Origin of the sequence: Nocardia pseudovaccinii (assembly GCF_050942345.1) — a bacterium.
Taxonomy (GTDB): Bacteria; Actinomycetota; Actinomycetes; order Mycobacteriales; family Mycobacteriaceae; genus Nocardia; species Nocardia pseudovaccinii.
Genome location: NZ_CP192074.1, coordinates 7,730,820 through 7,787,586, shown reverse-complemented (window position 1 = coordinate 7,787,586; position 56,767 = coordinate 7,730,820). Strand labels below are relative to the sequence as shown.

The following is a 56,767-nucleotide window of genomic DNA, read 5'->3' as shown; positions in this document are numbered from 1 at the left end:
GGGTGCCGATGGTCGATGCCGCACTCGGCACCACGGTCGTCATCGATACCATCCTGGACGGCCCGACCGAGCTGACCATTCCGCCGGGCACCCAGCCGGGCGAGATCTCGGTGCTTCGCGGCCACGGCATGCCGCGCCTGCGCTCCGGCGCGCGCGGTGATCTGCTCGCCCATCTGGACATCGTGGTGCCGACCAAACTCGACGCCAAGACCACCGATCTGCTGCGCAAATACAAGGGCATGCGCACCGGTGATCGCGCCGAGGTGATGTCGGCGCAGTCCGAGCACAACAGCGGCCTGTTCGCCCGGCTGCGAGCGTCGTTCAGCGGGCGATAGTCGTTGGCCGCCACGGTCTTCTATCTCTCCGATATTCCGGAGCCAGGTGCCATCGCGGTGCTGGACGGTCCGGAGGGACGCCATGCCGCGACGGTGCGCCGCATCCGGGTCGGCGAGCCGATCACGCTGTCCGACGGCTCCGGTCTGCTCGCGGCATCGGAAGTTGTTGCGGCGCAGAAGGATCGGCTCGAGCTGAAGGTGCTCGATCGGGTGCTCGCCGCGCCCGCGACGCCACGGGTGACCATTGTGCAGGCGCTGCCGAAGTCCGACCGCTCGGAGCTGGCCGTCGAGCTGATGACCGAGGCGGGCGCCGATGTCATCATCCCGTGGCAGGCCGCGCGCTGCATCGCCAACTGGGAAGCCAAGGCGGACAAGGCCGTTGAGAAATGGCGTGCCGCCGCCCGCTCGGCCGCACGGCAGTCCCGCCGCGCCTACATCCCCGAGGTCGCCGACCTGCACCGCACCCGCGACCTGCTCGACAAGGTCCGTGCGGTCGTCGCCGCGGGCGGAATCGCGGTGGCACTACACGAATCCGGCACCGCGCGCTTCGTCGAGCTGCCGTTCGACAAGGCCACCGAAATCCTGCTGATCGTCGGCCCCGAAGGCGGTCTAGACGACTCCGAGCTCACCGCCTTCGCTGCTGCCGGCGCCGACGTAACCCTGCTCGGCCCCACCGTCTTGCGCACCTCCACCGCCGCCGCCGTCGCTCTCGGCGCCTTGGGCGCGTTGACCTCCCGCTGGTAGCGGCTCGGCTGCTCGGTACGGCACCGTGAAGATCGCCAGCACACAAAGTATTGCGACCGCGAAACACGCCAGCGCGTACCAGAGATTCCCGATGGGGTCGCCATTGCTCGTCGAACCGTCGACGGCAGCGAAGTAATCGGGCAGCGCGCTTACCCAGAGCAACGCCATCACGCCGAGGTACACGACGCCGTAGATCCGTACGAAGCGGTTCGTGTAGTCCGAGTGGTCTCGCCGTAGCCGCAGCCACTGGCGAGTGAGAATCGGAATCGCGACAATGCTGACGACGACCAATTCGGCCGCATAGAGGAATCCCCGCAACGTGGTGCTCCCGGCGCCGAAAACTGTTGCCGGGATCGGCAATACACCCGTACCCAGCGACCCGAGAATGCCGATGACGACAGTGCGCCACACCAATTGCGGTCCAGAGAAACCGCGCCCCTGGTCGATATGACGACCGACGAGCAACTGGACGAAGAACGCCAGCGACATCGGCCACAGCGCGGCGAATACCACCACACTCGGTAGCGGAACCGAGTCGAACATCGGTTGATTGAGCGAATTCTCGGTCGACCACTCCCACCAGCGCAGTTGCGGTCCCAGGTGGTCGAAGATCTCATAGAAGCCGTGGTGGACGAAGCCTACGCAGACGGCGCCGACGAGCACACCGTATCGACGGAAAACGCCCAGCATTCGGACGATTTCGAAGGCCAACGTGGCCATCAATGGGTAGATCGCCACGATATAGAGGGGGAGCCGACCCCAGAGGAAATCCACGGTGAAGACGTTGTGCGCGAACATCGTGTCGACGTGTGCGTCGATGCCGAAGGCCGCCGGAAAGTACAGCGGTGGTTCGATGATGAACAGATATGCGGTCGCGCCGAACCAGACCACGAGATTTGTCGGATCGCCGTGACGTCGCAGGCGCACAATCGCGTAGATCAGCGCGAGCACCGCGCCGAGGACGATGGTGAACTCGAGTACCGGCAGCGTCCAGTTCTCCAATGCGAAAGGGTTTCGCACCTCGACGAGTCCACCGGCCTCCTGACAGGAAAAGCCGAGCGCCTTCGCGAGTTCGTCGAAGGTGGGTGCGCAATGATCGGCCATCAGTCCCCCTGCGCCGCAATGGAATCGGCGGTGTACCAATGTGATACGTCGTAACCGGCGTCATAGCGCTTGAACCACACATCGGCGAGTGCGGGCAGCTTCTCGTGATCGGGATTGTGCTTGGGCAATTGACTGCGGATGATGCCCACCAGCGCGATCAGTTGTTCGCCGAGTCGTAGATCGTCGAACGCGCGCGACATCGGACCGTTGTCCTCGACGGGCAGCCGCAACAACTTCCGCAGCTTCTGCTTACCCCGGTGCGTCGCGAACATCGCCAGTGCATCGATGCGCCGATCCTCCTGCGGCACATGCTTATTGAAGCCTGCGCTGGCCACCTTGACGACATTCATGACGTGCCGGAAGATCGACGGCGCCATGCGCATGCGGTAGGCGTCGCTGCCGACAATCGAATCGAAAATGATCAACGCCGAACTGCGATGTTCGACTTCCTCGACGAAGTGCCAGATGAACAGCGATGCGACACGGTCGTCGCCCGGCCGGAACAGGGTCGAATCGTTGTCGAGCATCAATTTGAACACCGGTGTGAAGGTGGCCTCCAGGTCGGCGGTGTAGGCGAGCCGATATTCCAGGGGGGTCTGCACGGTGAGGCGGTCGAATTCCGCGATCACTTCGTTGAGGGTCTCCTGGAGCCCGGGGTATCGCCTGATCAGGGCATTGGCGTGCTGGCGGTGGGCCGTCGAGTGCTGGCCCTCCTGACGCACGAATGCGTCCGCTTCCTCCGCGACCGCGGGATCGGTTATCCGCGGCATGGCCTCGCGAATCATATTGACGATCATCTTCTCGAAGCCGATGGCCAGGAAGGACACCGCGTTGGCCATGGACGAGAAGGCCGGATTCTCTTCGTTCCACAGGAACGGTACGTCGTAGTCCGCGAATGCGAATCGCATCTTTCGGACTTGCAGATCGGTCACTTGGCTGTACCTCGTAATTCGGAAGGGGGCTGTAGCCGTGTTCGGACGTGCCGAAGCTTCGATACCGGTGATCATACACAGATCGAGTCATGTGTATGATGATAATTGCTCGAGCTGGGACAATGACGGCCCTGTGGTAGCGTCAGAGCCCCTGATCAGGACGGTCGGCAGGGTTGTCCCGCTGTCGGTTTCGCATGCGAGGGACATCGTTCGAACCGAGGGGGCGAGCAGTGGCAGGAAGGCGCGGGTGGGGCGGGAGTCCGCCGAACAGCGATGAAGAAGCGTCCCGTCGAATAGTCGCCGCCGCAGTCGATCTCATCGGACAGACGGGTTCGGAGATCAGCATCGCCGACGTCGCGGAATCACTGGGGGTCATCCGTCAGACGGTGTATCGATACTTCCCCAGTGCGGACGCGCTGATGCAGGCCGCGGCCATCGCTTCGGTCGACGGTTTTCTGGACCGGCTGACGAAGCAGGTCAGCGGTATCGAGGACCCTGTCGAAGCCATGACCGAGGGCGTGGTCTTCACGCTGTCCGATGTGCGTCGAACGCCCCACCTGGGCATTCTGCTGTCCAGCACATATTCGAATGTGCACCCCGAAGGCCTCACCTCCGAAGCGGCACAAACCTTCGGCATGACAATGATCAAACGCTTCGACGTCGATTGGGCGCGTTACGGATACGACGACGCGTCCCTGCACGAACTCGTCGAATACATCCTGCGAACGATGCAGTCGTTCTTCGTTTCTCCGGGCAATCCGCCACGCAGTGATGATGAGCTGCGTCGGTATTTACGACGCTGGATGGGGGCCGCGATCGTCGCCCAGCCGAGGTCGGACGGACTACGCGGGGGCTGACGATCCTGCGGGCCTCGGCGTCGACATGGGCGTCTATCTCCTGGACGGTACCGCTGCCGTACTCGACCGTGTCGTACTCGTCGTCGAGGCTGGCGAGGGGTTCGGCAAGCGGCAGTTCATGACCGAAGGCTCGGTCAGTGCTGCCACCGGCCGTTCGGCGCGCTGGGGCCGGGCTGCTGCCAGGGTGCGTTCGGTCCGCCGGGGACGGGTTGCTGCACGTGGGCGTTAGGGGCGCCGAGAGTTGGCTGCTGCTGCCAGTTGGAGTTGGGTGCAGCGAGGGCGGCCTGTTGTGGGTGGGCGTTGGGTGCGCCGGGGGCGGGCCAGTTGGCGTTGGGGCCGCCTGGGGCAGGGTGCTGGGGCTGGGCGGAACCCATTTTCTCGGCGTTGGCGCGGGCGATGAGGCCGGTGACCTGGGGTACGGCGAGGGGTGTCGATGCGCCGCACCAGGTGCATTCCATGTAGTGCTTGTTACCGAGCGGGATGATCGGGATGAAGAAGACTGTGAAAGTAGTGGCCAGTCTGCGCAGCGCGTGTGCGGCGGGGTTGCCGCAGCGGCCGCAGACCAAGGTGATCATGGCGAGCGTGTGGAGACGCCGCTGCCAGCCGAAGATCAGCATGTGAAACCCCCGAAGTAAGAGAATTCGATATCGGTCACAGTAGTAGATCGGCCAGGCTGCCTCCGTAGTTAACGGACGGCCACCCCTGCGGTTTGCGTATATGGCACAAATGCTGTGGTCTTATCCGTGGATCGATATCCAGTGGCTTTGCTTATAAATTGCTGGAAGCGTCCGGACTCGGGTGCATACAGCCGTTCGCAGTCAGCCTCGAGACCCGTTGCCCGCACCAGCCCGTCATCCGAACTCCGCCGCGCCGCCGACGCCAGCGACACCGGCTGCCCTGCGAAACACGTTGGACTGCCTTCGCCGCCGCGACCCACGCTTGGTCCGGACGTCGGCCTGCGACCTCGCGGTCATGAGCGCCGTAGGTGATCGCCGGATATCACGCCGTCGGCGCGGCACAGACTCGGGAAGTAGCAACGGTTCCGACTCCGCGGCGGGTGTGAATCGCCAAGTACCACACCAGGACTGCGGCTACAGCCATCATTACACCGACGCAGGCCGCCAGCCCGGCCCACCCTCCCTTCGCATAGGCGATCCCTGTCGTACCGCCGATGACGGCGCTGCCGAGGTAGTAGGTGAACAGGTACAGCGACGATCCGGCGCCACCGGGAGCTATCGCGCCGACCCAGGTGCTCGCCACCGCGTGGGCGCCGAAAAACCCTGCGGTGCAAAGGGCTACCCCAAGGATGACCGCGATCAATAGGTCCGGGATGCTGACCAGGACGCCGACACCCATCAGCGCGACGGATGCCGCGAGCACGCGGTGCTTACCGATGCGATCGGCCCAACGCCCGGCAGCGGCAGAGGCGAGCGTGCCGGCCAGATACAGCAGGAACACCGAACCCGCCACGGCCGCAGGTAATTCGAACGGCGGCCGGGTCAGCCGATATCCGAGGAAGTTGTAGATCGACACGAATCCGCCCACCAGAACGAAGGCCAGCCCGAACAGCGCAAGCAGCCCGCCGTGCCGCAACGGCGCGCCGATATCGCGCAGCACGGTACGCATTCCGGCGGGTCGAGCGACGAACTCACGCGACTCTGGCAACCCACGCACGAACCAGACGGTGCACCCGGCCGCCGCAACGCCGACCGCGGCCTCGGCCCAGCGCCATGAGGTCAGATCCAACGCGAATGCCGGAATCAACCGCCCGGACAACCCGCCGATCGACGTGCCCGCGACATAAACACCCATCGCCGCACCCAACCCGTCGCCTCCGATCTCCTCGGCCAAATACGCCATTGCGACCGCAGGCACCCCGGCCAACGCCACCCCTTGCAGCGCCCGCCCCGCCAGCAGCACCTCCAGCGACGGGCTCAGCGGCAGCAGCAGACCGATGACCGCCGATACCACCGCCGACCAGGTCATCACTGTTGTACGCCCGAGCCGCGAGGACAACGCACTCACCGGCACGATCGCCAACGCAAGAAACCCGGTGGTCAACGACACGGCCAAAGCGGCCTGCGCCGGGGCGACCCCGAATGCCGCCGACAGACTCGGCAGCAACGCCTGCGCGCTGTACATCGACACGAAGGTGGCCAGCCCTGCGGCGAACAGCGCGGTAGTGATCCGACGTTCGTGTGATGTGTTGATCGAGCGGGCATCCGTGCTGGTCATGGCACCAGAATCGACACTTGCTCTTAAGAAGGGAAATGAATAGTAATCTGGTTTCTAATGCATTGGACGCATAAGGAAAGGTCTGTACGTGCTGGGTGACGACCTGCTGTGGTTCACGACACTCGCCGAACTGGAGCGCGTCGGCGCGGCTGCCGAGCGGCTGCATATCGCCCAGCCGACGCTCTCGCGCATGCTGGCCCGCCTCGAGCGCCGCCTCGGCGTCGAACTCTTCGATCGTCACGGAAAACGCATCGTGCTGAACGAATTCGGCCGGACCTACTACGAACACGCCCGCCGCGCCCAGTCCGAACTCGATGCCGCAGCCCAAGCCGTCGCCGACCTTGCCGATCCCGCGAAAGGCGGTGTCCGCCTGTCGTTTCAGCACTCCTTCGGCAGCTGGCTGATCCCGCAACTGATCGGCGGTTTCCGCCGCGGATCCTCGCGCATATCGTTCACCCTCTGGCAGGGCGCGTTCGACGCGGTAATCCACCAGATAGTCGACGGCACAGCGGATTTGGCGATCGTGTCGCCCCGTCCGTCGGCCCCTGGCATCGGCTGGCGCAAACTCCTCGCCCAGCCGCTCGCGCTGGCCGTGCCCGCGGAACATCGGCTCGCCGCCCGCCGACAGATCCGTCTCGCCGAGCTCGGCGACGCCGAATTCATCACCATGCATCCGGGTTTCGGTATGCGCCGGATTCTCGACGAACTCTGCGCCGCCGCGAATATCCGCCCCCGCATCGCCTTCGAATCGAGCGACCTGCTCACCGCCGCGGGACTGGTCGCGGCCGGACTCGGCGTCGCGCTGCTGCCGCTGGAAGATCCCACGCCCGCAGCCGGTTCGCTGTCGGGCATCGTGACCGTCCCGCTCGCCGATGCCGCAGCGGCCCGCGATGTGGGGCTGATCTGGTCGGCGACCGCCCCGCCATCGGATGCGGTGCGTCGATTTCGTGACTTCACCGAGGATTGGGCACGCCGGCGCAGGGGAATCCAGATGCCACGACGGTAGGTAGCGATCAGCAGGCAATCGCCACCCCGTCAGCTGACCATTTCGAGCGACCTGCAAGCAATCGCTGCGGCCGTGGTAGCCGTTTATTCACTGCCTGTTGTCAGTGGGGCGCGTTAAACTTTCATCAACGACGCAGCAATTCGAGACCGGAAAGCAGGCTATAGCCACTTTTGAGAACACAAGGCGAGATCGGCGACCCGACTACCCCCACTGCAGGCGGGAGTTTACCCACCCCACCGACTTCGTCGGCCTCCATCCCCCGAGGTGCAGACAACGGTACAGGCCCGGCAGCGCGCACCGTGCGTTCCAGCATCGAACTCGCTCCCGAATCCGTGTTCCCCTTCCTCGGTTCGGCCGACCAGAACCTGCGTGAACTCGAGCAGTTGCTGGATGCGGATATCCATGTCCGCGGCAATTCCGTCACCCTCACCGGCAAGGCGGCCGATGTCGCGCTCGCCGAGCGGGTGATCGAACAGCTCGTCGCGCTGACCGGTCGCAATCGAGTGGTGACTCCGGAGGCGGTGCGCCACACCGTATCCATGCTCACCGAGGGTTCCTCGGAATCCCCGGCCGAGGTGCTGAGCCTGGACATTCTGTCCCGGCGCGGTAAAACCATCCGGCCCAAGACACTCAACCAGAAGCGTTACGTCGACGCGATCGACGCCAACACCATCGTGTTCGGCATCGGCCCCGCGGGTACCGGCAAGACGTATCTGGCGATGGCCAAGGCTGTGCAGGCATTGCAGACCAAGCAGGTCAACCGGATCATCCTCACCCGTCCCGCCGTCGAGGCGGGCGAGCGGCTCGGGTTCCTGCCCGGCACGCTCAACGAGAAGATCGATCCCTATCTGCGCCCGCTCTACGACGCGCTGCACGACATGATGGATCCGGAGGCCATTCCGAAGCTGATGGCGGCCGGTGTCATCGAGGTCGCACCGCTTGCGTATATGCGAGGTCGCACGCTGAACGATTCGTTCATCATTCTCGACGAGGCGCAGAACACCACGGCCGAGCAGATGAAGATGTTCCTCACCCGGCTCGGATTCGGTTCGAAGATCGTGGTGACCGGTGACGTCACCCAGGTCGACCTGCCCAATGGCGCGCGCTCGGGTCTGCGCGCGGCGAGTGAGATCCTGACCGGCATCGAAGATATCCATTTCGCCCAGCTGACCAGCAGCGATGTGGTTCGGCACCGGTTGGTCTCCGATATCGTCGACGCCTACGAGCGGGCCGAGGCCGAGCGGGTCACCCAGGTCGGACCGCACTATCCGGGCAATCGCGCACAGCGCCGCGCCGCGAGCCGGGGAGATCGGCGATAGTGCGACGGACGTGTCCGGGCCAGCCGCGCGGTGCGGGCCCGGGCACACCGAATACCCTGATCAGGTGAGCATCGAGATCGCCAACGAGTCGGGTGTCGACGTACCCGAAGAAGACCTGGTCAGTGTCGCGCGATTCGTGATCGGCCGGATGGACGTGCATCCGGCGGCCGAGCTGTCGATGGTGCTCGTCGATCTCGACACCATGGCGGATCTGCATATGCGCTGGATGGACCTACCCGGCCCGACCGATGTCATGTCCTTCCCGATGGACGAACTGGAGCCCGGTGGTCGACCGGACAGCGCCGAACCGGGTCCGTCCATGCTCGGCGATATTGTGCTGTGCCCCGAATTCGCCGCCGGTCAGGCCCGCAAGGCCGGTCACTCGCTCGATCACGAACTCGCCCTGCTCACCGTGCACGGCGTGCTCCATCTGCTCGGCTACGACCATGCCGAGCCGGAGGAGGAGAAGGAGATGTTCGCCTTGCAGGCGCGGCTGCTCGAGGAGTGGTACGAGAGCCTGCGCGAGGCCCAGCGGCGCGCCGAATTGGCCGAGCGCGATGCCCGGCTGCTGGGGAAGGCCGGTTTCACAACGCCCGGTGAGGCGCTAGGCCCCGCGTGAATTCGCTGACCCTGATCCTGCTGGCGGTTCTGCTCGTCCCGGTCGGTGGGGTGTTCGCCGGAGTCGATTCGGCGCTGAACACCGTCTCACCGGCGCGTCTCGACGATATGGTCCGGGCGGAGCGGCCCGGTGCGGTGCGGCTGACCAGGATCGTGGCCGATCGGCCGCGATATGTGAATCTGCTTGTGCTGCTTCGTATTCTGTGCGAGATCTGCGCGACTGTGCTGTTGGCGGCGGCGCTGATTCCGCTATGGGACGACAATTGGGCGCTGCTGTTCACCGCGGCCGTCATGGTGCTGGTGGACTATGTGGTGATCGGAGTGGGTCCACGCACACTCGGCCGTCAGCACGCCTACTCCATTGCTTTGGCCTCGGCGCTGCCGCTGCAGTTCATCGGCACGGTACTCGGTCCGGTCAGCAGGCTGCTGATCCTCATCGGCAATGCGATCACCCCCGGTAAGGGATTTCGCAACGGCCCCTTCGCATCCGAGATCGAGCTGCGGGAAGTGGTCGAGATGGCCAGTGAGCGCGGTGTGGTGGCCGACGACGAACGCCGCATGATCCAGTCGGTCTTCGAACTCGGCGATACCCCGGCCCGCGCGGTCATGGTCCCGCGCACCGAAATGGTCTGGATCGAGGCGGATAAGACTGCGGCACAGGCGACGTCGCTCGCGGTGCGCAGTGGTCACTCCCGCATTCCGGTGGTCGGCGAGAACGTCGACGACATCCTCGGCGTGGTGTACCTGAAAGACCTTGTGCCATACGCGGATAGAAGCCGCAAGGTACAGGTGCGCGATGCCATGCGCCCGGCGGTGTTCATGCCCGACTCCAAACCGCTGGACAGCCTGCTCGACGAAATGCAGCGCCGCAGAAACCATATGGCGATACTGGTCGACGAATACGGCGGCATCGCCGGACTGGTGACCATCGAGGATGTGCTCGAGGAGATCGTCGGTGAGATCGCCGACGAATACGACACCGACGAAACCCCGCCCATCGAGGATCTCGGCGAGGGCCGCTACCGGGTTTCGGCACGACTGTCGGTCGACGATCTGGCCGACCTGTACGGCTTGGAAATCGAGGAGGAGGACGTCGACACCGTCGGCGGCCTGCTCGCCCACGCACTGGGCCGGGTGCCGCTGCCCGGCTCCAAAGCCGTTGTGCACGGCCTGGTGCTGCGTGGCGAAGGCGGTGCGGACGCGCGGGGACGGGTGCGGGTGCATACCGTTGTGGTGCGCAAGGCGCCGGAGAAATCGCATGCCGAGAAGGCCAACGGCAAGCGCAAAAGTAACGGATCCGAGCGGGAAATCCCGACCGATCGTGATGAGAACGGAGACAGCGAATGACCGATTTGGATGCCGAGGACACCAAACTCGTGGTGCTGGCGAAAGGCGCGCTCGGCCGCACCGGCGGCAACTCGGGCGCCGCCATCCGCGATACCGACGGCCGCACCTACGCGGCCGGTGACGTCGCCCTGCAGTCCCTGCGACTGACCGCCCTGCAGGCCGCCGTCGCGGCCGCGATTTCCAGTGGCGCAGAGGGATTCGAAGCGGCCGTGGTAGTCAGCGGCAAGCTATCGGATGCGGGCGTCTTCGCGGTTCGCGAGGTTTCGCCCGAGGCGCGCATCGTCTTCACCGACCGCTCGGGTGCGGTCTTCGAGATCGTCGACGATGCCGCGGGCGCGGAGGTGCAGGGTGGCCGATAAGTTCACCGAATTCCGTTCCGGCTTCGTCTGTTTCGTCGGCCGCCCGAATACCGGCAAGTCGACGCTGACCAATGCGCTGGTCGGCCAGAAGATCGCGATCACCTCCTCGCGCCCGCAGACCACCCGCCACACCATCCGCGGCATCGTGCACCGCGAGCACGCCCAGCTCATCCTGGTCGACACCCCGGGTCTGCACCGCCCGCGCACGCTGCTCGGCCAGCGCCTGAACGACCTTGTCCGCGATACGTATTCCGAAGTCGACGTGATCGCGCTGTGCATTCCCGCCGACGAGAAAATCGGACCCGGCGACAAGTGGATCCTGCAGCAGATCAAGCAGATGGCGCCGAAAACCACTCTGCTCGGGGTGGTCACCAAGATCGACAAGGTGAGTCGCGACCAGGTCGCCGAACAGTTGATGGCGCTGTCGCAACTGCTCGGCCCGGACCACGACGTCGTACCGGTCTCCGCCGTCAAGGGCGAGCAGGTCGAGGTCCTGGTCGACGTCATCGCCTCGAAAATGCCGGAGGGCCCGGCCTTCTACCCCGACGGCGAGCTCACCGACGAGCCCGAGGAAACCCTCATGGCCGAGCTCATCCGCGAGGCCGCCCTGGAGGGCGTCCGCGACGAACTCCCGCATTCGCTCGCCGTGGTCATCGAAGAAGTCCTCCCGCGCGAAGAGAACGACGACATGCTCGACGTGCACGCGCTGCTCTACGTCGAACGCCCCTCGCAGAAGGCCATCGTCATCGGCAAGGGCGGCGCCCGCCTCAAAGAGGTAGGCACCAACGCCCGCAAACAAATCGAGCACATCCTCGGTGTCCGCATCTACCTGCACCTGCACGTCAAGGTCGCCAAGGATTGGCAGCGCGACCCGAAACAGCTTGGCAAGCTCGGGTTCTGACAGCTGGATACCCCCAGGAATGGGGGCATTGGAGCCCGCTGTGGCAATGCGCCCCGCGCTGTTATAGTCGGCCCGTTGACGGCTGTCCGTGCTGATTCCGGGCCGCCGCAAGTGCGTCGGAAGGGTCCCGACGCATACGGAGGGCTGAGCTGTGAGCGTGGTCGAGGGTGCGGTATTCGCTGGGTATCAGATCGAACGCCGTCTCGGCGCGGGCGGTATGGGCACCGTATTCCTGGTCCAGCATCCGAGGCTGCCGCGTAAGGACGCGCTGAAGGTCCTCTCCGATGTCCATGCGGAGGATCCGGAATTCCGGGCCAGATTTCTGCGTGAGGCCGAAATCGCCGCGCGGCTACAGCATCCCAACCTGGTCGCCGTGCGCGATCGCGGCGAGAACGATGGCCAACTGTGGATCGCGATGCAGTACGTCGACGGCGTCGATGCCGCCCAGTTGATCAAGCGTGGTGCGCTCGGAATCGAGCGTGCGGTCCGGATTTTCGTGGAGGTGGCCCGCGGCCTGGACGAGATCCATCAGGCGGGTCTGCTGCACCGCGATGTGAAACCGGCAAATATCCTGGTCGCCGAACAGCCGGACGGATCCGATCGGGTGCTCGTCACCGACTTCGGAATCGCCCGTGCCGCCGACGATTCGACCACCCTCGCCTCCGGTGGGACCACCGCCACCCTGGCCTATGCGCCGCCGGAGCAGATCAGCGGTGATCCGATGGACCACCGTGGCGATGTCTACGCACTGGGCTGCACGCTCTATCACATGCTCACCGGCTCGGTCCCGTTCCCTCGGGACAGTCCGGGGGCGGTGATGTACGCGCATCTGAACGAGCCGCCGCCTCGGGCTTCACACGGAAACCCCAGCGTGCCAACGGCATTCGACACGGTGATCGCCAAGGCCATGGCCAAGCGGCCGGACGAGCGGTTCGCCAGTTGCGGAGCGTTCGCGGCGGCGGCGCGGGCGGCGCTGGCCGGGGAAGCGCTCACCGATTCCGGACCGGAGACCAAGCGTCGCGATCGGTTGCTCGTGGCGGGGCTGCTGGGTGTCGTCATTGTGGCGAGCGTGATTTCGACAGTGCTGTGGGTCGGCGGCGATCCACCCGCCACCACATCGACACCCACGACCACGGCGGGCCCGCCGAATGTGAACGCCGCTGAGTGGGGTTCTTACGCATATATCGCCCAGACATTTCCCGAATTGCTGCCGCCCTCGCCGATAGCGACCGGGTACAAGGACGTCGGTGGCTGTATTCCACTCGACGCGAAAGGTAATACCGTTTCCTTCGACGACGCACCCACCGCGGTCGGCGAGCTGTTCTGCATCGGTGATGGCGACCCGGCGCGCACCATGGCCGTCAAATGCAATGTCGATAAGTCGCCGATCTTCCCCGATCGCTTCTTTGCTCGGGTGGAGGGTGATGAACGCTGGGTCCGGTCGTCCGGCACCGGACATGTGAACTGGGGTTCCGATATCGAAAGCGATGGCAAGATCCGCGGCCAGCTGGAGGTCTACTTCGACGATCCGAGCCGGAATTTCTGCACCGTGCACGCGCACGGCGCCGCGTCCGGCACCGAACTCCACGATCGGTGGTGGCCTGATGCGCCGCTGTGATCGGGTACGCAAGGTCCGTGCCGCACTGACCGGCATGATGGTCGTGCTGGCGCTCGCTACCGGCTGTACCGTGCACGGGCGGCCGAGCCCGCAACGACCCGATCTCGGGTCGCTCGATGCCGGTGGATACAGCCTCGAACCGCAGCACGAACCGGCCGTCGACAATGAGCAGTACGGCAGGGTCATCGAATCGATGCGGCTGGGTGAGGTCATGGCCGATCCGAGCGAGTCGGATTCGACGTTGACGTTCTCCCTGAGTGGCTTCAGCGCCGTGCCGCTGCCGACGCCCGCCAAAGCGGGCGCGTATCTCGCGGCGCCGGTTCGCTCCGTCCTCGAAAAGCGGGGAATGCTGGCTGGTTTCGCGGTCGGGCGCACAGACAAGGCGGTCGAGCGTACCGCGGTCGTCGGCGCCGCCCGGCTGTTGACCATACTGGCGCTGCGATTTCCGGACCCCACCGCGGCGCAGCGGGCCGCCGAGGAGATCGACTCGGTCGATGCGTCGGTCAGTCCCGAGAATGTTTCCGTCACCATCCCGGAATATCCGGCCGCACATGGTCATTGGCGTCCGAACGTGCCGACGATAGCGGTCTCGCTCGCGCAGGAGTCGTTCGTCGTCACATTGCTCGGTGGACATACCTCTGCCGACCTAGCCGCCCTCACCACGTTGGCGCGCAAGGCATTCGATGCCCAGCTGCCCAGACTGCGCGGGTTCGCGGTCACCCCGCGCGAACAGCTCGCGGCACTGCCGCTGGACCGCGATGGCATGATCGCGCGTATGGTGCCGAAAGCGCCGGGGCGTTGGCCGTTTCCCGCCGTGGCCTTCGGCACCGAACAAGAGAACGCGGGCTGGGACAGCGCTCCCCAGGCAAGTGGCGTCGTATACGGCACACATGCGACTGCTTTGTACCGGGGAGTCGGGAAGCCGAATCCGCCGGAACTCATGGCCTTCAGCGGTTTGGAGGCTCTGATGCGGTTCCCTGATGTGGCCGCCGCGCGCAAGTCCTTCGCGAAGGCTCAGGACAAGGCCGACAAGGACGGTTTGCAATCGATACCCGGCCCGGCCGGGGTGCCGGATGTCAGCTGTTCGAAGGAGTCGGGCGACCTGATCGCACAACTGTTCACCTATACCTGCACCGTGTTGTACGGGCGTTATGTCGCAGTACTTTTCGGTCGGACGCTGCACGACTTCCAACAGCGGGTTGCCGCTCAGTACGGGCTGCTGGTGCACAGTGAGCGGGGTATATGACCGAGACCCTCACCCCGGGAACAGTTTTCGCCGGGTATCTGATCGAGCGGGTGCTGGGCATCGGAGGAATGGGGACGGTGTACGTCGCGCGGCATCCGCGGCTCCCGCGCCTCGATGCGCTCAAAGTGCTCGCACAGACCCATAGCGGTGATGAGGAGTTCCGTGCTCGATTCATTCGGGAGGCCGAACTCGCCGCCCGGCTCGAGCATCCCAATATCGTCGCGGTGCACGACCGAGGGGTGCACGACGGTCAGCTGTGGATTGCGATGCAGTTCGTCGACGGCATCGACGCGGCCGAGCTCATCCGCCACGACGCCGCCGTCCTGGCGCCGGAGCGGGTGTCGCACATTGTCGGATCGGCCGCGCGCGGTCTGGATGCCGCGCATCGCGCGGGACTGCTGCACCGTGACGTCAAACCCGCCAATATTCTGCTCGAGTCGCGTCCCGGCGAACCGGATCGGGTCTTCGTTTCCGATTTCGGAATAGCCAGGGCCGCAGGACAATCAACCGCGCTGACCACTGTCGGGTCGGTGCTGGCGACTCTGGCCTACGCCGCGCCGGAACAGCTCATGGGTGGCGTGGTCGATCGGCGGGCCGATGTGTACGCGCTCGGCTGCACGCTCTACGAATTGCTCACCCGCACCAAGCCGTTTCCGCGCGATACTGCCGTCGCGGTGATGCAGGCGCACATCCAGGACCCGCCGCCGCGTGCCACCACGGTTAATCCATTGTTGCCGCAGGCCATCGATCGGGTGATCGCGCGATCATTGGCGAAGAACCCGGATGATCGTTATCCGTCGTGTGGTGCGCTGGCCGATGCGGCGGCCGCCGCCCTGGACGGCCGGGCGGATGCGCTCACGATCGACCTGGGCAATACCGAGCCGAGGCGTCCCGCGCGGCGGCGCGTCGGGCTCGCGATCGGTATCGCCGCATCGGTCGTTGTCGTCGGTGTCGCGAGTGCGGTCGTGCTGACAAGGAATTCCGCCGACCCCTCGGCGACGCCGAGCACGATCGCGTCGACGACGAGCACTGCGGCGACCAGCCCGCCCGCCGTCACTGCTACGACCACGAACGGTCGGCTGTCCTGGGGCAGCCACACCTTTATCGCGCAGGCCTTTCCCGAACTGCTTCCGGCCACTCCGGTCGAGAGCGGCTACCAGGGCCTCAGGTGCGTCGCGCGGGACTTGAACAATCGTCCCGTCGACGTGAATCAGCCCGCGCCCGCGGTCGCTGATCTGGATTGCAATGGAAACCGGGATCCGGTGGAGTCGGTTCTCGTAGGCTGCAATTCGAATCGCAGCCCGACCAATTACTTCGCGCACCCTGATTTCGTCCCGATCGGCGATGAGCGATGGGAGCGCCGATCCGGGCGTGGCCGGATTCTCTGGTTCGACACCACTACCGCGGACAATGACCCGCTCGGACCGAATCGGCCGCAGGGCCTGCTCCGGATTCTGTTCGATGATCCGCAGCGGAACTTCTGTTCGCTGTTCGTATCCGGCGGAAACTCCGGACGAGATCTGTACGACCGCTGGTGGCGTAGCGCGCCGTTCTGAACCGAGTAAGCGAGGAAAGACGTCGTGGACATTGCCGAGGGCACTACATTCGCCGGGTACCGCATCGAGCGACGCCTCGGTGCCGACGACTTGGGCGCCACCTATCTGGCGCGGCATCCGCGGCTGCCGCGCCGCGACGCGCTGAAGATTCTGTCCGATGACTATGCGGACAAGCCAGACTTTCGTGCGCGTTTCCTGCGCGAGGCCGAAATCGCCGCCCGGCTCCAGCATCCCAATGTGGTCGCGGTCCGAGATTGTGGTGAACAGGACGGCCGGCTGTGGATCGCGATGCAGTATGTGGACGGTGTCGATGTCGGTGAGTTGATCCGGCGCGGCCGGACCGAGCTGAATGTAGAGCGCGCGGTCCGCATCGTCGCCGAGGCCGCACGCGGACTCGACGAGATCCATCGCTCTGGTCTGCTGCATCGGGATGTGCGGCCGGGCCGCATCCTCGTAGCCCAACAGCCCGATGGGCCGGAACAGGTGCTGATCGCCGATTTCGGCGTCGCCCGCGATGTGGGCGATGTGACGACGGTGGCCGGCGATGGCGGTATGCCAGGGACCGTGGCCTATGCCGCGCCGGAGCAGATCAACGGTGCCGACGTGGACGATCGCGCCGACGTCTATTCGCTCGGCTGCACGCTGTATCACATGCTGACCGGTTCGGTCCCGTTCCAGCGGGACAGTCCTGGGGTGGTGATGCACGCGCATCTGAACGAGCCACCGCCGCGACCCTCGCGCGGAAATCCCAGCGTGCCAATGGCATTCGATGCGCTGATCGCCAGGGCCATGGCAAAGCAGCCGGAGGACCGGTACCCGAGTTGCGGTGCGCTCGCGACCGCGGCCACGGCGGCGTTGCTTCCCTCATCGGATCAGACCGTGGTTGTCCCCGCTCCCGCGTCGCGCGGGCCGGATCGGCGGCGGTTGCTGCTCGGTGCGATGGTGGTCGCCATTGCCTTTGTCGCGGTGCTGGTTTCGGCGGCGCATCGGATCAGCCGAAACGAACCGGCCGCGTCCGCCGGGGCAGGACCGAGTACCAGTGTCGACCGCGCGGCTGCCGCATCGGCGGCGGCGTGGAGTCCACATGCCATTGTCTTCGAGGCATTTCCCGATCTGCTGCCGGCCACACCGCTCGGCATCGGCTATCGAGAACTGCATGATTGCAAGTTCCTCGATCAGAGTGGGGACCCCATTTCGTTCGATACGCGGGCGCCGATCGATCGGCTGAACTGCACCGGCGACCAAGATCCGATGGAGCAGATCATTCTCACCTGTAATACAGATCGCTCGGCCATGCGACCGGCGGCTCCGCAAGAGCGGCCGGAGGGTGCGGAGCGCTGGACCCGGTCCTCCGGTGCGGGCGAATTGCATTGGGGCAATTACACGAACCGTGTGGGAGGAGTCCTCGGCGAGTTGGAAGTGTCGTTCGAGAGTCCGAATCGGAACTTCTGTCGGTTACGGGTGATCGGCGCGCAGTCCGGTGCGGATCTGCGCACGCGGTGGTGGCTCGATGCGCCGATCTGAGACGAAGCGTAGCCCCCGCATGCACCACGCAGGCCAGGCGCGAGCGCTGTCCGCCACGGTGGTCGCGGTCCTGGTGACGATCCTGACGGCGAGCTGCGCGCTGTCCGGGCATCCGGTGCCGTCCAATCCGAATCCGAAATCGCTCGATATCGGCGTGAACAGTACCGACCCCCTCACCCCGCCCAACGGCAACGAAGGCTACGGGCGAACACTGGAATCAGCCCGGATGGCGGAGGCCGTCATCGATCCGGTCGAGGCCGACGCGTCCCTGAAATTCTCCTTCGAGACCGGTGGCGCGTTGCCGCTACCGACGCCAGCGAAGGCGACGCGGGTGCTCGCGAAAACGGTGCGCCCGGTGCTCGAACGGTATGGGATGCTGGCCGGATTCATGGTGGGCGGCGCGGACAAGGAACAGGTAGGCGCGCCCGTTACCGGTCGGTCCCGGTTACTGACCGTTGTACTACTGCGATTTCCGGATGCCAACGCGGCTCGGCAGGCCGCTCGGGAGATGGATGCGGTTGATGCTGCGGTGAGTCCCGAGAATATGCCGGTCGTCATCGCGAACCAGCCGTCGGCATTCGCGCATTGGCGCCCGAACGTGCCGACGCTGGCCGCGACGATGGCGCACGAATCTTTCGTGATCAGTGTGCTGGTCGGGCATACGAGTCCGGATCTGGCCGTACTCACCGGGGTGGCACGCCAGGCTTTCGAAGCACAATCGACACGGTTGGGCGGCTTTTCGGCCACGCCGCCGGACAAGCTCGCCGCGCTGCCTCTCGACAGTGACCGCATGCTTGCGAAGCTGATCGCCGAGGTACCTGGGCGCTGGCCCTTTCCGACGGTTGCGATCACCGACTACGAGCAGAATGCGGGCTGGCGCACCGCTGCCATGGTGACCGGGATCGTCTTCGGTCCACGTGGCTCCTACCTCAACGGCTCGCGCAAACACCCGAGTTCGCTCGAGCTGGACGCCATCAACGGCTGGAATGAGCTCGAACGGTATCCGGATGCGATCGCCGCCCGCCGGGCTTTCCCGGAGCCCGAGCTCGAACATGATTCCGCAATCCGTCCCGCGCCGACACCGGACGCGGTGCCGGACGTTCGGTGCTTCGAGCAGCTCGATGTGCCCCCGCAGATCCCGCTGCGAATCATCTGTCGACTCGTGCACGGTCGCTACATCGCGCTGATCCGCGGCCGCGATCTGAAGAGCACCCATCAGCAGGTCGCGGCGCAACTCGCTCTGCTATTGAACAGCGAGTAGGGATATGGCTGGAAAGTTCGTTCCGGGTACGTTTTTCGCCGGGTACGTGATCGAGCGGACACTCGGCAGCGGCGGAATGGGTGCGGTGTACGTGGCCAGGCATCCGCGACTGCCGCGCCGTGACGCGCTGAAGGTGTTGTCCGAAGACCACAGTGCGGACGCGGAATTTCGCGCTCGGTTCATTCGTGAAGCCGAGCTGGCCTCCCGGCTGGACCATCCGAATATCGTCGCGGTGCACGATCGAGGTGTCGAGAAAGGTCGGCTGTGGATCGCGATGCAGTTCGTCGACGGCTTCGACGCCGCGGCACTCATCCGCCGCGGGCCCGCAGAGCTGACACCTGAACGGGCGCTGCACATTATCGATGCGGCCGCTCGGGGTCTCGACGAGGCCCATCGGGTCGGGATGCTGCACCGCGATGTCAAACCGGCGAACATCTTGTTGCAGCCCCGGCCGGGTCAGCAGGATCGCGTCTATGTCACCGATTTCGGAATAGCAAGGGCCGTAATCGAAACGACGGCGCTGACCGAGGCAGGTACGGTCTTGGCGACGCTGGCCTATGCCGCGCCGGAGCAGTTGATCGCAGGCCCGGTCGATCATCGCGCCGATATCTACGCGCTGGGCTGCACCCTGTTCGAACTGCTGACCGGGCAAAAGCCTTTTCCCCGCAGCACCCCGGTCGCGGTGCTGCAGGCGCATATCCAGGATCCGCCGCCATGTGCGAGCGCCGCGAATCCGATGCTGCCGCAGGCGATCGATGACGTGATCGCGCGGGCGCTGGCGAAGAACCCGGAGCATCGCTATCCCTCCTGTGGTGCACTCGCGCAGGCGGCGGCGGCCGCCTTCGATCGCCGGGCTGATGTGGCGACGCTCGATCTGCGGCCACCGGCGAGGCAGCGGTCGCGTCGACGCATCGCGCTTGCCGTCGGTATCGCGGCATCGGTCGTTGTGCTCGGTGTCGCGAGTGCGCTTGCGTTGAAAGGGAATTCGAGAGATGTGACCTCGACCGATGCTTCGGCGGCGTCCAGTGCGGTGGTCGCGTCGAGCAGTGCCGCGATGACACCCACAACGACGGTTGCCACTGGCGCCGCATCATGGGGCGGCTATAGCTACATGGTTCGAGTGCTGCCCGAGCTACTTCCGAAAACCCCGGCGGACAGCGGCTATCAGGGCATGCGATGTGTCGCGGTCGACTCGGACAAGCGACCGATCGATGTGAACCAGGCGGTGGCTGCGACGACCTACCTATCGTGCAACGGCGATCGCAATCCGCTGGAACTGCTCGTCATGGGATGCAATGCCAATCGAGTCGCGATGACTGTCGAGCCCTTTACCGATGCGCCCGTCGCCGGGGACGAGCAGTGGGAACGCCCGTCCGGCCGCGGCCGCGTGATCTGGCAAGACATCTCCGGTCCGGCCGGTCGACCCGCCGGAACGGTACAGGTCGAATTCGCCGACAGCGGGCGTAGCTTCTGTCAGTTGCGGGTATTCGGTGGCGAGTCCGGCCGGGACCTCCTCGAACGCTGGTGGCGAAACGCACCGATCTAGCACCGAGAGGTCTTGTACCGTCGGAGTATTGAACCACGGGGGAGGTCACTGCGGTGCGAGGTGCCAACGATATCGGCAAGCTCCTGGAGTTGTTGCGGACGTTGTATGTGCCGCATGAGCGTCCCCGGGTGCTGCGAACTCTGGTGCGTAGGCGGCGCAAGCTGCCGCGTCCGCTGATATGCCTGGTCGGGCCCGCGGCCAATGGTGACTTGCTCACGGAGATCTATCGCTGGCTCGGCGAGTCCGGTGGTCGTCGCGCGGTGCCGCGCGCCCGGGTCGAATTGCACAGTCTGGCACCGGATGCCATCCGGCCCGACCCGCGCGCGATCGGCCAGGAGGTGGACGCGCACTGCCTGCCGATTCTGCAGCGGCTGGTCACGGGGTTCTCCACCGACGACACCGCCATGGGCCCGATTTCGTTCCCGCGCTATCGAACCGCGGACTGGCTCACCAGGCAGCGCGTCATCAGTGATGACACCGAAGCAGCGGTGGAGTTGCGGACTCGGTTGCCGAAGTTGCTGCGACTCGGTTCGCGCGACTCCGATATGGGTGGCGAGGTGGGGGACTGGATCACCCGGGTGGTCTTCGCCGTGCTCGCATTGTGGCCGGTGCTGCGGCTGTGGATGTGGATCAGCGGAATGGTGCCGGGGCTGTCGAAGGAGACCCGCTGGTTCATGCACCAGCGGTATATGGCACCCGAACTGTCCGACAGTTTCCTGGGTTTCGCGACGCGGCTGACCGCCCCGCTGCGCAATGACGAGAACGAGGACCAGGTCGCCAAGCTGCTGGTGCACGCATTCCTCGAGGACCTGCGCGATGCGTACCGGCAACGGATCTGGCGGCCGTCGAGCTGGCGCCGCACCGCCTATCCGGTGGCGCTGCTCGACACCGTCGCGGTGGGTAGCCCCGGTGCCCAACTGCTGCACCGGATCAACGATATCCGCAATGAGACAGGGATTTTCGATCCGCTGGTGGTGGTCGCCGCCCTAGATCACGATCCGCGCGATCTGGAACCCGCGCAGCCGGTGCACGAACTTGCGAGCGTCGGCGATCTGCACAGTCTCGACAACCTCGAAAGTCTGGACGACAGAACGGCTTCCGGACCGGTGCCGGATCCGCTGCAGCAATGGCTGCGCGATATCGACAACAGCCGGACCCACCGGTTGTCGGACGCCTGGTATCTGCGGTTGGCATTGCCCGACCCGGCACACGGCCGGATCGGCGACCCCGACCGCACCCACCTGGCCGTGCCACCCGCGCCGCCCCTTGCCGCCCGCAAATGGTTTGTCACGATCTGTGTGCTGATCCCGGTGGCGGCATTGGCGGCGACGGCGCTGGTGTATGTCCCGGCGCTGCGCGGCGTCCCCTGTTCGCATTGGCCGTGGACCTCCGGCATCGCGGTGGCCGAACGTGGCGGTGAATGCGTCGGCTACAGCGACAATGACCGGCAGGTTTTCGCCGACGACCGGGAACTGTCGGCGATGCAGCGGGAAGTGTTCCGGCAGAACAAGATTGCCACCGATATCCGCCGCGCGAATCCGCGGCGACCGCTGATTTCGCTCGTCTATTTCGCTGGAATCAGCTACTCCGACAGCAATGTTCGATATCCGCACGCGCAGGTACAGGAGTTGGCCGGATTGGCCGTGCGGCAGCGCCGTGCCATCGGCGCACCCGACGAATCGGAGCCGCTGCTGCGCATCGTTGTCGCCAACGGTGGTTCGAATATGCGCGAGGCATCGTGGGTGGTCGATCATCTGCTGGCCGATATGCTGCGCAAGGACACGGGAGTGCTCGGTGTTGTCGGAATGGACCGCAGCACCGCGGAGACGGCGCGGGCGATCGGCAAATTGGGCGATCTCGGGGTCCCGGTCGTCGCGACGACACTGTCGGCCGACGGGTTGGAGGCCGCGTCGCCGATGTTCTTCCAGTCCGTGCCGAGCAATCGGGTCCAGGCCAGGCTGATCGCGGATTATGTTGAGGGAGCGCGTTATCCGGACGGTGGACCGGAAGCCGGACGCCGACGTTACGACCGTGTGCTGGTGTATTATCCGAACGTCGCCGACGACGTCTATGTCAACACCTTGGTGAGCGACCTGAACGCTGAACTCGACCGACGCGGGGTGCCACGCGATAGTCGCAGCTGGGACGTGCAGCAGGAACTGTACGGATTTCCGGCACCGTGCGAGACGCCGGGTTTCAATCGTCACACGCTGCTGTTCTTCGCGGGGCGCAACGACGACTTCGCGACCTTCGGCAATGCCGTCACGCGGGGGTGCCTGGCCACGGAATCGCCCGCGATCCTTGGCGCCGATACGGTGACACGCCTGATCGCCGATCCCAAGGCGATGGCGGCGCTACCGGCGAGTCTGACCGTGCGCTATGTCGCCAAGGGGGTGCCTGTCATTCTGGGCGGCGCGGAGTGCGTGCGCGGCAACGGTGTGATCGGTATCGAAGCGCCCACCATCGACTTTCAGGAGCTGTGCGGTGAATTACCCAGGCTCGTAGCGGATCTCGCTGCCTACCCCGATCTGACTCCCTACCATCCTTCGTGGCCCGGCGACCGCACCGGATTGGCGTACGACGTAGCCGGTGTGATCCTGCAGGCGGTCCGCGCCAATCGCGCCCGGCCCGAGCGTGCCCGCGATGTCAATCGTGCCGCCATCGCACTGCAACTGCGCGGGACCGACTATCTCGGAGTCACCGGGACGCTGTACTTCTCCCGAGGTCGGGTGGCCGACGAGTCGACCATCGGGATCCTCGTCGCCACCGGCCTCGGGAAGTCCGACCAGCCGCGGCAGTGCTTGCTGATGTATCCGCAGGGCGTCGTCAACGGCCGGGGTCCGGACGGGTGCCCGGCGGGCACCAAGAGCGATACCGAGATCTGGACCCCGCCCGATCGCTGAACTCACCACCAGGGTTCGGGGCGCTGGCGATCCCAGCGCAGTTCTGATTCCAGTTGTGCCGCAATGGAAACCAGAAGCGGCTCGGTGTTCGCGGTGCCCATGAGTTGTGCGCCGACCGGCAGGCCGGTGTCGGTGAACCCGGCCGGGACATTCACCGCGGGCCAGCCGAGTACATTCCAGGGCCAGGTGTACGGGCAGGCGGCCGTGATGAGGTCGTTGGTGGCGTTGACACCGATGCCGTCGATTTCTTCGGCGCGTGGCGGGGGAGTCGCGGTGGTGGGTGCGAGCACCAGATCGTAGTCGCGGAAGAAGCCGCCGATTCGCTTGTGCAGCAACGTTTCCGCCTGACGTGCCGCGAACAGCGCCGGTCCGCTGAGCGCGCGGCCGAACCAGACGTTCGCGGTGGTGCGCGGATCCACTTGCACGCCAGGCATTTTGTCGTAGGCGTTGCGGACGCCCGCCAGCGAGCGCGGCAGGAAGGACGCACCGATCATGATGCCGTAGTGCAGATCCGCCACGGTTACCGAATGACCGAGGCGGCGCAGTGTGGTGGCGATGCGCTGCACCGCGACTTCGACCTCCGGATGCAGCGCGGTTCTGGTGGCGGTGAACGGGATGCGCAGCGAGAGGGCGATGCGCAGTCGTCCCGGATCGCGGCCGACCGCATCGGAGACGGTGAGCGGTTCTGGGGTGTGCAGATCGCCGGGATGCGGTCCGGCCGCGGTGTCGAGCAGCAGTGCGGCATCGGCGACGGTGCGGGCCAACGGTCCGTTCACGGTGAGGCCGTGGAATGCCTCGGCGGCGGGCCAGGTGGAGATGCGGCCGCGCTGTGGTTTGATCCCGACGAGATTGGTCCATGCGGTCGGGATGCGGACCGAGCCAGCGCCGTCGGAACCCAGTGCGGCGGGTACCAATCCGGCCGCGACGGCGGCCGCGGAACCGCCGGATGAGCCGCCCGGTGTGTATTCGGCACCCCATGGGTTGCGCGTGTGGCCGAAGGCGGCGCCGCTGGTGAACGGCAGTTGGCCGAGTTCGCAGGTGTTGGTCTTGCCGATGATCACCGCACCGGCCGCGCGCAGCCGTCGAACCGATTCCGCGTCTTCGGTTTTCGGCGGGAGCTCGCCGCCGCAGCCGAACGCCGTTGGCTCACCGGCGATATCGGTATCGTCCTTGATCGCGATCGGCACGCCGAGCAGGGGGAGTCGTTCGCCGGCGGCCAAGCGTTCGTCGGCCGCGGCGGCCTCGGCGAGTGCCTTTTCGCGCCGGACGATGCGGAAGGCGTTCAGTCCCGGCTGACTCGCCTCGGCCCGGTCCAGTGCGGCGCCGACCGCGGCCACGGAGCTGATCCTGCCCTGCGCGAGGGCGGCCGCGTGGTCGGCGAGGCCGAGTTCGGCGGTATCGAATGGGCGCAGGGTGGCGTCGGACACCGTCATGTGAGCTCCGTCTCCTTCGATCTTTCGTTGCACGGTAGCGCGAGAGCTGGTCAACCGTCCACATCAGCTCCTGAATCTCCACCCCAGGTAGGAGGCGGAGCTGTAGACATACATACCGTATGTATGTAATGGTGGACATGAACTGCGAACACATGGAGGAACCATGGGAATCAGTACGTCACTCGGCCGCACGCATGAGGTGGATCTCCCCGGCGGCCGCATTCGGTATCACGACGCGGGGGAGGGCGCGCCGGTCGTTTTCGTGCACGGCCTGCTCGTCAACTCCGATCTCTGGCGCAATGTCGTCCCAACCATCGCGGCGGCGGGCTATCGCTGTCTGAGTCCGGACCTGCCGCTCGGCTCGCACGAAATCCCGGTCCCCGCAGCGGATCTCACGCCCACCGGGGTCGCCGATCTGATCGCCGACTTTCTGGAGCAACTCGACCTCACCGACGTCACCGTGGTCGCCAATGACACCGGCGGCGCGATCACCCAGTTGTTGCTGACCCGTCGTCCGGAGCGGATCGGCCGCGTCGTACTGGCCTCGTGCGACGCCTACGAGGCGTTCTTCCCGCCTGCCTTCGCGGCGTTGCCCGTGCTGGCGCGGGTACCCGGCTCGCTGCGGCCACTGACCGAGTTGATGCGGATCCGTGCGCTGCATCGGCTGCCGATCGCCTTCGGCTGGGTGACCAAGCGCCCGGTCCCGCCGGAGATCGCCGACTCCTACCTGCTGCCGAGCCGGAATTCGGCGGCGATCCGCAAGGATCTGCGCCGGTTTCTGAAGACCGTGCATCGCCGCTACACGCTCGAGGCCGCGACTCGATTCCCGTCGGTTCGGGTTCCGGTGCTGGTCGCATGGGCTCGCGAGGACAAGATCTTCCCGGTGAAATTCGCCGAACGCCTGGCCGCCGACCTGCCGAACGCGACTTTGAAGTTCATCGACGACTCTTACACCTTCCTGTCCGAAGATCAGCCCGAGTTGCTCTCCGAAACGATTCTGGAGTTCACTCGGGCGCATGCAACGCCGTAGTCAGGAGGATCGCTCCCGTGCCACCCGAGCCGCGCTCGAGCAGGCCGGTCGCCGGTTGTTCGCCGAGCGCGGTTTCGCGGCGACCTCGGCCGAGGAACTCGTGACCGAGGCGGGAGTCACCCGCGGCGCTCTGCACCACCACTACGGCGATAAGCGCGGTCTGTTCCTGGCCGTGCTCGAAAAAATAGAGGTCGAGACCACGCAGGAAATCGAAAACGCCATCGGCGCAGGGAATCCCGATGACATCCTCACCTCGATGGCCATCGGCCTGAATGTCTTCCTGGAGATCTGTCAGCGCCCGGAGATGATCCGCATCACCCTCTACGACGGCCCCGCGGTCCTCGGCTGGCAGGCGTTTCGAGAGTTCGAGGCGCGCCATGGGCTGGGGTTGGTCATCGCCCAACTGGAACGCGCCCGTGACGCGGGGCTGATCGCCGATGCGCCGATTCAGGTCCTGGCCCAGCTGATCTTCAGTGCGGTCACCGAGGCGGGGTTGATCGTTGCGCACGCCACGGATAAGGCGGCCGCGCAGGCGCAGGCTCAGCAGTCGCTGATGCTGCTCATCGGCGGGATTCTGCGCACCCCCTAGCGGATGGGAAAGTCGAAGTAGGTCTTCGGGAAGGGTTCGTTCTTCAGGGTGAAGTGCCACCATTCCTCGGCAAGATTGGTGAAGCCGTGCTCGGCCATCAGATTGGTCAGCAGTTCCCGCATCGCGCGCTGGGTGCCGCCGATCGAGAGGTCGGCCGTGTGGGCCAGTGGGTCGAAGCAGTCGTAGCCGGTGCCGAAGTCGAGGCTGTTGTCCCGGAAGCGCTGGTCGGCGGGCAGTGTGCAGGCACGCAGCGGATCACCGCCGTGATACTGCTCCTGATCAGTGGGCGGTAGCGCGACGATCGTGAGATCCACAGTGCTGCCCCGGCTGTGTCCGGACTTCTCCGCGATGTATCCGTCCCGGAACAGATTCGCCTTGTCCACCGTCGGATAGAACTCCGCCCGCATCTTGGTATCGCCGAGATCCTTTGCCCAACTGACGAATTGGTCCACGGCCCGCTGCGGCCGATAACAGTCGTAGGTCTTCAGCCCCAACCCCATCGGCCGCAATTCCTGCTGCACCTCCGCAAGCGCGGCAGCCGCCTCTTTCGTCAACAAGCATTTGGGCGCTTCATACCCATTGATCCGCCCACCGATGAAGTTGTGCTCCCCGAAGTACCGCGCATCGACAACGATCGTCGAATCCAACTCCGTCACCGAAACGAACGCCGTCTCATCGGCCGCGGGCGAACTCGGGTTGTCCGCGCAACTCGCGACTGCGACAGCCGCGACCGCCGCCAAAACCACTGAGCAGAACCGAATTCCGCGCATCCGCAGATCATAGCCGCGGATCTAGGTTCCCGAACCGAGTTCCGCCCGCAACCGCCTACCCAACTCCGCCGCCTCCGCCCCCGACCAAGGAATCACCCCGTTCTCCGCCATCAACGCATGAAACTGCTGACGCTCATACGGCGTGCCGGGAGTGAGCGGCTGCACATGCCAGTGCACATGCGCGTTCCCCTGTTGGCTGCCGAGGGAGAGCAGATAGGTGCGCTCGGACGGCACGACGGCTTCGACAGCGCGCGCGACCCGATGAACCACCGCCTGCAGTCGCAGGTACGCATCCTCATCGAAATCGCGAATCACATGCTCGATATGGGCCTTGGGAGCTATCAGCACGTGCCCGTACATCGTCGGGTATCTCCCGAGAAATGCGATGTGCGCGCCGTCGTCGAGGATGACCTCGTGCTGCGACCCGGGCGCACCCGCGACCAGGTCGCAGATGAAGCAGGCGCCGGATCGCACCCGCTCTCGATAGCCCGCGAGGTCGAAGGGCACCCGATCTTCACGCACGATTTCCTCCCCGGTCAAGCCTCATCGGTCGACGCTATTGGGCCGCGCCTCGGGGTGGGGGTCGGGGGTTCGTGGGAGGATGGCAGGGTGCGGTTGTACAGAGACGAGGCGGTGGTGGTTCGCCAGCACAAGCTGGGCGAGGCGGATCGCATCGTCACGTTGTTGACGCGGCAGCACGGGTTGGTGCGGGCGGTGGCCAAGGGGGTGCGGCGGACCAAGTCGCGGTTCGGGGCGCGGTTGGAGCCGTTCGCGTACGTGGACGTGCAGTTGCATCCGGGCCGCAATCTCGACACGGTCACCCAGGTGCACACCATGGAGGCATTCGCCGCCGATATCGTCGACGACTATGGCCGCTACACCACGGCCTGCGCGGTACTGGAGACCGCGGAGCGGCTGGCCGGTGAGGAGCGCGCGCCCGCACCGAAGCTGCACGCATTGACCGCGAGCGCGCTGCGGGCGATCGCCGCCAAACAGCGCCCGCACGAGCTGATCCTCGACGCATATCTGTTGCGCGCCATGGGTTTTGCGGGCTGGGCACCCGCGCTGGACGAATGCGCGCGCTGCGCGACACCCGGCCCGCATCGCGCCTTCCACGTCGCCGCGGGCGGTGCGGTCTGCGTGCACTGCCGCCCGCCGGGGTCGGCCACTCCGGCCCCGGGCGTGCTCGATCTGCTGGTCGCTCTGCTGAAAGGCGAGTGGGATTACGTCGAGCAGGTCCCCGATCAGATCCGCAGACAGGCCAGCGGCCTGGTCGCGGCGCATCTGCAGTGGCATCTCGAGCGTCAGTTGCGCACACTTCCGCTGATCGAGCGTTCGCGTTCGGCAGACGCGGCGACCGGGCTGGAGTCGTCAACCGCCGCACAGGTGGGCTGAGGAGACGAGACGTCGTCGCATTCCCTACACAACCATCAGGCAGGATAGGTGCCGTGATCCTCCGTCGAGACTCTGCCGCGCCGACCAGGTCGACCAGCGCACGGTCGGGTGCCGAACGCACCGTCCGCCCGCCGTCGCCGCATCCATCGGGGGCGACGCCGCCGGAACTGCCTGCGGAGTTGGTGCCCAAGCATGTGGCGCTGGTGATGGACGGCAACGGTCGTTGGGCGCAGGAGCGCGGGCTGCCGCGCACCGCGGGGCACGAGCGCGGCGAGGCGGTCCTGATGGACACCGTCGAGGGCTGCATCGAGATCGGCGTGAAGTGGCTCTCGGCCTACGCCTTCTCCACCGAGAACTGGCGGCGCAGCCCGGAGGAAGTGCGCTTCCTGATGGGGTTCAACCGGGATGTCATCCGCCGCCGTCGCGACGAGATGCACGAGATGGGTGTTCGGGTGCGCTGGGCCGGGCGCCGACCGCGGCTGTGGCGCAGCGTGATCAACGAACTCGAGACCGCGCAGGAGCTGACCAAGGACAACACGGTGATGACCCTCACCATGTGCGTCAACTACGGTGGTCGCGCCGAGATCGCCGATGCGGCAAGGGAAATCGCGCGTCGCGTGGCCGCGGGCGAGATCGATCCGGAGCGGGTGACCGAGGCGACGATCGCCAAATACCTGGACGAGCCGGATATGCCGGACGTCGACCTGTTCCTGCGCCCGTCCGGCGAATTCCGCAGTTCGAACTTCCTCATCTGGCAGTCCGCCTATGCCGAATACGTCTACCAGGACACGCTGTTTCCCGATTTCGACAGGCGCAACTTGTGGGAGGCCTGTCTCCAGTACGCTTCGCGTGATCGCCGCTTCGGGGGGACCAAGTGAACGGCGGCAGCAAATGAACGGCGGCACCGACATGGACGCAGCAGTCACCCCCGAACAAGAGCTACAGGCCCGCGCCGGCGCCTGCCTATCGCTCTACGACGTCGACGTGCGCGTCGACTCCGAGGGTTCGATCGGCTTCGAATACGAGGGCGCGCTGTGCTCGCTACGCGCGGTGACGCTGGCGCCCGGCCTGGATGTGCTGACGCTGACCTGCGTGCTGGCCTGGGACCGCCCGCTCAAGCCGCAGCTGCACAAGCGAGTCGCCGAGCGCAACAGCGCGATTCAGTTCGGTTCGATCACGCTGATCACCCGCGGCAATCAGGCCGATGTCATGCTGCGCTACACCTTTCCGGCCGCCGGTCTGGACGATCAGGCACTGGCCACCATGCTGCTGCTCGTGCTCTCCGGCGCGGGTAAGGCGCGGCAGGGACTGCTACCCTGAACCGCTGACCGCATGACAGATGTCATGGCAGGTTCGTGACACTCGTGCGAGGTACCGCCCCCCGTTTTGCGTGACCGTTGAGTCATGACTTCGGCACCGACATCCACGGCCATTTTCGCCGCGGCGGGCGGCTCGGGCAGGCACCGGGCGTCGTCCGCGATCGAACTGCGCGACCTGCGCAAGAGCTTCCGGCTCCCGGGCGGCGGCGAGGTGCATGCCGTCGACGGACTCGACCTGGTGGTCGCGCCGGGGGAGATCGTCGCCTTCCTCGGCCCCAATGGCGCGGGTAAGACCACCACCATCGATATGCTGCTCGGGCTGGCAACGCCGGACGCAGGCAGTGTCCAGGTTTTCGGCGGACCACCGGCGGAAGCGCTTGCGGCAGGCCGCATTTCGGCGGTCATGCAGTCCGGTGGGCTACTGCCGGATCTGACCGTCGCCGAGACCGTGCAACTGGTGGCAACCCTGCACGCGCATCCGCGTTCGGTCGATGAGGTGCTCGCGCGCGCCGGTATCGCCGATATCGGCGGTCGGCTGGTCGGCAAATGCTCGGGCGGCCAGAAGCAGCGCCTGCGCTTCGCGCTCGCGCTGCTGCCGAATCCGGACCTCATCGTGCTCGACGAGCCGACCACCGGCATGGATGTCGAAGGACGCCGGGAATTCTGGAATGCGATGCGCGAGGACTCCGATCGCGGCCGCACCGTCCTGTTCGCCACCCATTACCTCGACGAGGCCGACGCATACGCCGACCGGATCGTACTGGTGCGCGCGGGCCGGATCGTCGCCGACGGCAGTGCCGCCGAGATCAAGAACCTGGCGGCGGGGCGGGCCGTCAGTGCGACACTGCCCGGTGCCGATCCGGCCCGTCTGCTCGCGGTCCCTGGCATCGATGACGTCGAGCTGCGTGGTGACCGAATCATCGTGCACACCAAGGATTCCGACGCCATCGCTCGCTATCTGCTCACCGAGACCGCCGCAGTCGATCTCGAAATCACCTCGCACAATCTCGAATCCGCATTCCTGGCGCTCACCACCGGAGACAACTGAAATGACCACCCTTGCCCCACAAGCTCTTTCGACCCGTGTTCCGCTCGGTGGCTTCAGCCTCGGCTTCCTGCGCCTGGAACTGCGCCGTATGCTGCGCAACCGGCGCACCATGATCTTCACGCTGGTCATGCCGCCGCTGTTCTTCGTCATCTTCGGCCTGCAATCCGATTACCGGACAGAGTCTTTCGGATCGGGCAATGTGACCGGCTATGTGATGGTGTCGATGGCGGTATACGGCGCGATGCTGGCCACCACCAGCGGCGGCGCCATGGTCGCAATCGAACGCGCGCAGGGCTGGAGTCGCCAATTGCGGCTCACCCCACTGCGTCCCGTCGCCTACATCGCCACCAAGGTCGCCGTCGCGATGGTGCTCGGGCTGGTCTCGGTCACCGCGGTCTTCGTCGTCGGGGGAATCGTCGGCGCCCACCTGACGGTCACCGCCTGGGTGAGCTGCTTCCTGCTCGCGTGGATCTGCTCGCTGGTCTTCGCCGCCTTCGGCCTGTTCGTCGGCTACCTGCTGCCCTCGGAGAATGTCATGCAACTGCTCGGTCCGGCCCTTGCGGGCCTGTCCTTCGCGGGCGGCCTGTTCATGCCGCTGCACGGCTGGTTCGAGACGGTCTCCAAGATCTTCCCGACAAACGGCGTCGCCACCTTGGCCCGTATGCCCTTCGGCGACACCAGCGGCGGGTCGATCGCACTGGCCATCCTCAATGTCGTCGTGTGGGCCACGATCTTCGTCGGCGGCGCGGCCGTTCTTTTCCGCCGTGACACCGCACGCTGAACCATTCGGCACGATCAGCCGCCTACCCCCGAGGGTGGGCGGCTATGCCGTGCGATGCGGCAGCCCGGTGCGAATGGACCAGGCGGTGCGTGGGGCTGTAGCGACAGTGCCGCGTGGGTCGGTCGTCGGATGGCGGTCGGCCGTGCCGCGCGGACCAGCCATGCGATGCCGGGCGACCTTGTGGTGCGCCGGTGCGGGCGAATCGATCATGCTGTGCGAGGCGAGCGCGCGGGCCTGCGGCCAAGACTTCCGCAGGGGCGGGTCGGAGTGGCGGGCTGATCGCAGGGCGGGTGGTGGGCCGTGCCGCGCGGGCTGGCTATGCGATGCTGGGCGGCGGCGGTCGGCGCATGTGGAGGATGCCGAGCGAGTGTTTCGTACGCTGCCAGGAGTACCCGCGGCTGCCCGTTCGGTAGCGTCGACCTTTGTGATCGACTACCGCGTGCGCAACCGGGATCGGATTTACGCATGCGCGCTGTCGGTGCGGGAGTACCGATGGGGGTGAAGTCCGTGCTGCGGGGTGGCGCGGCATCCGAATTACTCGATCGGGTGGTCCGGGACGGCGGAATCGGTGCCAACACGAGGCGGCGCGGATGGTTCAACGGGTTCATGTCGGTCATCTGGCTGTCGTACATGCTCGGACCGATCATCCAGCGCTGGCAGGACGCGGATCAGCCGACGGCGAGCCTGGCGACCACGACACTGCTCGCGTACGCGGTGCTGATCGTCGGCTCCTTCATCGTTTTCCGGCGGACCGATGGCACCACTCGGTTGGCGGAGCGCCCGGTCGACCGGCGCATGTGGCCGGTGCTCGCCGGTATGGCGGCGTGCAGCGCGGGGTTGATGGCATTGCTGGGCGCGGTCGCGCTGCCGACATTGATCTTTGTCGGCGTGATCGCGATCTTTCATATGCCCTCGCGCGAATCCGGTTATGTCGCATGCACGGTGACCCTCGCGATGTTGCTCGTGCCGGTGGTGCTGCCGCGCCTGTCCGGGATGCCGTTCTACGTATCCTTCGTACCCGCCCTGATCTGGCTGGCCAGGCAGCTCGGGCTGCGTGGCGAGCGGTTGGCCGAGCTGGCCCGACGGCAGCAGGCCGAACTCGCGATCGTCGAGGAACGCAACCGGGTCGCGCGCGACGTGCACGATATCCTCGGCCACTCGCTTACCGTGATCACGGTGAAAACCGAACTCGCACAACGTCTTATCGATGTGGATCTGATAAGGGCGAAGGCCGAGATGGCCGATGTCGAGCGGCTGGCGCGGGAGGCGCTGGCCGGAGTGCGGGATACCGTCGGCGGTCTGCGCGAGGTATCGCTGCGCGGTGAGTTGGCCAATGCGCGAACCGCACTGGCGGCCGCCGATATCGCCGCGGCGCTGCCGGATGCCTTACCCGATACCCGCAACAGCGAATTGTTCGGTTGGGTGCTGCGCGAGGCGGTCACCAATGTCATCCGGCACAGTGCGGCCCGGCATTGCACGGTCACGGTGACCGAGACGAGCATCGAGGTGGCCGACGACGGCCGTGGTCTGGGGACAGTCGATTCCGGGTCGGGACTGTCCGGCCTGCGCGAACGGGTGCGGGCCGCCGGGGGAACATTGACGCTGTCGTCCGAAGGAGGTGTTCGTGTGCGTGCAACAGTGCCCGAGTGATCCGGAAATGATTCTGAGCGTGCACTTTTCGCGCTGTCGCAGCACTTTCCGGCTGTTTCGAAATGCGTGCGGATTACGGACGTGACGCAGGTCGTATGCCCGCGAGAGCCGCTGCCGCACGGTCGACCCATTCCGCAGCAGCCGCCTTTCCGCCATCGTTCGGCCGAAAGCGCACTCCCATATCCATTCCTGTCGTCGAAGGACCACGTCGCATGATCCGCCTCTTACTCGCCGACGATCAGGCACTCGTCCGTGGCGCACTCGCCGCACTGCTCGGTCTGGAATCCGATCTGGAAGTCGTCGCGGAGGTCGGTCGCGGTGACGAAGTCCTGGGCGCGGTCGCGCGCACCACGCCTGATGTGGTGCTGCTGGATGTGGAAATGCCGGGCATGGACGGCATCGCGGTCGCGGCGCAACTACATGCCGCCCATCCGGATCTCCGCATCCTCATGGTCACGACCTTCGGCCGCCCCGGCTACTTGCGGCGCGCAATCGACGCTGGCGCAAGCGGATTCGTCGTGAAGGACACCCCCGCACGCGAACTCGCGGACGCGGTGCGCCGAGTCCACATGGGCTTACGCGTTGTCGATCCCGCCCTCGCCACCGAAACCCTGACCGTCGGTACTTCGCCACTGACAGCCCGCGAACGCGAGGTCCTCACCGCCGCGGCCGACGGCGCCACCGCAGGTGCCATCGCCAAACAGTTACACCTCTCGGAAGGCACTGTCCGCAACCATCTTTCATCCGCCATCGGCAAAACCGGAACCAGCACCCGCGCCGAAGCCGTCCGCGCCGCCGAACGCCTCGGCTGGCTCTGACGAGCGATCCCGCACAAGCAGTGACTACCTCGCACCAGGTGCGCCCCATGCGAGGCAGTCACTGGATATGCGACGCCTAGGAGTCGACCGGCTGGACGGCGGGCTCGCCAAAGGGCAGTAGAACCGCCACACCGCGAGCCAAGGTTTCCGGATCCAGGTCGCCGACGATCAAGTGCTGCAACATGAATCCCGGCACCAGGCCGATGATCGCCGTCGCCACCGCGTGGATGTCGGTATCGGGCGGTAACCAGCCGACCCGCACCATGCGCTCGGTGTACTCGGTCCAGCGATCACGCATCGCGAGCACGGCGGACTTGACGTATTCGGCCGCCTCGTCGTCCACCAGCGCCAGCGCCCACGCCTGTGGCGCGAGCCGGACATGACCGTCCGGACCGCTGTGCGCGACCATGTACTCGGCGACGATCCGGAGAACCTGGGCCGGGGTCGGCAGCGGATCGGATCGGATCGCCCTGGTCATGGTGGCGCGCAGCTCGACCGTGGTATCGGTGGCGAGTGCGGCGATGATGTCGTTCTTGCCTTTGAAGTACCGGTAGACCGCCCCCGCTGAGAGGCCCGATTCGGTGAAGATGTCCTGCATCGAGGTCTCGTAGAAACCCTTGCGGGCAAAACAGAGCTGCGCGGCGTCGAGGATCTGCTGCCTGCGACGTTCCAGGTGTTCCTCACTGACTCTGGGCATGGCTCCAAAGTAAAACGAATGCTCGTTCTTGACAAGCTCGAGGGTGCGTGCGACGGTATCCACATCGAAAGAGAACGATCATTCGATTTCCGGGAGAACGTCATGAATACGATCCAGCGGGCAGTCGGTGTCGGCGTCGCCGCGGCCCTGCTCCAGGCGTTGATGCTGATCGCCTTCGCTTGGCCCGCGGCCCATATCGCGCCACGCGACCTGCCCATCGCCGTCAGCGGCCCGCAGGCAGCCGTGGTCGCCGACAAACTGACCCAGCACGATCCCGATGCCTTCGATATCAGCAACCCCGCCGACGAAGCGGCGGCGCGCGCGGCGATTCAGAACCGGGACGTCTACGGTGCCGTCATCACCGGCGGCGCCCCGCGTGTATTGGTCGCCTCCGGCGCGAGTCCCGTTGTGGCACAACAGCTCACCGCGATCGCCCAGCAGCTGTCCGGTGCGCCGGCCGCGCCGGTAGAGGATGTGGTGGCCGCCGATCCGGACGATCCGCGCGGCACCGCCTTCGGTGCGATGGTATTGCCGCTGGTCATGTCCGGTATCGCGGCGGGTGTGGTACTCGGCCTGTTGATTCCGTCGGTCGGTGGTAAGGCGATCGGACTGATCACCTTCGGCATCGCGGGTGGGCTGTTGAGCATCGTCATCATCCAGACCTGGATGTCGGTGGTCCCCGGCCCCTATCTGACGCTGGCCGCCGTCGCCGGTCTGGTGTCCTTCGCGGTCTCCGGCGCGGTCGTCGGCCTGTCCACCGCCATCGGCCGTGCGGGCATCGGCATCGCCGCGCTGACCATGCTCCTGGTCGGCAACCCGTTCTCGGCCGCGACCTCGGCTCCGGAACTGCTGCCGCAGCCGTGGGGCACCATCGGTCAACTGCTGCCACCGGGCGCCGCCGCGTCACTGCTGCGCTCGGTTGCCTTCTTCGACGGCGCCGCCGCCACCAAACCCCTTGTGGTCCTGGCTATCTGGGCTATCGCCGCCCTGGTGCTGCTGGGTGTCGGCGCACTCCGCGGACGGCGTCCAGCAGTGGACGCCACCCCGGTCCGCTCCGGTGACCCGGTCGCCGTCTGATCGGCGAAATCGACCGCAGGCCACCACTGCTCGGCAGTGGTGGCCTGCGTCGGTCGGTTTGTCAGGAGATGGTGAAGGAGAAGTTCGGGGCGGCGCCCTCACCCTTCTTCGCGTCGTAGGTCACCACGTAGGTACCGGTGGCCGGGGAGGGAACCACGAAAACGACGTAATTCTTCGCGTTGTCGATGGTTTCGTTCGTATTCAGCAGCTCGTTGATCGGCCCGCGGATATCGGCGAGAATCGTCTGGCCGTTCGGAGTTTTCACGGTGAAGTAGTCGTAGAAGATATTCGATCCGCCCGCGGGGATCCCGGGCCCGCCAATGATCTTGATGTGCAACGAGAGATCCATCTTGTCGCGCTCGTTCTTGGTGTAGCTCGGAGCCAGTGTGCCGCCGGTGACTTCGATCGTCGTCTGATCCTGCACCAGTTTGCCGGTGACATTCAGCGTCTTCGGCGCGACTCCCTCGACCTGAGCCGAGACCTTCAGCGGAATCTTGGTCTGGTTGTCCGAGGCCTGTCCGTAGATCACGGTAACGGTGTCGAGCAGATGCTCGGCATCGTGCAACGTCTTGACCGAGGTAGTTACTTTGCCAGTGGCCGAACCCTTTCCGGGCACGGTCGGCGAGTCGAAGCTCGCCCCGCCGTCGACCTCCTTGTCGACCTGCAGATAGGTGTTATTGCTGATCGTCTTGTTGTCGGGCGTGGTGTTCTTGTACGTGATATCGATCAGGACCTTGGCGCCGCCGAATTCGTCGGGCACCACGGTCGCCTTGTCCACCGTGATATCGAAGCCCTCGTACCACCCGGTCTTGCCGATAGTGCGGACGGTCGACTGACCGCTGTTCGCCCCCGGCTGCCCCTGGCCGATGGTGCTCTGTGCGGACGTCGGCGTCGTCGGTCCCGCCTTGGTGTCCTTGTCGTTGCACGCGGTCAAGAGCAGGGCAGAGCTGCCGATGAGTACGGCCGCTCCGATTGTGGTGATTTTCCGGCGTCTGTCCGCCGCGAAAATGGTCGATCGCACGCTGCCTCCCAGAAGATTTCGATCTCAGTGCGCGACGCCCGGAACCCCCGGACGCTATGTGATTCGCAGTGAAATCTTCCTCGGCGCCAGCGACGTTAACCATGTGACTGCCATCACATTTTGGAGCGGTCCGCCTTAGCGCATTCGCAGCAGGTTCCGAAGATCTCCATGGTATGGCTGACCTCGGTGAATCCGTGTTCGCAAGCGATGGTTTCGGCCCATGCCTCGACCGTCGGGCCCTCGACCTCGACGGTGCGACCGCAGTGTCGGCAGACCAGGTGGTGATGGTGTCCGGTGGAGCACTGCCGGTAGACGGATTCGCCTGTGTCGGTGCGCAGTACATCGACGAGTCCGGCATCGGCCAGCGACTGCAGGGTGCGGTAGACAGTGGTCAACCCGATGCCCTCGCCGCGGCGGCGCAATTCGTCGTGCAACTCCTGCGCGGAGCGGAACTCTTCGATATCGCCGAGCAGCGCGGCGATCGCACTGCGCTGGCGGGTACTGCGGATGCCCACCGGCTTTTCCGGCAAGGCCGTCTTATCTGGCACGATCACCCTTCCTCGGCGTGGGCCACGGCATCGACCACGATATGCGCCAGGTGGTCGTCGACGAGTTCGTACAGCACTTCCCGGCCGGAGCGCTCCCCGTGCACCACGCCCGCCGACTTGAGAATCCGCAGATGCTGGCTGACGAGCGGTTGGGTGACACCGAGAACATCGACCAACTCGTGTACGCAACGCGGCGATTCGCGCAATTGGAGCACAATGGCAATGCGTACCGGGGCGGCGAGGGCGCGTAGCAACTCACCCGCGTCCTCCAGGACGCTCCGCGTCGGCACCGGCACCGGCGCGGGTGATCGGTACGGGTTGTGCGGGTGGGCGGTAGCGGTCTCGGCGGTCATCGAACCAACTCCTTATTGGAAAGCGATTCCATTTTGATATGCACAGTTGCGCATGTCAAACCTGGGCCGCCGTGCGGTGGAAACCCGCTTGGTCCTGGCCGATAGGCTATAGGCAAATCAGTGCACTGTCGGCAAGCCAATGGGCTATCGGCATGTGCCCCGGGTCCCCCGAGCCGGGCCGACCCTTATCCGACTCTCAGTGGATGGAGAATTCTCGAGTGGCACCCAAGTCGAAGGTGGACACCGTTGCCAACCTCGCCAAGCGCCGGGGTCTGGTGTACCCGTGTGGTGAGATCTACGGCGGCACCAAATCGGCGTGGGACTACGGTCCGCTGGGTGTCGAGCTCAAGGAGAACATCAAGAAGCAGTGGTGGCGGTCCATGGTCACCAGCCGCGAGGACGTGGTCGGCCTCGACTCGTCGGTGATTCTGCCGCGTCAGGTGTGGGTCGCCTCCGGCCACGTCGGCGTGTTCAACGATCCGCTGGTCGAATGCCTGAACTGTCACCATCGGCACCGGCAGGACCACCTGCAGGAGGCCTACGCGATCAAGCACAAGATCGACGATCCGGACTCCGTCTCGATGGAGTTGGTGGTGTGCCCGGACTGCGGCACCGTCGGTCGGTGGACCGAGCCGCGTGACTTCAACATGATGCTCAAGACCTACCTCGGCCCGGTCGAGTCCGAAGAGGGTCTGCACTACCTGCGCCCGGAAACCGCGCAGGGCATCTTCATCAACTTCGCCAATGTGATGACCACCGCGCGCAAGAAGCCGCCGTTCGGCATCGCGCAGATCGGCAAGAGCTTCCGCAACGAGATCACTCCGGGCAACTTCATCTTCCGCACCCGTGAGTTCGAGCAGATGGAGATGGAGTTCTTCGTCAAGCCGGGTGAGGATGCGGAGTGGCACAAGTACTGGATCGACACCCGGTTCGCCTGGTACACCGACCTCGGCATCGACCCGGAGAACCTGCGCCTGTTCGAGCACCCGAAGGACAAGCTGTCGCACTACTCGGCGGGCACCACCGATATCGAGTACCGCTTCGGCTTCCAGGGCAACGAGTGGGGTGAGCTGGAGGGCGTCGCCAACCGCACCGACTTCGATCTGAAGACCCATTCGGAGCATTCCGGCAATGACCTGAGCTACTTCGACCAGACCACCAATGAGCGCTACACCCCGTACGTCATCGAGCCCGCGGCCGGTCTGACCCGCTCGCTGATGGCGTTCCTGGTCGATGCGTACACCGTCGGCCAGGCGCCCAACGCCAAGGGCGTTATGGAGGAGCGCATCAGTCTGCGGCTGGACCGCAGGCTCGCGCCGGTCAAGGCGGCGGTGCTGCCGTTGTCGCGCAATGCGGATCTGACGCCGAAGGCGAAAGATCTTGCCGCACAGCTGCGTAAGAGCTGGAATGTCGAATTCGACGATGCCGGCGCCATCGGCCGTCGCTACCGGCGCCAGGACGAGATCGGCACGCCGTTCTGCATCACCGTCGACTTCGACACCCTCGAGGATCAGGCGGTCACCGTTCGCGAGCGTGATTCCATGGCGCAGGAGCGGATTGCGCTGGACAAGGTCGAGGGCTACCTGGCGCAGCATCTCATCGGCGCCTGAATTCGATAGCGATCAACGCCCTGTCGCGCTGCGGCAGGGCGTTTCGCATGTAAGGATCTGTAACCGCTGAGTGGATTCCGGGGGTCGCGGATTTCTTACGTCGGAGGTGGATTCGTGCCAGGTTTCCGGTTCGACTGGACGAGCATCCCGATCGCGCTCGGGATCAGCAGCGCGCAGCCCCACGGCACCGCGACCCAGAACGGCCAGAAGTATCCCGCGCCAGTGGCCACCCAGATCGTGAGACACAGTGCGTTCACTGCGGCCCATGGAATCCACATGATGATGACCCATTGCGGCACGCGTTGTGCCGCAGGTGCTGCTTTGCGCGGCACAGGCAGGTCCGAGAGCAGCGGAGTCAGCTCGCCATAGGTTTTGGCGGCATACACCTGTTTGAGTCGGTCGTCGTATTCATGCAGCGACAATCGGCCGTCGTTCATCGCCACCCGCAATTGTTCGGCGATTTTCTCGCGGTCTGCGTCCGATGCCCGCAGCCTTTCCTCACCCACGGGTGTCAGCTTAAGGCTTGGTGCCGTTCATGGCAGTGCGTCGCGAAGATCGTCGGTGCATGGAAATTTCCTGCCGGGTTACTCGGTTGACGGGCGTATGTCACCGAGTAGGCGGGAGCCGGATATGGCAAGAGCTGTGAAGTTCGATCGTTATGGCGGAGTCGAAGAGCTGAAGGTGGTCGAGGTGCCGACGCCGAAGGCGGGACCCGGTCGGGTCGTCGTCGAGGTCGTGGCGGCCGGTATCAATCCGGGGGAGGGGTATATCCGTTCGGGTGCGCTGCACGAGCGGTGGCCCGCGACCTTTCCTTCGGGTGAGGGGACCGATTTCGCGGGTCGCGTCGTCGAGATCGGATCGGGTGTCGGCGGGATCGAGATCGGCGCCGAGGTGCTGGGATTCACCGATGAGCGGGCCAGTCATGCCACCCACGTGGTGGTGTCCGCCGAGCAGGTGACCCTCAAGCCCTCGAAGCTGGATTGGGATGTCGCCGGGTCGTTGTATGTCGCCGGGACAACGGCTTTCGCGACCGTGCGGGCCGTGGATCCGCACGTGGGCGATACGGTCGCGGTCTCGGGTGCGGCGGGCGGCGTCGGTTCGATCGCCGTACAACTCCTGCGGGCCAGGGGCGCAACGGTTCTCGGTATCGCGAGCGAGGTCAATCACGATTGGCTGCGCAAGGTCGGGGTGATTCCGGTGGCCTATGGGGCGGGCCTGATCGACCGGATCCGTGCGGCCGCCCCCGCTGGCGTGGACGCGTTCATCGACACGTTCGGTGCCGAATATGTCGATATCGCAATCGAACTCGGCATTGCGGTCGAACGCATCGACACCATCATCAACTGGGCGGCCGCCGAGAGGTACGGCGTGAAGACCGACGGCAATGCCGCCGCGGGCACCATCGATGTGCTCGCCGAACTCGCCGATCTGGCCGCCGCGGGCACAGTGGAGGTACCCGTCGCGGCTGTCTATCCGCTCGACAAGGTCCAGGAGGCGTATCGCGAACTGGAGCAGCGCCACACGCGCGGCAAGATCGTGCTGCACCCCTAGCCGGACACATCCCAGAACTTGTATTCGTGGCGCATACCCTGCAGGAATAGTGCTTCTGCACGCGCCGGATCGCCACCCGCCTCGTCGAGCATCTGCCCACAGCGGCGGGTGAGCGCCGCGAATCCGGGGTCGGCATAAGTGTCGACCCAGCGGCGGTAGCGCGGCTCCGACGGCGGATTCTCGGCCAGGATTGTGCCGAGGGTCGCATAGCCCCACATGCACGGGTACAGCGCGGCCAGTCCATCGGCGTAGGACGCGGCCGACTCCAGCAGGAATGCGGTGTAGGCCGCGCACGGCGCACCCTTTGTCGCACCATCGAGATCCGCGCCGAATTCGGCGGCCAGCGACCGGTGCAGGGACAGCTCCTCGTGATACGTCGCGTGCGCGAGATCCACCAGATCGCCCAGATGTGACGCAGGCGCCTGCCAGGCCAGCCGGGCGAACACCCGCACATAGTCCAGCAGGAACAGATAGTCCTGTTCGAGCCAGGACCGGAAGACCGGTTCGGGCAGATCGCCCTTGGCGATGCCCGCCACCGTCGGATGCGCCAACTGGCCTACCACCAACGGAAAGCCCAGCTCTTCCAGATGCGTCGTAAGACTGATGTGTGCCGCGGGACTCATGTGGGCAGTCTCTCTCAGTCGGAGCGGCTCCGGGTTTGCGCCCCGGTCTGTAGTTGCCGCACCCTGAGCAATGTGTTGTGGGATGAGGAGGTTTTGGTGCGGGTGTTGGGTGCCTCGGAACAACGTTTCGTGCGCGCGGGGACCTACACCGGACGATCCGTCACGGTCGTCGGTGATCTCGATACGAATGCGTTGGGGGCGGCCTTCACCGCACTACAGCGCGCCTATCCGGTGGTGACCTGCCGGATCGCCGAGGACGCTACCGGCCGCGGCTATCTGCTACGACGCGGCGAGGCCCCCGAGATCGGCATGACGGCGAGCCTCGGTGATCCGGACGCCATCCGCATTCCGGAGCCGATCGATCCGGCGGGACAGCTGGCGTACCTGGATGTCGTGCGCTCCGAGCGCGGCCGCTCGCGCGTGACACTTTTCGCCCACCACAGCATCGCCGACGCGGGCCACTGCGTCGAACTCCTCGCCCGACTATGGGACTTCTACACCGATTACGTCGAATCCGGGACGACAACCGTTGTGCCGCACGACTATCCGCAATCGCTGGAATGGCATGCGTCGGCGCGCGGAATCGCCCGCTCTTCGATCTCCGGTTTCGAAGATGTGACCAAGCCGCTGGAGCCCGTGGTCATTCCGCGCGAGCCCGCGATTCCCGCGCCCGCCGCACTGGTCCAGCCGCGGCGCATCATCCTGGATGAGCAGGCGAGCGCCCGCATCATCGGCCTCGGGCGCTATCGGGGAGCGACCGTCAACGGCGTGGTCACCGCGGCCCTGCTGCGCGCTGTCGCCTCGGAAAAGGCCAGGGCCACAGGCGATCCCGTGCCGCTCGGCTGTCTGTATCCGGTGGATATGCGCACCCGTCTCGACCCGCCGGTCGCGCGTGCGGAAGGCACCAATATGGCGGGTCTGGCTTCTTTCGCCGCGGCGGTCGACCTGTCCGCGGACATCCTCGAACTAGCCCAACACATTTCGGCCCGATTGCGGCATGATCTGGCCGAGGGCATCGTCCAGCAGTCGGTGCTGCACTTCCCGGATTACTTCGGCCCAACCCGGATCCACTCACTAGCCGGACATGTCGCGGTGACGAATACCGGTGCCGTGCCCGCCTTCCGCATCCCCGCGAATATCGCGCTCACCGACTACGAGATCGTTTACGTCTCCGCTCATCCGCGTCCCTCCGCGGGCGCCTCGGCGGCGGTGACCTTCCTGGTCTATACCTTCGAGGGACGGCTGACCGTCGGCGTGCTCGGCGGCGATGCCGACCGGCTCGTGCCCGCGGTGCGCGACGAATTGACGGCCCTCGCGGAGGAGGCCGTCAGCTCCTGAGGGCGCCTGCTGCTACTGGTAGGTGGCGTGCGTCGGGCGCATGACGAGCACCACCCGGCGCGGATGGTCGGCGACCGGACGCTGATACGGCAGGTCGTAGCGGCGTGCGAGCACATCGAAGAATTCCCCGTTCGGATCGGGTTCGATGGCCTCGATGACGCCGCGGACCTCGAGGTAGCGGTAGGGCTTCTCCGGATCGTTGATGCTCACCGCGACTTCGGGATTCTGCTTGGTATTGACGGCTTTCCGTCGATCGATCGTGGTGGTGAAGCGCAGGCGCCCGCCGTCCCACACCTGCCATACCGGCGTCACCTGCGGAGTGCCGTCCGGGTTCAGCGTTGCGAGATGGGCGAACAGCGGGCGCGATAGCAAATCGGCGTGGCTCTCGGGGATTACGGGGTTGTCCATACATCGAAGACTATCAAGGCTTTGATACTTCAGCTATCTTTGACACTTATGAAATTGCCTGCGGAGCAGCGGCTCGGTCTAGACCTCAAGCGCGCCGAGCAGGAGCTGATGGCCGTCAAACACGAGGCGGTCAAACCGCTTACGGTGCCGCAGTACGCGGCGCTCTACGCGCTGTCGGAGAACCCGGGCGTCTCCGCCGCCGCTCTCGCCCGGGAATGCATGGTGACGCCGCAGGCGATGACGGTGGTGCTCAAGAATCTGCAGGAGCGCGGTCTCGTGGAACGCACACCGCATCCCTGGCACCGCGGTGTGCTCGAAACCCGCCTGACCCCCGCCGGTCGCAAAGCCTTCGCCAAGGCCGATGCCAAGGCCGCCGCCATCGAGCGCCGCGTGGCCGCCGCGTTCAGTGTGCAGGAGCGCGAACAGTTGCGAGAGTTGTTGGCCCGGTTCACCGAGGCCCTACAGGAGTGAGGGGCGGTAGGTTCGTAGCGAAGGCGTTGTGATCGAGGAAAGCGGGTGTTCGAACAGTGCGGACCAACGGGAAACGCGGGGGTGTGCTCGGTGCCGCCGCGATCGGTGTCGGGGCGCTCGGCGTCGGCGAGTTGATCGCGGCCTCGCGCGGTGATTCGCTGATCGATGCCATCGGCCGGGGCATGGCCGATACCGCGCCGGTGCCGGTGGTCGAGACGACCGTCGCCCTGTCGGGCAAGCACGATAAGGCCGTGACGCGCCTCGGCGTCGGTGTCGGTGCGGTCGCCGCGGCCGTCGGGCTCGCAGCGCTGTCCGATCAGGCGCGTACGCCCGCCGTCGCCGCCTTCGGTGCCGCCGCAGCCGCTTTGGGCTTCCGTCGACCGACGCGCTCGCCCGCAACCGTCGCCGGTGCGGCCGCAGCCGCGGGCGTGCTCGGTCTCGGATTGCGCGGGCGCCCGCATGGGCGGTTCGGCGCGCTGCTGTGGGCGGGCGCCGGTGCCGGACTGCTGGCCGGGGCGCGGGCACTGATCCACGACTACGACCGCAGGCAGCGCGCCGCGATCCGCCGGGTCGGCCCGCTGGGCGGGATTTCGATGGTGCCGCAGGACGGCCTGGAGGACGAACCCGGACTGTCATCGTTGATCACCGGCAACCGGAGCTTCTATGTCGCCGATGTCAATCTGAGTCCGCCGCGGATCGATCCGACGCGCTGGCGGCTGTCGGTCACCGGCAAGGTCGCACATCCGTTGCGCCTGTCCCTGGCCGAATTGGCCGCGGACGCAGTGGAATTCGATGCTGTCATAGTGTGCGTGCACAATCGGCCCGGTGAGCGTCGCGCGGGTAACGGCCGCTGGTACGGGGTTCCGCTGGCGGAGTTGCTCGAGCACGCGATTCCCGAAACCGGTGCGACCCGGCTGGTGACCAGGGCCGTCGACGGCTACACCATCTCACTGCCGGTGGAACCGCTGCGTTCCGGCGCGTGGCCCGGATATCTGGTGATCGGTGTGAACGGCGAGCCGCTCGCCCCCGAGCACGGATTCCCGGCCCGCGTCTTCGTACCCGGCCTCTACGGCCAGTACACGGGCGCGAAATGGCTTGCCGAACTGGAACTCACCGACGACAGTCACATCGACTACTGGTGGAAGCGCGGTTGGCCGTCGGATCCGATCTGGGTGACACCGCAGGCCCGCATCGACGTCGCCACGCCAGGCCGTGCCGCTGCCAACGTCGCGGGGGTGGCTTGGGCGCCGCCGCACGGTGTCGAGTCCGTAGAGCTCCGCGTCGACGAAGGCGATTGGCGCCCAGTCGATCTCGGCACCGAACTCGCCCCCGCCGCTTGGCGTCGCTGGCGCACCACCCTCGACCTGCCCCCAGGTGAACATACCATCCAGGCCCGCGCCATCAGCCGCTCCGGGGAAATCCAAGACGGCACCCCGCGCTCACCCTTCCCCTCCGGCCCAACCGGCTTCCACACCGTCACCCTCGAGGTCTGACCGCGGCTGTCAGGTGTGGATGGGCTCCTGGAGTTCGGTGACCCAGCCGGAGGTGTCCTCGGTGTATTCGAGGGTCACCTCGCGGGCGGGGCCTGCGGAACGGTATCCGTTGGCATCGATCCATTTGGCCAGGGACTGCCATGGTTCCAGGACCTCGTCCATGCTGCCCCGGTGTACGACGGTGGCGGCCCGGGGCACCGCGGGCAGGTCGACGATCGCGAATTCGCAGGACGCGGCGGGTTCGACATTGACCGGCATGGCGGCGTGCACGTGCACCGACCCGTCCGGCTGCTCCTGGTAGTAGGCGATTGCGGGTCCGACGATGGCGATGCCTGCCTGTTCCAGGCGTGTGCACAGCTGCCCGAACAGCGGCCCGACCACGGGGCCGATCGTCTGCGGCTGGAAATCGGCTGCAATGCTGGTCAATTCGGCGACCCGGACGGCCGGGATGGACTTGACCACCACATCATTTGCGGGCATAACGCCCTCCTTCTCGATAATCCGGAGCCGCGTTTCGACCTGGACGAGTCGGGCGCGATCGCCGCTGATCCGCTGCTCCAACTCCGCGCGGCGCAGCGCGAGCATGCCGCGCAGTTCCGCGGTGTCGACCTTGTCGTCGAGGATCCGGCCCACCTGCTCGAGTGTGAAGCCCAAATCCTTCAGTGCGACAATGCGATTGAGCCGAGCGAGCTGACCGCCCTCGTAGTAGCGATAGCCGGTCACCGCGTCGACCCGGTCGGGCCGCAGTAGCCCGATCGCGTCGTAGTGGCGCAGCATCCGCACCGATACCCGTCCGTGTCTGGCGAAGTCTCCGATACTGAACATGACGACTCTCGGTCTATGGCCTCACACGGTGTCAGGGTCAACCCTCAGAACCGGCCGCCCCGGCTGATGCGGCGGGATCCGGTGGAACCGCCGAACGAACCGGGGGTGTAGCCGCTGGAGCGTTGGTGGGTGGCGCCGCGCAACAGTCCTTCGATCAGAATTCCGCCGAGTACCGCACCGGCCTGCGCGGTGCCCGAGGGCGGTTGGCTGTTCTCCCAGGCCCGCACGCTGGCCTGCGCCTCCCGCAGTGCGCGAGCACCCAGGTCGGCGGCGGTGTGTGCGCTGGTGAGGGCCTGCGCCTGATCGCTGGTGGAAAGCTGTTGTGCCGCATCGAGATTGCGCTGTGCTTCGGACAAGCGGGTGCGTGCCTGTGCGTCGATGCCGCCGCGTCGGGTGCTGATGTAGTCGGCTGCCGCGCCGATCCGGGCGCGGGCATCGGTCAGCGCCCGATCGAGTCGGCGCTGAAGATCCTCGGCGGCCAGTTTGCGGTCGGTGGCTGCGGCATTGGCCAGGTCCAGCGCGTTATCGGCCGCGACGGCGTCGTGAAAGGCGTCCAATGGGTCGCTGGTCGCGGTGGCGGTTGCGATGGTCAGGGCCGTTTCCGCCGCCGTGATGGCGGCGTGCAGATCGACACCGCCATAGCCGGACAGCTCCTTCGCGGTACCGATATCCGCGCGCAGCTCGGTGAGTACGGCGGGCAGCCCATCGCTCGCCTGCTGGATATTCGTCGCCGCATTGTCGACGGCATCGAGCAGCGTGCGAGCCTGTCCCACTGCGCCTTCCGCGGCCCGGATCGCGGCGACCGCACCGCCCTGTCTGCCGACCGGCTGGGTGAGGGCAGTACGTCCCGTGTCGATGTTCTGCTCCGCGAAGGTGATTCGCTCGCGGGCCATCGTCACGTTGTCGCGAACCGGCGCGAGCACGCTGGCCGGATACGCGGTGGTGAGCCGGGTGAGTTCGGTCTCCGAACCCGGCACGCGTCCGGTCAATTCGACCAAATCCCTTGTCAGCCCGTCCAAGCGAGCGGATGCGTTGATGAGCAGATCCCGCATCGCATCGAATTCGGCGACCTGAGCGTCGAGTTCCCGATCGGCCCGCCCGACCGTGCCGATCAGATCGACCAGCATGGTGCGCTGCTGATCCGGTGTCTCGGGAATATCGTCATCGAGCTGCTGTCTGATCGAGAAGGCTTTGGCGGCAGCCGACTTCGCATTCGCCAAGGCGGTGCTGAACGGAGTGACCGCGGTATCGCCGAATTCACCGGTCGCCAACGCCAACTCCTCGGCGCTGGTCCGCACGGCATTGTCGATCTCGACCAGCACTTCCTTCGACCGGTCTTGCAAGGCGTTCAGTGACAATGCCGCGAGCGCGGTGGAATTATCGGGATCCAGTTGCCGTGCTGCCGCCAACTCGGCCCGCCTGCGGTCGGCGCGCCGCTTGCGCGAATACAGCACCAGTCCAACGACGATCAGCACGATCAGGAGGGCGACGATCAGCAGCGTTCGTAGGCTGACCCCGCCACCGCGCATCGCCGAATCCAGCCCATCCGCCATCGCTATCCCGGCGTCGGCCCACCGGCCGTTGCGCAGCGCGGGCTCCACATCGCGCGTCAATACGCCGTCCAACTCGGAATCGCTGACACTGCTGGGCAACTCGCCTTTGAACCAATAGGCGCGATCCTCGGTGGCGACGGCGAGCAACAGATCACGCCCGCCGAATCCGGACATGGTCGCGGTGCGATCGGCCCACGTCTGCGGACTCATCCCGTTGAAATCGTGCACATAGACGACCCAGAGCCGCATCTGCTGATCGGCGTAGAGGTCGTCGACCGCCGCCGACACCCGATCGAGTTGTCCTCGATCGAGCACCTGCGCCGAGTCGACCACATACGGCCCCATCCGCAGCGGTGGCTCGGCGGCGGCCGGGCCACCGGCCGGCGCGACACAGAGAAACGCCACGCTGAGGACCACTGCGGCGAACCAGCGGATTCGACGAATCGGCGCTATCGACGGCATGGGATGAATCTAGCTGGCTAGCATCGAACTGTGATCACGATCGACCTGCCGTACACCGGTCACGTGTCCCCTGGATCGAATCCGCAACAGCGGGACGTCCCCGGTGCCCGCGTTATCAAAATGTCTGTCGGTGGCATGGACAACAACTGCTATTTAGTGCAGTGCACCGCCACCGGTGCGGCACTGCTCATCGACGCCGCCAACGAAGCCGACCGCATAATCGAACTCGTCAACCAGGAGACGCCGGGCCGCGTCGCCCTGGTCGTCACCACCCATCAGCATCGGGACCATTGGTGGGCCCTGGAAAAGGTTGCCGCCGCCACCGGCGCACCGACCGCCGCGCATCCACTCGATGCCGAAGCGCTGCCGGTTCGTCCCGACCGATTACTTGCCGACGGCGATCTCATCGAGGTCGGCGACCTGGCCTTCGAGGTCGTCCACCTGCGTGGACATACTCCGGGCTCGGTTGCCCTCGCCCTCGTCGACGGTCCGGGCGTGCACCTGTTCACCGGTGACTCCCTTTTCCCGGGCGGAGTCGGCCGCACCACCAATCCGGAAGATTTCAACTCCCTCTTCACCGACGTCACCACCAAGCTCTTCGATCGCTATCCGGATGAGGCCGTCGTTTATCCGGGTCACGGTGACGACACCACGCTCGGCGTCGAACGCCCGCACCTCGGCGAATGGCGCGAACGCGGTTGGTAGGCCTTATGCGGCGCGCGGGTTGAGGCTTTCGAACATCCGCTCGCTGCTGTCCACACCGTGGCCGTCGGCGACCTGGCGATCGACGAGATTCTTGATCGCTCCGACGATGTCCAGGTCGACGCCCGCATCGCGGCTGGCCGACACGATGGCGTCCACGGCGGCCTTGGTGAAATCCAAGGGCTGGAACGGTTTCGAGTAATCGCCGGAGTCGATGGTGGCTCCGGCTCTCGGAAGTGATCCGGTCATCGCGGCGATCCAGCCGGACGCTCGTTTACCGAAGTCCTCGGCCGACATGCCGATCGTGCGAACCATGGCGGCACCGTGATAGAAGCCCGCGAACATGGCGTACATTCCGGCGAGCAGGGCGAAGTCGACCAGTGCGGCCTGTCCGGCGTCCGTGCCGAAATACTCGGCGCTGCCGAGCAATTCGAGAGTTGCGCGATGGTTGTCGAAGAGTTCACGGGAGCCGCTGTATAGCACGGATGAGCCGGTTCGGCCGATCATCGGCGGGACGGCCATGATGCCGCCGTCGAGGAAGTCGATGCCGTGATTCGCGGCCCATTCGGCAAGTTCACGCGATCCGCGCGGCTCGGTGCTGGTCAAGTTGACCAACGCGCGGCCGGCCAGGATATCGGTCACCGGGTCGAGTACCTCGTGCACGGACCGATGGTCCAACAGGCAGGCCAGCACGAGGTCGCTCGCGGTCACTGCCTCGGCCACGGTGTGCGCCGACTTCGCCCCTGCCGCAACGAGTTCCGCGTCCCGACCAGCACTGCGGTTCCAGACTGTCGTGGGGTGTCCGGCCCGTACGAACGCCGCTGCCAGCGCCTGTCCCATCGCGCCGAGCCCGAGGACCGTCACGGATGTCGTCATGTATCCACTCCTCAAAGTATCGAGATGCTGGTTCGGCGCCGGAATTCATTCTCGAGGCTCACTGCGCTGACGACAAGTACTGACTAATAAGTTCAGTACTAACCAAAAGGTAAGTGTGGGCCGATCGATATGCGTCGGTTACGTTCTCGTCGGGGGTGACCTGGCAAACTTGGTGAGATGAATTCGGCGACCCTGGCCTCGGCTACCGGATCCGGCGCATCCCGCAGCGTCGGAGGCGGGCTGGTGCGCTGGGCACGACGGCTGGTCATGGGCGCGATCGTGATGGGCGCGGTGCTGGTCGGCGGCACGGCATTCCGGGTCTGGCAGGTCGCGCGAATCGACGACTACACCAAGGCCGACGCGATCGTCGTACTCGGCGCCGCGCAATACTCGGGCACCCCGTCGACGGTGTTCGAGGCGCGATTGGACCAGGCATACAAACTGTTCAAGGCCGGTGTGGCGCCGAAGGTGATCACCGTGGGCGGTAAGCAGGATGGCGATCTGTACACCGAGGCCGCCTCCGGCAAGAACTATCTGGAGGAGCGCGGCATACCGAGCGACCGGATCCTCGCGGTGGAAACCGGTTCGGACACCCTGCGCAGCATCGAGGCCGTCGCGACCGCCATGAGTGCCCGCGAGATGTCCTCGGCGGTGCTGGTCAGCGATCCGTGGCATTCGCTGCGCACCAGAACCATGGCCCGCGATGCCGGGCTGGATGCCTGGACCGCGCCGACCCGGACCGGCCCCGCCGTCTACACCAGAGAGTCGCAGGCGCACGGAATCGCAAGGGAGACCGGCGCTTTGCTCTGGTACCAGCTCACGCACTTCTCATCGGACTTCAAATACTCAGCGGGGCAGTGAGATTCGATGTATACCGAGCACGACCGCGAGCGAATGGTGGTGGAGCGGGCCAAGTCCGCCGGACTCGGCCCGCCGCGCAGTGAATTCGAAACCGGTCACCGCACCGAATTCGCCCGCGACCGTGCTCGCGTGCTGCATTCGGCGGCCCTGCGCAGACTCGCCGACAAAACCCAGGTCATGGGGCCGCGTGACGGTGACACCCCGCGCACACGCTTGACCCATTCGATCGAAGTGGCCCAGATCGGGCGCAGCATCGCCGACGGTCTCGGCTGTGATCCGGATCTGGTCGATCTGGCCGGATTGGCGCACGATATCGGCCATCCGCCCTACGGCCACAATGGCGAGAATGCCCTCGACCTCTTCGCGGACGCGTACGGCGGATTCGAGGGCAATGCGCAGAACCTACGCATCCTCACCCGGCTGGAACCGAAGGTTCTGGATGCGGGCGGCACGAGCGCGGGTTTGAATCTCACCCGCGCCGCACTCGACGCGGCAATCAAATATCCTTGGGGCAGAACAGGTTCGGGGACCAAATTCGGTGCCTACGATATCGATCTGGATCGGCTGGAATGGGTACGCAAGGATGCGCCGGACCGTCGCAAGAGCCTCGAATGCCAGATCATGGACTGGTCCGACGATGTCGCGTACTCGGTGCACGATGTGGAGGACGGCGTAATCGCCGGGCGCATCGAATTGCGGGCCTTGGCCGATCCGTCCGAACAGGCGGCGCTAGCCGAACTCGGGCACGGCCAGCACCCCACGCTTTCGGTGGACGACCTGATCGGTGCCGCCCAGCGGCTCTCCGAACTGCCGGTGGTGGCCGAAGCCGCCTGCTACGACGGCACCCTCGCCAGTTCGGTCGCGTTGAAGCGCCTCACGAGTGAACTGGTCGGCCGGTTCGCCACGGCTGCGATCATGGCCACGCGGGAGGTCGGCGGGCGCGCGGTGTTGTCCCGCTATGCCGCGGATCTCGAGGTTCCGCCGATCGTCGCCGCCGAGGTCGCGATGCTCAAAACCGTCGCCCTGCGCTACGTCATGTCCGATCTCGTGCACAAGCAGCGTCAGGCCGTACAGCGCGAGCGGATACAGGCGGTCGCGACCCGACTGCTGGCGACGGCACCGCACGGGCTGGACCCGCTGCTGCTCCCGTGGTGGCAGGCCGCGACCGACGACACCGCGCGAGTCCGAGTGATCGTCGACCAGATCGCGTCCTATACCGAGAGTCGACTGGAGCGAGTAGACGCGTGACCAGCCGCTGGGCGTGTCGAGGCCGGACTAGCCTAGACTGACCGCCGTGGCCGGACGACTCCCAGATCGCGATATCGCGGCAATACGCGAACGCGTCCGGATCGAGGATGTGGTGGGGGAGTACGTCGCGCTGAAGCGGGCGGGCGCGGACTCCATGAAGGGCCTGTGCCCGTTTCACGACGAGAAGTCGCCCTCGTTCCATGTGCGGCCCAACCACGGCCTGTACCACTGCTTCGGCTGCGGTGAGGGCGGTGACGTCTTCGCCTTCCTGCAGAAGGTCGAGCACGTCGGCTTCGTCGAGGCGGTCGAGCAGCTCGCCGATCGGATCGGCTACCAGATCAACTACGAGGGCGGCGGCACCTCGGTGCAGCGCGACCGCGGCACCAGGGCCAGGTTGGTCGCCGCCAATGCCGCCGCACACGAGTTCTACATGGCCAAACTGCGCGAGCCCGACGCCGAGGTGGCGCGCAAGTATTTGACCGACCGCAACTTCGACGGCAATGCCGCCCAGCAATTCGGCTGCGGCTACGCCCCCGCGGGCTGGGACACGCTCACCAAGCATCTGCTGCGCAAGGGCTTCGACTTCAAGGAGCTCGAGGCGGCCGGGCTGTCGCGGCAGGGGCAGCGCGGCCCGATCGACCGCTTCCACCGACGGCTGCTGTGGCCGATCCGCAATCTCGGCGGTGACGTCATCGGCTTCGGTGCGCGCAAGCTCTTCGACGACGACACCATGCCCGGCAAATACATCAATACGCCGGAAACCTTGCTGTACAAGAAGTCTCAGGTGCTGTTCGGTCTGGACCACGCCAAGCGCGAGATCGCCAAGGGCCACCAGGCGGTGGTGGTGGAGGGCTACACCGACGTCATGGCCATGCACCTGGCCGGGGTGAAAACCGCCGTCGCCTCCTGCGGTACCGCCTTCGGCGACGAACATCTCGCCCTGTTGCGCCGACTGCTCATGGACGACAACTTCTGGCGCGGCGAAATCATCTACACCTTCGACGGTGACGCGGCCGGGCAGGCGGCGGCGCTGAAAGCCTTTGCGGGCGACCAGAAGTTGGCCGGGCAGACCTACATCGCCATCGCCCCCGACGGCCAGGACCCGTGCGAACTACGCCAGCGCTCCGGCGACGGCGCGGTGCGTGACCTGGTGGCACGGCGAACCCCGTTGTACGAGTTCGTGATTCGCGGCCTGCTCGCCGACCACAACCTGGACACCGCCGAGGGACAGGTGGAGGCGCTGCGCCGTGCCGTGCCGGTGGTGGCGCAGATCAAGGACAACGCGCTGCGCAAGGCCTATGCGACCAAGCTCGCGGGCTGGGTCGGCTGGGACGATATCCAGACCGTGGTGCGGCGGGTCGGTGAGGAAGCCAAGCGCAATCGCAACGGTGGGAGTCCGGGCGGCCGTGGCCCGGCGGCCGGCGCGGCACAGCCCAGCGCGGTCGTCGCCGAACACCCCGCCGCGCGCCCGAACCCGAACGATCCGACGCTGCTGCCGCAACGGCAAGCGCTCGGTGCGGCATTGCAGTATCCGGCGATGGCCGGTGCGGTTTTCGATTCGATCGAGACCGAGGCCTTCACCCATCCGGCTTACGCCGCCGTTCGCGCCATGATCGCAGAGGCCGGTGGCACGGCATCGGGGCTCAGCGGCGCGGAGTGGGTCAACGCTGTGTCGGACGGTACCGATGATCTGACCATGCGTGCGCTGGTTTCCGAGTTGTCGGGTGAGCAGATGCCGGTGAAGTCGGCCAATGACATTCCCCGGTTCGTCACCGGGGTGCTGGCTCGTGTGCAGGAGGCCTGGGTCGGCCGCCAGATCGCGGAGCTGAAGTCGAAGCTGCAGCGTGTGTCTTCGACCGAGGAGGCCGAGGCCTATATGGCGCTGTTCGGCGATCTCGTGGCGTTGGAGCAGTACCGCAAGAGTTTGCTGACCCAGGCGATGGGGAATCACGACGACTTCGCCGCGGGCTGAGCTGCGGCTCGACGCTTCCCCGATCCGCCCCGCGAACTCAGCGGCGCAGTTGATCCTGCGGCACCAGAACCGTGGTCCGCTCATCCAGCGGCACCATCGGCTCCAACTTCGCCTGGGTGCTGAGCTTGTCCGACAGCTTCTGTCGCCCGAAGAGAACCAGCTTGCGAGTCACCGGGCTCCCGGTTACCGCGCGGGTCGCCGCACTGATCTGTTCATAGCGACCCCGCCCGGCCTTCGTGCCGAGCACGTACCCGGCCGCAATGCCGATGATCAACCGCAGCATCTCGTAGAGCTCCTCCCAAAGTGCCTGTGCGCGGCTACCATCCTGCCCGACGCCCGGTACGCCTGTCGATCCGGATCCACCCCCACCGCGCGCCACCCCCGGACACGCCGAAGCCCTCGCATGTCTCCAGGTAGAGACGCGATTTGGGAAGGCGAGCGCCGATACGCTAAAGTTTCACCTCGGCCCGCCCAGTACGGACGAGCCAAAGGATAGTCCCCTATAGCTCAATTGGCAGAGCAGCCGACTGTTAATCGGCAGGTTTCTGGTTCGAGTCCAGATGGGGGAGCTGTGACCAGGGCGAACGTAGCAGTTCGACCCTGGTTTTGTCCGTTTCGGGGGTAGAACGACACGGAAACGACACGTTTTCAGCGTGAGAGTCGTCCCAAGGCCGCCGTGAAGTCGGGTGCTTCGGTCGGCTGGTCGATGTAGTGACGTTTGGTGACCGAGTCGTTGGCGTGGCCGAGTTGTTGGGCTGTGGCCTGGGGCCGTATTGGTCGGCGATGAGGGATGCAACGGTCTTGCGGAAGGTCTGGGGTGTGACCAGGCAAACTTCTCGCCGTGGGCTTGGCGCCGCAGGCGGTTGAAGTTGTGTGGATCCCACATGCCGCCGTCGCGGTTGGGGAAGCCAGATCCGGGTCGTTGTCGACAGCGTCGGCTTTGACGCGCCGGAGAGTGTCGACGACGAACTGGGGCAGGACCACTGTCCGGTAGCCGGAGTCGGTCTTGGTCCATTCCGACGGATGAGTCCTGTGCCTTTGATTCGAATAATTGTGCCGGAGAAGGTGATTCGGGCCGGTTTGTTGTCGAGGTAGACATCGGCCCAGCGCAGGGCGAGTGCTTCGCCGGGGCGGCGCCCGGTTCCGAGTTCGATGTCGGCAACGTCGCGGACCCGCGGGTTCGTTTGAGGCCGTGGGTGTATCCAAGGGTGCCGTCGATGTCCTCGCCCGCCAGCCACGATCCGAGCTGCACTCGGAGTCGGTCAGCGTCTCGAGATCGGCCGCCCGCGGCTTATGCGTTTACGTGGCAGGTCGGCCACGTCACGGACCGGCCGCTGGGACGCCGAGGCGGCTGCAAAAGACGGGCTGGGTTACCAGTGGAGCAACTGAGAAAGGGACAAGGTGGCATATTCGATCGGAATTTGGCGCCAGCCGGGCACAACGGTCTATCGCTGGGCGTCCGATTATGGCGGTGCCGCCAAATATGAAGGCTTTGTTCGGGTGTACCCCGACACTGTGCGCCCCTGCACTCAGAACGGTGACTCGATTGGTGATCTGATCCTCAGGTCGGACGGAGTGCGAGACGGCTCGGCGGAGGGCGTCGATCCGAACCTCCTCCGTCAGATTGCATCAGCGATCCTGCACAAGGTCGGCTCAGCGGGCGAACTTCCCGAGACAGCGCACAAATACTACGGATGAACTTCGACTCTCTAATCGAAGAATTTGCGGACCTGGCTTCGCGGCCGAAAGCCCTTGCAGGAAAGCGGCTTTGGCGTAGTTCGACAACCGGGAATTAGTGCCCACTTTGCGGCCAGTGGGTGCTGGTAGATCTGTTGGGTGGTGTTGGATCATGTTGTGACCGAGTTGGATTCGTTGATATCGCGGATCCGGGCCGGTTCGCGCGGTCGGAGCCGCGGGTTCGGGCGTGGGAGTACGTGTCGGGACTGTTGAATCCAGGGGTACGCCCTGACGCGGGCGGATTCGATCCGATCGAGAATTTCCCGGTGCGTCGCTCTCGCCTCGACGAGGCGCTCCTCGCCGCCCTGGAATCCCTCGAGCACTACAGGTTTCTCACCAGAGCCCGCCCGGACACCTTCGATGCAGGCTTGGCGAGTTCCGCGGAATCCGCAGGCGAACTGCTCGCGAGAGCCGGGCAGCTCGCGGAGGCCATCGAACTCGACGAAGAGTCGATCGCCGCGTACCGGCGGCTGGCCGAACACGACTCCCAGTACTTGGCGAGCCTCGCCGCGATGCTGCACAAGACCGCGTCGCTCGAGTTGGTGATCGTGTTGGGCCGTATGCGTATCCGGCGCTCGAGGAGGCGATCGAACTCTACGAGTACCTCAACGCACAATCGTCCGGCAGCTTCGGTCCCGAGTTGGCACGGACGCGGAACACGTTGCGCCCCCTGGCCGACTATTTCGAACGCTATCGGGCCTGGGGAAGGAGCAGGCGAAGATCGAACGACGGGAGCGAGAACGACTGGAGCGAGAGCGATTCGATTCGCTGTGAACCCGAGAACGCCCGACGGGTTCGATCACGACCCATCCGTCCGGGACGCTGTCCGTCGCGGGTGCCCGTTATTGAGCTAGTTCGTCGAGTGCGTCTTGTAGGTAGGCGGCGATGTTCCAGACGTCGGGGACGGTGTCGCTGCAGGCGAGGATGCCGAAGTCGAGGTGGCCGTTGTAGGACATGACGGTGATGTTGAGTGGGCCTGAAAGGTCGGTGAGTACGGAGATGGGGTAGGTCCCGGCCACTCGAATTCCTGCGGCGTACAACGGTATCTGCGGTCCCGGCACGTTGGAGACGATCATGTTGGCCAGGGGGAGTGCGGG

54 protein-coding genes, 1 tRNA gene and 1 pseudogene (2 of these 56 only partly in view) are annotated in these 56,767 nt (G+C 65.7%); 37 read left to right on the top strand and 19 right to left on the bottom strand.

Annotation, left to right across the window (positions count from 1 at the left end; translation table 11 throughout):
• Both dnaJ and ACQPZ2_RS35245 read left to right on the top strand, forming a co-directional pair.
• A protein-coding gene (gene dnaJ, locus ACQPZ2_RS35250) for a molecular chaperone DnaJ (protein WP_433522369.1) crosses the window boundary here: on the top strand, positions 1-335 show its 3' end. 817 nt of this gene lie to the left of the window's left edge; 335 of the gene's 1,152 nt are visible here — the last part of the coding sequence; the start codon falls outside the window, past its left edge; the stop codon is at positions 333-335.
• Positions 336-338: 3 nt separating this feature from the next.
• Positions 339-1,079 (top strand): 16S rRNA (uracil(1498)-N(3))-methyltransferase, encoded by a 741-nt coding sequence (locus tag ACQPZ2_RS35245; RefSeq protein ID WP_433522368.1) that lies wholly within the window; start codon positions 339-341, stop codon positions 1,077-1,079.
• Positions 1,080-1,082: 3 nt separating this feature from the next.
• Here the strand turns inward: ACQPZ2_RS35245 and ACQPZ2_RS35240 are convergent.
• Positions 1,083-2,183: pseudogene (locus tag ACQPZ2_RS35240) on the bottom strand (hypothetical protein); the annotation flags it as partial.
• A complete protein-coding gene (locus ACQPZ2_RS35235) occupies positions 2,183-3,115 on the bottom strand; it encodes a metal-dependent hydrolase (protein WP_433522367.1) in 933 nt (310 codons plus the stop codon). The pseudogene ACQPZ2_RS35240 and the gene ACQPZ2_RS35235, both read right to left, overlap by 1 nt.
• A 230-nt stretch (positions 3,116-3,345) precedes the next feature.
• On the opposite strand from ACQPZ2_RS35235, the gene ACQPZ2_RS35230 reads away from it, so the two are divergent.
• Positions 3,346-3,972 (top strand): TetR/AcrR family transcriptional regulator, encoded by a 627-nt coding sequence (locus ACQPZ2_RS35230; RefSeq protein ID WP_433522366.1) that lies wholly within the window; start codon positions 3,346-3,348, stop codon positions 3,970-3,972.
• A gap of 134 nt (positions 3,973-4,106) precedes the next feature.
• On the opposite strand, the gene ACQPZ2_RS35225 is transcribed toward ACQPZ2_RS35230, so the two are convergent.
• On the bottom strand, positions 4,107-4,589 hold the full coding sequence (locus ACQPZ2_RS35225; protein ID WP_433522365.1) for a zinc-ribbon domain-containing protein: 483 nt from the start codon (positions 4,587-4,589) through the stop codon (positions 4,107-4,109).
• A 382-nt stretch (positions 4,590-4,971) separates the two neighbouring features.
• Positions 4,972-6,207, bottom strand: a complete 1,236-nt coding sequence (locus tag ACQPZ2_RS35220; RefSeq protein ID WP_433522364.1) for an MFS transporter — start codon at positions 6,205-6,207, stop codon at positions 4,972-4,974.
• An 88-nt stretch (positions 6,208-6,295) separates the two neighbouring features.
• Between ACQPZ2_RS35220 and ACQPZ2_RS35215 the strand changes: the two genes are divergently transcribed.
• The 13 genes from ACQPZ2_RS35215 to ACQPZ2_RS35155 all read left to right on the top strand — a co-directional run bounded on the left by ACQPZ2_RS35215 (position 6,296) and on the right by ACQPZ2_RS35155 (position 23,411).
• On the top strand, positions 6,296-7,213 hold the full coding sequence (locus ACQPZ2_RS35215) for a LysR family transcriptional regulator (RefSeq protein WP_433522363.1): 918 nt from the start codon (positions 6,296-6,298) through the stop codon (positions 7,211-7,213).
• 254 nt (positions 7,214-7,467) lie between these two features.
• A complete protein-coding gene (locus ACQPZ2_RS35210; protein WP_433527606.1) occupies positions 7,468-8,532 on the top strand; it encodes a PhoH family protein in 1,065 nt (354 codons plus the stop codon).
• Between the two features lie 64 nt (positions 8,533-8,596).
• Positions 8,597-9,151, top strand: a complete 555-nt coding sequence (gene ybeY / locus ACQPZ2_RS35205; RefSeq protein WP_040688009.1) for an rRNA maturation RNase YbeY — start codon at positions 8,597-8,599, stop codon at positions 9,149-9,151.
• Positions 9,148-10,497 (top strand): hemolysin family protein, encoded by a 1,350-nt coding sequence (locus ACQPZ2_RS35200; RefSeq protein ID WP_433522362.1) that lies wholly within the window; start codon positions 9,148-9,150, stop codon positions 10,495-10,497. The genes ybeY and ACQPZ2_RS35200 overlap by 4 nt, the downstream gene beginning before the upstream one ends.
• Positions 10,494-10,856, top strand: coding sequence for a cytidine deaminase (locus ACQPZ2_RS35195; protein ID WP_433522361.1), 363 nt, complete (start codon positions 10,494-10,496; stop codon positions 10,854-10,856). Before ACQPZ2_RS35200 ends, ACQPZ2_RS35195 begins: the two co-directional genes overlap by 4 nt.
• Positions 10,846-11,757: a GTPase Era gene (era, locus tag ACQPZ2_RS35190; protein ID WP_433522360.1), complete on the top strand. Its 912-nt coding sequence runs from the start codon at positions 10,846-10,848 to the stop codon at positions 11,755-11,757. Before ACQPZ2_RS35195 ends, era begins: the two co-directional genes overlap by 11 nt.
• A gap of 151 nt (positions 11,758-11,908) precedes the next feature.
• The gene (locus tag ACQPZ2_RS35185; RefSeq protein ID WP_433522359.1) at positions 11,909-13,375 is read left to right on the top strand and encodes a serine/threonine-protein kinase; all 1,467 of its coding nucleotides are present in this window, start codon (positions 11,909-11,911) and stop codon (positions 13,373-13,375) included.
• The gene (locus ACQPZ2_RS35180; protein WP_433522358.1) at positions 13,362-14,621 is read left to right on the top strand and encodes a DUF7373 family lipoprotein; all 1,260 of its coding nucleotides are present in this window, start codon (positions 13,362-13,364) and stop codon (positions 14,619-14,621) included. Before ACQPZ2_RS35185 ends, ACQPZ2_RS35180 begins: the two co-directional genes overlap by 14 nt.
• Complete coding sequence (locus tag ACQPZ2_RS35175; protein ID WP_433522357.1) at positions 14,618-16,177, top strand: serine/threonine-protein kinase; 1,560 nt, start codon at positions 14,618-14,620, stop codon at positions 16,175-16,177. Before ACQPZ2_RS35180 ends, ACQPZ2_RS35175 begins: the two co-directional genes overlap by 4 nt.
• Positions 16,178-16,201: 24 nt before the next feature.
• Positions 16,202-17,701: a serine/threonine-protein kinase gene (locus ACQPZ2_RS35170; RefSeq protein WP_433522356.1), complete on the top strand. Its 1,500-nt coding sequence runs from the start codon at positions 16,202-16,204 to the stop codon at positions 17,699-17,701.
• A 19-nt stretch (positions 17,702-17,720) separates the two neighbouring features.
• Entirely contained in the window at positions 17,721-18,962 is a 1,242-nt protein-coding gene (locus ACQPZ2_RS35165; protein WP_433522355.1) for a DUF7373 family lipoprotein, read from the top strand.
• 4 nt (positions 18,963-18,966) lie between these two features.
• Positions 18,967-20,508, top strand: a complete 1,542-nt coding sequence (locus tag ACQPZ2_RS35160; RefSeq protein WP_433522354.1) for a serine/threonine-protein kinase — start codon at positions 18,967-18,969, stop codon at positions 20,506-20,508.
• Positions 20,509-20,561: 53 nt separating this feature from the next.
• Complete coding sequence (locus ACQPZ2_RS35155) at positions 20,562-23,411, top strand: ABC transporter substrate-binding protein (RefSeq protein ID WP_433522353.1); 2,850 nt, start codon at positions 20,562-20,564, stop codon at positions 23,409-23,411.
• 2 nt (positions 23,412-23,413) lie between these two features.
• Here the strand turns inward: ACQPZ2_RS35155 and ACQPZ2_RS35150 are convergent, their stop codons facing one another.
• Positions 23,414-24,844 (bottom strand): amidase, encoded by a 1,431-nt coding sequence (locus ACQPZ2_RS35150; protein WP_433522352.1) that lies wholly within the window; start codon positions 24,842-24,844, stop codon positions 23,414-23,416.
• 163 nt (positions 24,845-25,007) lie between these two features.
• Between ACQPZ2_RS35150 and ACQPZ2_RS35145 the strand changes: the two genes are divergently transcribed.
• Together ACQPZ2_RS35145 and ACQPZ2_RS35140 are read left to right on the top strand one after the other, a co-directional pair.
• Entirely contained in the window at positions 25,008-25,874 is an 867-nt protein-coding gene (locus tag ACQPZ2_RS35145; protein WP_433522351.1) for an alpha/beta fold hydrolase, read from the top strand.
• Positions 25,861-26,463 carry a TetR/AcrR family transcriptional regulator gene (locus tag ACQPZ2_RS35140; protein WP_433522350.1) on the top strand — a complete coding sequence of 201 codons (603 nt, stop codon included), beginning with the start codon at positions 25,861-25,863 and terminating at the stop codon, positions 26,461-26,463. Before ACQPZ2_RS35145 ends, ACQPZ2_RS35140 begins: the two co-directional genes overlap by 14 nt.
• Here ACQPZ2_RS35140 and ACQPZ2_RS35135 read toward each other — a convergent pair.
• Together ACQPZ2_RS35135 and ACQPZ2_RS35130 are read right to left on the bottom strand one after the other, a co-directional pair.
• Positions 26,460-27,233 (bottom strand): M15 family metallopeptidase, encoded by a 774-nt coding sequence (locus ACQPZ2_RS35135; protein WP_433522349.1) that lies wholly within the window; start codon positions 27,231-27,233, stop codon positions 26,460-26,462. The two genes, ACQPZ2_RS35140 and ACQPZ2_RS35135, sit on opposite strands and share 4 nt — an antisense overlap.
• A gap of 21 nt (positions 27,234-27,254) precedes the next feature.
• Positions 27,255-27,755 (bottom strand): HIT family protein, encoded by a 501-nt coding sequence (locus ACQPZ2_RS35130; protein ID WP_433522348.1) that lies wholly within the window; start codon positions 27,753-27,755, stop codon positions 27,255-27,257.
• Between the two features lie 87 nt (positions 27,756-27,842).
• On the opposite strand from ACQPZ2_RS35130, the gene recO reads away from it, so the two are divergent.
• From recO to ACQPZ2_RS35095, 7 genes are all read left to right on the top strand, one after another.
• Complete coding sequence (recO, locus tag ACQPZ2_RS35125) at positions 27,843-28,628, top strand: DNA repair protein RecO (protein ID WP_063040846.1); 786 nt, start codon at positions 27,843-27,845, stop codon at positions 28,626-28,628.
• 53 nt (positions 28,629-28,681) lie between these two features.
• Complete coding sequence (locus tag ACQPZ2_RS35120; RefSeq protein ID WP_063040848.1) at positions 28,682-29,506, top strand: isoprenyl transferase; 825 nt, start codon at positions 28,682-28,684, stop codon at positions 29,504-29,506.
• Between the two features lie 31 nt (positions 29,507-29,537).
• A complete protein-coding gene (locus ACQPZ2_RS35115; protein ID WP_063040870.1) occupies positions 29,538-29,948 on the top strand; it encodes a hypothetical protein in 411 nt (136 codons plus the stop codon).
• Between the two features lie 84 nt (positions 29,949-30,032).
• On the top strand, positions 30,033-30,995 hold the full coding sequence (locus tag ACQPZ2_RS35110) for an ABC transporter ATP-binding protein (protein ID WP_433522347.1): 963 nt from the start codon (positions 30,033-30,035) through the stop codon (positions 30,993-30,995).
• Position 30,996: 1 nt separating this feature from the next.
• Positions 30,997-31,776: an ABC transporter permease gene (locus tag ACQPZ2_RS35105; protein ID WP_433522346.1), complete on the top strand. Its 780-nt coding sequence runs from the start codon at positions 30,997-30,999 to the stop codon at positions 31,774-31,776.
• A gap of 492 nt (positions 31,777-32,268) precedes the next feature.
• The gene (locus tag ACQPZ2_RS35100; protein ID WP_433522345.1) at positions 32,269-33,426 is read left to right on the top strand and encodes a histidine kinase; all 1,158 of its coding nucleotides are present in this window, start codon (positions 32,269-32,271) and stop codon (positions 33,424-33,426) included.
• 212 nt (positions 33,427-33,638) lie between these two features.
• Positions 33,639-34,244 (top strand): response regulator, encoded by a 606-nt coding sequence (locus ACQPZ2_RS35095; RefSeq protein ID WP_433522344.1) that lies wholly within the window; start codon positions 33,639-33,641, stop codon positions 34,242-34,244.
• Between the two features lie 76 nt (positions 34,245-34,320).
• On the opposite strand, the gene ACQPZ2_RS35090 is transcribed toward ACQPZ2_RS35095, so the two are convergent.
• Positions 34,321-34,941 (bottom strand): TetR/AcrR family transcriptional regulator, encoded by a 621-nt coding sequence (locus ACQPZ2_RS35090; protein ID WP_063040876.1) that lies wholly within the window; start codon positions 34,939-34,941, stop codon positions 34,321-34,323.
• A 102-nt stretch (positions 34,942-35,043) separates the two neighbouring features.
• Between ACQPZ2_RS35090 and ACQPZ2_RS35085 the strand changes: the two genes are divergently transcribed.
• Complete coding sequence (locus tag ACQPZ2_RS35085) at positions 35,044-36,018, top strand: hypothetical protein (protein ID WP_433522343.1); 975 nt, start codon at positions 35,044-35,046, stop codon at positions 36,016-36,018.
• A 61-nt stretch (positions 36,019-36,079) separates the two neighbouring features.
• Here ACQPZ2_RS35085 and ACQPZ2_RS35080 read toward each other — a convergent pair whose 3' ends face one another.
• The 3 genes from ACQPZ2_RS35080 to ACQPZ2_RS35070 all read right to left on the bottom strand — a co-directional run bounded on the left by ACQPZ2_RS35080 (position 36,080) and on the right by ACQPZ2_RS35070 (position 37,940).
• The gene (locus ACQPZ2_RS35080) at positions 36,080-37,039 is read right to left on the bottom strand and encodes a hypothetical protein (RefSeq protein ID WP_433522342.1); all 960 of its coding nucleotides are present in this window, start codon (positions 37,037-37,039) and stop codon (positions 36,080-36,082) included.
• Positions 37,040-37,152: 113 nt separating this feature from the next.
• The gene (locus ACQPZ2_RS35075; RefSeq protein ID WP_433522341.1) at positions 37,153-37,593 is read right to left on the bottom strand and encodes a Fur family transcriptional regulator; all 441 of its coding nucleotides are present in this window, start codon (positions 37,591-37,593) and stop codon (positions 37,153-37,155) included.
• Positions 37,590-37,940 carry an ArsR/SmtB family transcription factor gene (locus ACQPZ2_RS35070; protein ID WP_062991218.1) on the bottom strand — a complete coding sequence of 117 codons (351 nt, stop codon included), beginning with the start codon at positions 37,938-37,940 and terminating at the stop codon, positions 37,590-37,592. Before ACQPZ2_RS35070 ends, ACQPZ2_RS35075 begins: the two co-directional genes overlap by 4 nt.
• A gap of 218 nt (positions 37,941-38,158) precedes the next feature.
• Between ACQPZ2_RS35070 and ACQPZ2_RS35065 the strand changes: the two genes are divergently transcribed.
• Positions 38,159-39,550 carry a glycine--tRNA ligase gene (locus ACQPZ2_RS35065; protein ID WP_433522340.1) on the top strand — a complete coding sequence of 464 codons (1,392 nt, stop codon included), beginning with the start codon at positions 38,159-38,161 and terminating at the stop codon, positions 39,548-39,550.
• A 95-nt stretch (positions 39,551-39,645) separates the two neighbouring features.
• Here ACQPZ2_RS35065 and ACQPZ2_RS35060 read toward each other — a convergent pair whose 3' ends face one another.
• A complete protein-coding gene (locus ACQPZ2_RS35060; RefSeq protein ID WP_433522339.1) occupies positions 39,646-40,056 on the bottom strand; it encodes a DUF1707 domain-containing protein in 411 nt (136 codons plus the stop codon).
• A 124-nt stretch (positions 40,057-40,180) separates the two neighbouring features.
• Between ACQPZ2_RS35060 and ACQPZ2_RS35055 the strand changes: the two genes are divergently transcribed.
• Entirely contained in the window at positions 40,181-41,101 is a 921-nt protein-coding gene (locus ACQPZ2_RS35055) for an NADP-dependent oxidoreductase (protein WP_433522338.1), read from the top strand.
• On the opposite strand, the gene ACQPZ2_RS35050 is transcribed toward ACQPZ2_RS35055, so the two are convergent.
• Entirely contained in the window at positions 41,098-41,724 is a 627-nt protein-coding gene (locus tag ACQPZ2_RS35050; protein WP_433522337.1) for a TenA family protein, read from the bottom strand. The two genes, ACQPZ2_RS35055 and ACQPZ2_RS35050, sit on opposite strands and share 4 nt — an antisense overlap.
• A 96-nt stretch (positions 41,725-41,820) precedes the next feature.
• On the opposite strand from ACQPZ2_RS35050, the gene ACQPZ2_RS35045 reads away from it, so the two are divergent.
• Positions 41,821-43,062 (top strand): phthiocerol/phthiodiolone dimycocerosyl transferase family protein, encoded by a 1,242-nt coding sequence (locus tag ACQPZ2_RS35045; RefSeq protein WP_433522336.1) that lies wholly within the window; start codon positions 41,821-41,823, stop codon positions 43,060-43,062.
• A 12-nt stretch (positions 43,063-43,074) separates the two neighbouring features.
• Here the strand turns inward: ACQPZ2_RS35045 and ACQPZ2_RS35040 are convergent, their stop codons facing one another.
• Positions 43,075-43,470: a PPOX class F420-dependent oxidoreductase gene (locus tag ACQPZ2_RS35040; RefSeq protein WP_040688039.1), complete on the bottom strand. Its 396-nt coding sequence runs from the start codon at positions 43,468-43,470 to the stop codon at positions 43,075-43,077.
• A 48-nt stretch (positions 43,471-43,518) separates the two neighbouring features.
• Between ACQPZ2_RS35040 and ACQPZ2_RS35035 the strand changes: the two genes are divergently transcribed.
• Positions 43,519-43,941: a MarR family winged helix-turn-helix transcriptional regulator gene (locus tag ACQPZ2_RS35035; RefSeq protein WP_433522335.1), complete on the top strand. Its 423-nt coding sequence runs from the start codon at positions 43,519-43,521 to the stop codon at positions 43,939-43,941.
• 56 nt (positions 43,942-43,997) lie between these two features.
• Complete coding sequence (locus tag ACQPZ2_RS35030) at positions 43,998-45,434, top strand: molybdopterin-dependent oxidoreductase (protein WP_433522334.1); 1,437 nt, start codon at positions 43,998-44,000, stop codon at positions 45,432-45,434.
• 9 nt (positions 45,435-45,443) lie between these two features.
• Here ACQPZ2_RS35030 and ACQPZ2_RS35025 read toward each other — a convergent pair whose 3' ends face one another.
• Both ACQPZ2_RS35025 and ACQPZ2_RS35020 read right to left on the bottom strand, forming a co-directional pair.
• Positions 45,444-46,259, bottom strand: coding sequence for a MerR family transcriptional regulator (locus ACQPZ2_RS35025; protein WP_433522333.1), 816 nt, complete (start codon positions 46,257-46,259; stop codon positions 45,444-45,446).
• A 44-nt stretch (positions 46,260-46,303) separates the two neighbouring features.
• Positions 46,304-48,274 (bottom strand): TPM domain-containing protein, encoded by a 1,971-nt coding sequence (locus ACQPZ2_RS35020; protein ID WP_433522332.1) that lies wholly within the window; start codon positions 48,272-48,274, stop codon positions 46,304-46,306.
• A 30-nt stretch (positions 48,275-48,304) separates the two neighbouring features.
• Between ACQPZ2_RS35020 and ACQPZ2_RS35015 the strand changes: the two genes are divergently transcribed.
• A complete protein-coding gene (locus ACQPZ2_RS35015; protein ID WP_433522331.1) occupies positions 48,305-48,979 on the top strand; it encodes an MBL fold metallo-hydrolase in 675 nt (224 codons plus the stop codon).
• Between the two features lie 3 nt (positions 48,980-48,982).
• Here the strand turns inward: ACQPZ2_RS35015 and ACQPZ2_RS35010 are convergent, their stop codons facing one another.
• Positions 48,983-49,852 carry an NAD(P)-dependent oxidoreductase gene (locus ACQPZ2_RS35010; protein WP_433522330.1) on the bottom strand — a complete coding sequence of 290 codons (870 nt, stop codon included), beginning with the start codon at positions 49,850-49,852 and terminating at the stop codon, positions 48,983-48,985.
• 177 nt (positions 49,853-50,029) lie between these two features.
• On the opposite strand from ACQPZ2_RS35010, the gene ACQPZ2_RS35005 reads away from it, so the two are divergent.
• Genes ACQPZ2_RS35005 through dnaG form a run of 3 tightly spaced genes read left to right on the top strand, consistent with a single transcriptional unit; the run spans position 50,030 to position 53,933 of the window.
• Positions 50,030-50,713 (top strand): YdcF family protein, encoded by a 684-nt coding sequence (locus ACQPZ2_RS35005; RefSeq protein ID WP_063040894.1) that lies wholly within the window; start codon positions 50,030-50,032, stop codon positions 50,711-50,713.
• A 6-nt stretch (positions 50,714-50,719) separates the two neighbouring features.
• A complete protein-coding gene (locus ACQPZ2_RS35000) occupies positions 50,720-51,961 on the top strand; it encodes a deoxyguanosinetriphosphate triphosphohydrolase (protein ID WP_433522329.1) in 1,242 nt (413 codons plus the stop codon).
• Positions 51,962-52,007: 46 nt separating this feature from the next.
• Positions 52,008-53,933, top strand: a complete 1,926-nt coding sequence (gene dnaG / locus ACQPZ2_RS34995) for a DNA primase (protein ID WP_433522328.1) — start codon at positions 52,008-52,010, stop codon at positions 53,931-53,933.
• 37 nt (positions 53,934-53,970) lie between these two features.
• On the opposite strand, the gene ACQPZ2_RS34990 is transcribed toward dnaG, so the two are convergent.
• Positions 53,971-54,216: a hypothetical protein gene (locus tag ACQPZ2_RS34990; protein ID WP_040688111.1), complete on the bottom strand. Its 246-nt coding sequence runs from the start codon at positions 54,214-54,216 to the stop codon at positions 53,971-53,973.
• A gap of 213 nt (positions 54,217-54,429) precedes the next feature.
• On the opposite strand from ACQPZ2_RS34990, the gene ACQPZ2_RS34985 reads away from it, so the two are divergent.
• Positions 54,430-54,502: transfer RNA gene (locus ACQPZ2_RS34985), tRNA-Asn, on the top strand.
• 832 nt (positions 54,503-55,334) lie between these two features.
• Entirely contained in the window at positions 55,335-55,631 is a 297-nt protein-coding gene (locus ACQPZ2_RS34980; RefSeq protein WP_433522327.1) for a hypothetical protein, read from the top strand.
• An 881-nt stretch (positions 55,632-56,512) separates the two neighbouring features.
• Here ACQPZ2_RS34980 and ACQPZ2_RS34975 read toward each other — a convergent pair.
• Positions 56,513-56,767, bottom strand: partial view of a WS/DGAT/MGAT family O-acyltransferase gene (locus ACQPZ2_RS34975; RefSeq protein ID WP_433522326.1) — the 3' end only. The gene runs 1,236 nt beyond the window's last position; 255 of the gene's 1,491 nt are visible here — the last part of the coding sequence; its start codon lies off the right edge, out of view; the stop codon is at positions 56,513-56,515.

What these genes read in the sequence shown, in the direction of transcription:
- ACQPZ2_RS35225 (WP_433522365.1), bottom strand. Translation starts at nt 4,589, where the DNA reads ATGCTGATCTTCGGCTGGCAGCGGCGTCTCCACACGCTCGCCATGATC.
- ACQPZ2_RS35220 (WP_433522364.1), bottom strand. Translation starts at nt 6,207, where the DNA reads ATGACCAGCACGGATGCCCGCTCGATCAACACATCACACGAACGTCGG.
- ACQPZ2_RS35195 (WP_433522361.1), top strand. Translation starts at nt 10,494, where the DNA reads ATGACCGATTTGGATGCCGAGGACACCAAACTCGTGGTGCTGGCGAAA.
- ACQPZ2_RS35180 (WP_433522358.1), top strand. Translation starts at nt 13,362, where the DNA reads ATGCGCCGCTGTGATCGGGTACGCAAGGTCCGTGCCGCACTGACCGGC.
- ACQPZ2_RS35175 (WP_433522357.1), top strand. Translation starts at nt 14,618, where the DNA reads ATGACCGAGACCCTCACCCCGGGAACAGTTTTCGCCGGGTATCTGATC.
- ACQPZ2_RS35165 (WP_433522355.1), top strand. Translation starts at nt 17,721, where the DNA reads ATGCACCACGCAGGCCAGGCGCGAGCGCTGTCCGCCACGGTGGTCGCG.
- ACQPZ2_RS35160 (WP_433522354.1), top strand. Translation starts at nt 18,967, where the DNA reads ATGGCTGGAAAGTTCGTTCCGGGTACGTTTTTCGCCGGGTACGTGATC.
- ACQPZ2_RS35150 (WP_433522352.1), bottom strand. Translation starts at nt 24,844, where the DNA reads ATGACGGTGTCCGACGCCACCCTGCGCCCATTCGATACCGCCGAACTC.
- ACQPZ2_RS35145 (WP_433522351.1), top strand. Translation starts at nt 25,008, where the DNA reads ATGGGAATCAGTACGTCACTCGGCCGCACGCATGAGGTGGATCTCCCC.
- ACQPZ2_RS35140 (WP_433522350.1), top strand. Translation starts at nt 25,861, where the DNA reads ATGCAACGCCGTAGTCAGGAGGATCGCTCCCGTGCCACCCGAGCCGCG.
- ACQPZ2_RS35135 (WP_433522349.1), bottom strand. Translation starts at nt 27,233, where the DNA reads ATGCGCGGAATTCGGTTCTGCTCAGTGGTTTTGGCGGCGGTCGCGGCT.
- ACQPZ2_RS35115 (WP_063040870.1), top strand. Translation starts at nt 29,538, where the DNA reads ATGGACGCAGCAGTCACCCCCGAACAAGAGCTACAGGCCCGCGCCGGC.
- ACQPZ2_RS35110 (WP_433522347.1), top strand. Translation starts at nt 30,033, where the DNA reads ATGACTTCGGCACCGACATCCACGGCCATTTTCGCCGCGGCGGGCGGC.
- ACQPZ2_RS35105 (WP_433522346.1), top strand. Translation starts at nt 30,997, where the DNA reads ATGACCACCCTTGCCCCACAAGCTCTTTCGACCCGTGTTCCGCTCGGT.
- ACQPZ2_RS35100 (WP_433522345.1), top strand. Translation starts at nt 32,269, where the DNA reads ATGGGGGTGAAGTCCGTGCTGCGGGGTGGCGCGGCATCCGAATTACTC.
- ACQPZ2_RS35095 (WP_433522344.1), top strand. Translation starts at nt 33,639, where the DNA reads ATGATCCGCCTCTTACTCGCCGACGATCAGGCACTCGTCCGTGGCGCA.
- ACQPZ2_RS35090 (WP_063040876.1), bottom strand. Translation starts at nt 34,941, where the DNA reads ATGCCCAGAGTCAGTGAGGAACACCTGGAACGTCGCAGGCAGCAGATC.
- ACQPZ2_RS35085 (WP_433522343.1), top strand. Translation starts at nt 35,044, where the DNA reads ATGAATACGATCCAGCGGGCAGTCGGTGTCGGCGTCGCCGCGGCCCTG.
- ACQPZ2_RS35070 (WP_062991218.1), bottom strand. Translation starts at nt 37,940, where the DNA reads ATGACCGCCGAGACCGCTACCGCCCACCCGCACAACCCGTACCGATCA.
- ACQPZ2_RS35055 (WP_433522338.1), top strand. Translation starts at nt 40,181, where the DNA reads ATGGCAAGAGCTGTGAAGTTCGATCGTTATGGCGGAGTCGAAGAGCTG.
- ACQPZ2_RS35050 (WP_433522337.1), bottom strand. Translation starts at nt 41,724, where the DNA reads ATGAGTCCCGCGGCACACATCAGTCTTACGACGCATCTGGAAGAGCTG.
- ACQPZ2_RS35040 (WP_040688039.1), bottom strand. Translation starts at nt 43,470, where the DNA reads ATGGACAACCCCGTAATCCCCGAGAGCCACGCCGATTTGCTATCGCGC.
- ACQPZ2_RS35035 (WP_433522335.1), top strand. Translation starts at nt 43,519, where the DNA reads ATGAAATTGCCTGCGGAGCAGCGGCTCGGTCTAGACCTCAAGCGCGCC.
- ACQPZ2_RS35025 (WP_433522333.1), bottom strand. Translation starts at nt 46,259, where the DNA reads ATGTTCAGTATCGGAGACTTCGCCAGACACGGACGGGTATCGGTGCGG.
- ACQPZ2_RS35020 (WP_433522332.1), bottom strand. Translation starts at nt 48,274, where the DNA reads ATGCCGTCGATAGCGCCGATTCGTCGAATCCGCTGGTTCGCCGCAGTG.
- ACQPZ2_RS35010 (WP_433522330.1), bottom strand. Translation starts at nt 49,852, where the DNA reads ATGACGACATCCGTGACGGTCCTCGGGCTCGGCGCGATGGGACAGGCG.
- ACQPZ2_RS35005 (WP_063040894.1), top strand. Translation starts at nt 50,030, where the DNA reads ATGAATTCGGCGACCCTGGCCTCGGCTACCGGATCCGGCGCATCCCGC.
- ACQPZ2_RS35000 (WP_433522329.1), top strand. Translation starts at nt 50,720, where the DNA reads ATGTATACCGAGCACGACCGCGAGCGAATGGTGGTGGAGCGGGCCAAG.
- ACQPZ2_RS34990 (WP_040688111.1), bottom strand. Translation starts at nt 54,216, where the DNA reads ATGCTGCGGTTGATCATCGGCATTGCGGCCGGGTACGTGCTCGGCACG.